Raw genomic sequence first — 57,671 nt, 5'->3', positions numbered from 1 at the left:
AATCAGTTCCGTGGAAATGGGAACACGGAGAATATTGATACCGCGGCTGGCGATATCCGCCATAGCGTTTTCGAGGTTTATTGCCCACAGGCCGTGAAATACCCGCTCACTGGCGTTGAATCCGAACCAGTTGGCGCCGGTCAGCCATACCGGGTTGCCCTGTTGATCGACAATCTGGTTGCCTTCCACACGCAGCCAATCGTCATCCGGCAGTGCCTCGGCAAATGACGGAGCAGAGAGGGACGCGGCCAGCGCAGTGGCCAATGAAAGTGTTGTCAATGTCTTCATTGTATTTTCAAGACTCTAATTAATATTTGAAGAGAAACGGAAAAACACCCGACAGACGCGATGTCTGTCGGATGCTCATTGTGGGTGCTACCGGATATCAGTCAGCGCTACAGGTTGGCAGGGCGAAGTCGCCATTGTGTCCGCCCTGGAAGCCGGCACTGGCAGAGGCGCCCGGTTGCAGGTTTCCATTCCAGGCGGCGTTGGTGACGCTGACGCTGCGGCCATCAGAGGACAGTTGGAACTCGCCGTTCCAGCCATTCACGATGCTGATGGGGTTGGCAAACGTAAGCGTTACTTCCCAGCTGCTGATGGCGCTATCACCGTTGTTTTCCACAACGATGTCATTGATGACAAAGCCGGTGTTCCAGCTGTCGGCAGTGTCCACGGAGCACTGCACACCTTCTCCACCACCGGAAGATTGCTCTTCCACGACGATGGAAACGCTGTCGGTAGCGCTAAGCTCTTCACCATCGTCCACAGCGCGCACTTCGATCACGTGGTTGCCGAGTGAGGGGGCATCAATTACTAGGTCGGTGGCACCATTGGCACTGCCGGTGAGCGCTCCGTCCAGGTACAGGTTTACACCGTCTGCATATTGCAGGGTGTACTGCACGGTAATGTCTTCCCCTTCCTCAAAGGTACTGCCGTTGGCCGGCGAGGTGATGCTGACCGCAGGGATGGGCGGGGACTCTACATCGATGGTCACGGTGGCCGGTGCGGAAACAGCGCCGGCATCGTCACTGACGGTGTAGGTGAAGCTATCGATGCCGAAGAAGCCGGCATCCGGTGTGTACAGCAGTTCTGCGCCAGTGCCACTCAGGCTGCCGTTACCCGGGGAGGTTTCCACGGTGTAGCCGGTGATGCTGCCGTCGCGATCGCTGCCGGACAGGGTTACCATCACCTGAGACTCGAATCCGGTTTCAACGAAAACGTCGTCAGCCACCGGAACACAGTTCACACCGGAGCTGCCGCCGCAACCTTCACCGGGCTCCTCACCCCAGACCAGATTGCCGTCGTCGTAGAGGGCAATGCGCGGCGCTTCTTCACGGCTGCTGCCGTAGTTGTCCCAGGATGGATCATTGCTCTGATCCCAGGGCAAACCTTCGCGCACGCCAATCCGGAACTGGGATTCCTTTTTGCTATCGGACTGGCCGCCGGGGAAGATATCCACACCCTCGAAAGACACTTCGACGTAGTAGATATTGTCTGCGGGATCACCCCAGGGGTGCGGGCCGGTAAAATCACTGCCCTGGTTGTAGGCGGTATTCAGTTCCAGGTCGCTGGCAGAATAGCCGGCATCCACCAGCTCGGAAATATCCACCCAGTAACGCAGGCTCAGGTTGTCGGTCAGACGTGCCGGCCAGGCGCTGCGGTTATGCGGGCGCGCGCTGATTTCGGTGTGGCGCGGGCCGGTGGAATTCAGCTTCGCATCTACGAAGAATTCTGTATCCCGCTCTTCCGGTGCCGGGAAGCTGTCTTCCGGAATCGGGTTGCCGCCAAAGTCCATCCACAGGCGTGCCAGGGCGCCGGTGAAGCCGGCGTTATAGTCGGTGGTTACTTCGTTGAGAATGTAATCGCCGCGGTCATTTTCAAACCCATCACTGGCATCCGGACCGCCCACCAGTGCACCCACCAGAGTGTGGCGGTTATCCACCGGGTCAGACAGGCTGTCGTTCCAGGAGCCGTGTGCGGTGCGGTGGTGCGGTGATGTGGGATACACAGAGCCGTAGCCGATCTGATAGCTCATATTCATCGGGTTGTCGCCGAGCAGATATTCCATCTGGCTGACGGCGAAGTCGTAGTAGGTTTGTGCCTTGGGGTTGTCCGCATCGTTTGCTTTCAGGTAGTCGGAATAGATCAGCGCGATGAAAGCGGTGTTGGAGGCATAACGGGCGGCGCCCCAGCGATCCAGGTGCGCCAGGCCACCGGGGGTATAGGTTACGCGGTTGCCTTCATAGCCGGTGGTCCAGTAGTCCAGCCAGCGCTCGGCGTCAGCGCGATACTGGGGGTTGTCGGTGAGCATAGACATCAGCACGTAACTGCCATAGCCCTTGTCGTCCCAGGCGTGGGTCCATTTGTAAGAGCGCACTGGCGACTGTGGCTCGGTCGAGAGGTTGTCGTAATAGCTGTTGGCTTTATCCAGATAGGACTGGTCGCCTGTGGCGCGATAGAGCCACGCCGCACCCCAGACCAGCTCGTCGTTATAACCGCTCCAGGAATTGTAAAACGCGGTGGCATCGGTGATGCAGTCGCTATATTTCCCGCGATAGTTATCAGCAAAGCTGTAGAGTTGCTTGGCGTGCTCCAGCAGGGTCGCTGAATACTGTGGGTCGGAATTTTCGAAAACCATGGAAATCGCAGCCAGTGCCGCAGCGGTTTCACCGGCCAGATCCGAGCCCGGACAGTTCTCGTCAATTTTGTAGGATGGACGTGGCATCTGCATCACTTCCGCAGAGCCCCACCAGGCGTGATCCACCGCACCTTCACCCACCTGTCCATACAATTCGTTCGGCGCGGTATGCGCCTTTACGAAATAGTCAGCGACAAATTTTAGGTTATTTTTCAGATGTTCGAGCTGACCGGTCTGTGCATAGGCCGCCTGGTTCTCAATGGCACCCCAGGCGAGCATGGTCGCTGTTGCTGCCATCGGGAAACCGAACTTTACATGGTCGCCTGCGTCGTACCAGCCACCGGTGAGGTCTACGTTGTTGTCGGCACCATCCTGCATGCCGGAGTCGCCGCGCCATTCGTTACGGTTCCAGCCAGGGATGGGACCGGATTGTTGAGCCTCATAAAAATAGATGGATTTTTGCAGTGCTTCACCGTAGTTGGCAGCGACGGCACCAGTAGAAAACAGGCCGATGCCCGCCATGCTTACACCGGCGATCGCGGCTGCAAGCGGTTTTGTGGTTCGAGTCATTCGCTTCATGGGACTTCCTTCATTTTTGATTCTTTATCTGCGGGCAGGATCAACTGCCCAGCGAATCTATAGTTCGCAACAGAAGGACGTGTATGTAACCGCTGCTGGAATGAAATTTACGCCAGTGTTTTTGAAGTGTGACGAGATCCCCGTTGCCATGGCGACGGGGTTAAAAAGGGGAGGGAGACTTCGATTTTTTTGATTAAATTTTTACAGCGTCGACAGGGTTTTGCACATGGCGGAAGTGAGCGAACTTAGGTCGCCTGTACTCATTATGTAGGGGGGCATGGTGTACACGAGCTTTCCAAATGGCCTCAACCAGATACCTTGATTGATCAGGCTTTCTTGCACGGTTGTATTATTTACGGGCTTTTGCATTTCCACGACACCAATGGCGCCGAGTACCCGAACGTCGGCAACGCCCTCGGCATTTTTCAGTGGGGTCAGTTCCGCTTTCAGTTGGGTTTCAATTCGATCAACCTGCTGTTGCCAGTTTCTTCGCAGTAGCAAGTCGATACTGGCGTTGGCCACGGCGCAGGCCATGGGGTTGCCCATAAAGGTGGGGCCGTGCATGAATACACCGGTTTCGCCGTTGCAGATTCCGTTGGCCACCTTGTTAGTGCACAGGGTGGCGGCGAGGGTCATGGTGCCGCCGGTGAGGGCTTTGCCGAGGGTGAGGATGTCGGGGGATATTCCGGCGTGCTCGCAGGCAAACATTTTGCCGCTGCGGCCGAAGCCGGTGGCGATTTCGTCGGCGATCAGGAGCAGATCGTATTGGTCGCAGAGTTCACGCACACGCTTCAGATACTCCGGGGAGTAAAAGCGCATGCCGCCGGCGCCCTGGACAATGGGTTCGAGGATGACGGCGGCGAGGTCTTGGTGGTTCTGTTCGATCAGTTGTTGCAGTTCGGCGGTGTCTTGCTCTGTACAGGGTTCGTCAAATTTTGGTTTGGGGGCGGGGGCGAACAGGTGTTGGGTGAGCTGGCTGGCGAACAGGTGGTGCATGCCGGTGACGGGGTCACAGGTGGCCATGGCGCCGAAGGTGTCGCCGTGGTAGCCGTTGCGCAGCGCGAGCAGTTTGTTTTTTTCCGGGTTTCCCTGGGAGTGCCAGTATTGCAGGGCCATTTTGATGGCGACTTCGACGGAGACGGAGCCGGAGTCGGCGAGGAAGACTTTCTGCAGTGGCTCCGGGGTGAGGGCGACGAGTTTTTTGCAAAGTTCGATGGCGGGTTCATGGGTGAGGCCACCGAACATGACGTGGCTCATTTTTTCCATCTGGTTTTGCATGGCGGCGTTTAGTTCGGGAACGTTGTAGCCGTGCAGGGTGCTCCACCAGGAACCCATGCCGTCGATCAATCCGCGTCCGTCTTCCAGGTAAATTCTGACCCCTTCGGCTCTTGTGACGGGGTAAACAGGCGGTGGATTAATCAGGGAGGAGTAAGGGTGCCAGATGTGGTTTTTATCAAACTCTAGATCCATCATTTAGGTGCTCTGCCTTCGCATTGTACTTTTTTACTTCGTAAGCTTTCGTCTACCGTCATTCCGGCGCAGGCCGGAATCCAGAGCTACGAAGCCGGTAATCAAGCCAATTCCCGCAGAACTTTAAGCGGCGGCTGACTAACCGCACTGCGACACGCCAGCGTACCCGCGGTACCAACCAGCAATGCCCCAACCAGCGGCCCGATCAGCCACAGTCCCGGGTGGAAATTAAACGGCATATCAAAGACCCGCTGGGTCAGTACCGCCAGTGTGGCTTCGGTCCCAAAGGCAGCGAGTAATCCGGCGGCAATACCCAGCAAGCCGAACTCGACCATCAGGCTGCGCATCAGCAGTTGCCGGCGGCCGCCCAGTGTGCGGATTACGGCGGCTTCCTGCAAACGTTCGGCGATGCTGGCGCGGACCCCGGCGATCAGTACGAGTACGCCGGCGACTAACATGAGCGCGAGAACGGACTCGACGGCGATGGCGACCTGGCCGATGGTTTCGCGAATATTTTCCAGGATTTTGTCCAGTTCGATGATGCTGACGCTGGGGAAGTTTTTCACCAGTTCGTTGACGAACAGTTTGTCTTCCGGCGGCAGGTAGAAGCTCTGGATGTAGGTGGCGGGGAAGGTGTCGAGGCTTCCCGGGGCGAACAGCATGAAGAAGTTGGGGCGCATGCTGTTCCAGTCCAGGGTGCGCAGGCTGGTGACGGTGGCTTCGGTTTCGAGGCCGCCGATGGAGAAGCGCAAGATGTCGCCGAGTTGGAGACCGAGGCGGGCGGCGACTTCGACTTCGACCGAAACACCTTGGGGAGAGACGCCTTCGTTGAGGTCTTCATTCCACCATTCACCGGCGACAATTTTATTGTCGGCGGGGAGGGTGTCGGTCCAGCTCAGGTTGAGTTCGCGGCGGATGGCGCCGGTTTGGTGTTTCCGTTCGTCCACAGGGGTGCCATTTACGGCGATAAGTCGGCCGCGCACCATGGGGTAGAACTCGCTGCCTTCGAGGTTTTTGCCTTCCACTTTTTGCTTCACGCCCTCCAGCTCGTAGGGGGCGATGTTGACGAGGAAGTGGTTGGGGGCGTTTGCCGGGAGTTGCATCTGCCATTCGTCGATCAGTGCGGTGCGCGCGTAGTACATGGCGAGCATGGCGAGCAGGCCGGTGCCGAAGGCGGCAATCAGCAGAGTATTGAAGCCGGCACGGCGTTGCAGGCTGCCCAGTGCAATACGCCAGCTGCCGCCGAGGGACGCGAGTCTTCCGCGCACCAGCAGGCGGTTGATCAGGGCGGCGCCAGCCACGAGCAGGCCGAGGCCGGCGAGCAGGGCGACGGTGATGGCGATGCTGCCAGAGAGCCACCAGATCAACAGCAGCATAGACAGGGGGCCGGGGATCAGGCCGAGCCATTCCCGCTTGTCCGGATTGCTCCAGTCCTGGCGCAGGGTCTGCATGGGGGCGGTCTGGGCGAGGCGGAACAGGGGCGGCAGGGCGAAGCCGATCACGCAGGCGACGGCGGTAGCAAGACCCACGAGCAGAGGTTGCAGGCCGCTGGGGGGCGGGGTAACCGGGAAGAAGCCTTCCAGCAGGTTTACCGCCTGGGACTGGATGAGGGAACCGAGGGCGAGACCGATGGCGGTGGCGATCAGGGCCAGGGCGGTCATCTGGCCAATGTAGATTCCGAGTATTTTGCTCTTGCCGGCGCCGAGGCTTTTCATCACCGCCACGTAGTTGGCGTGGCGCAGGCCGTAACGGCGGGCGGCGAGGCCGACGGCAACACTGGCGAGCAGTACCGCGAGGCTGGCCGCCAGAAACAGGAAGCTCTCTGCGCGATCCAGAGTGCGGGCGACACGGGGTTGGCCCTCTTCCAGGTCGATCACCCGCTGGTGGTCAGTGAGCTGGGGTTTGAGCCAATCGAAATACTGGTCGAGAGTCGAGTCGTCACCGGCAAACAGGTAGCGATAGGTGACGCGGCTGCCGGGCTGCAGGATGTTAGTGGCGGCGAGATCCGACTGGTGCATCATCACGCGCGCGCCCATGGAGAAGAGATTGGCACCGCGGTCCGGTTCGTGGTCGAGGATACCGGCGACCCTGAGATCGGTGTCACCCAGCTGCAGGTCGTCGCCGATCGACAGATTCATCAGCGGCAGCAGGCGCGCTTCCAGCCACACTTCTCCGGGAGGTGGGCCCTGATGGATCTCGCGGGAAATGTCATCCGCACTTGCACGCATTTCCAGGTGGCCGACCAACGGATAGTCATCACTCACGGCTTTTACCGAGGCGAACTGGAATTCATCTCCGGCGGAGAGCATGGAGGCAAAGGTGGTGGTCTGGGCCTGCTTCAGCCCCAGTTCATCGGCTTTGGCCAACCATGCCTGTGGGACTTTCTTGCTGCTCTGTACCACCCGCTCTGCAGCCAGGAAGCTCTGGGACTGGATATGCATGGCACGAGTGAGTCGGTCGGAAAAGTGGGCGATTGCGGTGACACAGGTGACCGCCAGCACCAGGGCGGTGGCAATGAGAGCCAGTTCACCGCCGCGCCAGTCGCGGCCGAGGAGTTTCAGTGGCAGCATCAGGCGGACACCTCCGTCTGATCACCAAACTGATCTCCTAAAAACGAGTCGGGAATATCGGCACTGGTGATTTCACCGGCGGCCATGCGCAGGTGGGCACCGCAGCGCTCGGCGAGGCGCTGTTCGTGAGTGACCAGTACCAGGGTGGTACCGGTCTCGGCATTGAGGTTGAACAGCAGGTCGATGACTTTCTCACCGTTATTGGCGTCCAGGCTGCCGGTGGGTTCGTCGGCGAACAGAATGCCGCTATTTATTCCGGAAGAGGTGTCAGAGCTCTGGTTGGCAATACTGCGTCCGCCGGCAGCGATACTACAAAAGGCGCGGGCGATGGCGACGCGCTGCTGCTCGCCACCGGACAGCTGGCGCGGGTAGTGGTGCAGGCGATGGCCGAGGCCGACGCGCTCTAAAAATTCCTCGGCGCGCTTGCCGGCGTTGCGCTCGCCGCGAAGTTCGCTTGGCAGCATGACGTTTTCCTGCGCGGTGAGGCCGGGCAGCAGCTGGAATGTCTGGAACACGAAGCCGACACAGCGGGCGCGCAGGGCGGCACGCTGCTCTTCGTCCATGGCGGTGATTTCCTCGCCCGCGAGCCAGATCTTGCCTTCGGTGGGGCGATCGAGGCCGGCCAACAGGCCCAGCAGGGTGGATTTGCCGGAGCCGGAAGCCCCGGTGATGGCCAGGCTCTGGCCGGGGGGAAGTTGCAGGGAAATGTCGTTCAGAAGGGTCAGTGGGCCTTCGCTGGTACTGACGCGGTGTTGAAGGTTTTCGGCTTTGAGCATCACTGACATGGCAAGTCCCTGTAATTCCTGCAAAATGTGCGTGTTCAGAAGTGGAGAGTATGACATGGCGGCAGTTTTTTTCCGGCACCTTGCCCCCGGTTTTATCGTGTGTGGTCTGCTGTTGACCGCTTTGTGTTACGGGCACACGGCGAGAGCGGATGAGCCGGCTGCAGAAGAGGGCACTCTGTTGATACTGGGAGATAGTATCAGTGCGGCCTATGGCCTGGATGAGCGCGAGGGTTGGGTGCAGTTATTGCGGGACCGGCTAGCCGAACAGGAGCTGGCGGTGAAGGTGGTGAACGCCAGTATCAGCGGGGAAACATCCGCCGGTGGCCTGACCCGTTTGCCACGCTTACTGAGTGAGTATTCACCCGACTGGCTGGTGCTGGAGCTGGGGGGCAATGATGGTCTGCGCGGTTACCCACCGCGGGCGCTGCACAACAACCTGGCGCGGATGGTGAAGCTGGCCCGGGAAGGGGGCGCGGAGGTGCTGATTCTGGGTATGCAGATGCCGCCAAATTACGGTAAGGCGTACACCAAGGCGTTTGCGGCGGTCTATCCGAAGGTGGCCGAAGAGCAGCAGGTGCCGCTGGTGCCGTTCTTTCTGGAGACGGTAGCGCTGGTGGAGGGGGCGATGCAGACCGATGGTATTCACCCCACGGCTAAGGCACAGCCGGCTCTGCTGGATCATGTGTGGCCCTGCCTGGAAGCCATTTTAAAAGCTAATGAGGATGCTCGGTCCGATAGCCTGTGCACTTCCTGATCGGAAAGCGTACAATCGCGCCCTGATTTTTGCTGGGGCTCCATTTAGTGGTGGGGCTTCGTAGATGGCTCCGGGGCGGCCCTGTCCCCGGTGAAGCCATTGCGGGACACGCTACGAGTTCATCCATGAACGCTCGGCTGTGGCCATCCATGGCCACAGACGGTCCCGCAATGGCTTCACCGGTGTCAGCGCCTTAGCGCAATAGTTTTCAATGCTGACCGGCCCACTTGCAATACCTCAAGAATTTTCGAGAACTACCCAATGTCTGATCTGGAAAACCGCCGCGAGCGGCTGGAATTCAACAAGCTGCAAAAGCGCCTGCGTCGCAATGTGGGCAAGGCGATCGCTGACTTCAATATGATTGAAGAGGGCGACAAGGTGATGGTGTGCCTGTCTGGTGGTAAGGATTCCTACGCGATGCTGGAAATCCTGATGAATCTGCAGAAGACGGCGCCGGTGCATTTTGAACTGGTGGCGGTGAATATGGATCAGAAGCAGCCGGGTTTCCCGGAGCATATTTTGCCGGAATACCTGCAATCCATTGGCGTGCCTTATCACATCGTGAACAAGGACACTTACAGTGTGGTGAAGGAGGTGGTGCCGGAAGGCAAGACTACCTGCGGCCTATGCTCACGCCTGCGCCGCGGCACTCTGTATGGCTTTGCCGAAGAAATCGGTGCCACCAAGGTGGCCCTGGGGCATCACAAAGACGATATAGTCGAGACGCTGTTTCTGAATATGTTTTATGGTGGCCGCCTGAAGGCGATGCCGCCGAAACTGCGCGCGGACGACGGGCGCAATATTGTGATCCGCCCGCTGGCCTATTGCCGCGAGACGGATCTGATTGCGTTTGCGGATCACAAGCAGTTCCCGATTATTCCGTGCAATCTTTGCGGGAGTCAGGAGAACCTCCAGCGCCAGGCGATCAAAGGTATATTGAGTGAATGGGACAGGAAGTTTCCCGGTCGCAGCGACAATATCTTCGCCGCACTGACACGGGTTTCACCCTCGCAGCTGGCGGATCGGGACCTGTACGATTTTGAAAGCCTGGAGCTGGATCGCTCTAAGCCCGCACCTGCGGTGGACGCGCGTGCGATCGAGCAGTACGTGGATTCGTGGATTCCGGAGGATGCGCGCGATGAGGGGCCGGAGCCCGCAGAAGAGGCGGCGCAGCCGATGTATATTGAGGCGCGGAATCTATAAGCTCATCTTCTTCCACCAGCAGGCAATCGGTTTTCTTGCTAGCTGTCTTTTCCCTAGCCGCGGTTTTTACTGCGGCTTTTTCGTTTTCAGGTGAAGGTTTTTCGGTGGGTTTCACCAGTTTGCTATAGCTGTCTACAAAATCCCGTAGGCGTGCGCTCGGGCCATGGTGAAAGTGTTTTTTCCACAACTTGGCCATCTTCGGCAGGTTGTCACTTTCCACATGGTCGACACCGGCGGCGCGGTACACCAGCCAGGCAATTGCGGTGGCGTAGCGTAGGTTGGTAGCGAGTTCGGCGTGGGGGTGTTGCAGGAAATCCCGTTGGCTGGCAAGGCCGCGGACTTTGGAAGCGAGCGGAGGGAAATTGATCAGATATTTATCCCATATCTGTCGATGGGTGCTGGGAAGTATCTGGAAAATCCCCATTCCGTGGCGACGCCCCTGCTTGAGGTGAAAGCCCAGTTCGGATTCCTGTGCCGCAGTGCCGAGTAGCAGAGCCTCCATTCCTGGAGACCAGGCACGCAACTGCTTTAAGGTGGGACGAACGACGAACTGGCGCAGCTCGTCCAGACAAATACCCATAATGCTTTCGCTTTCCTTAACTGCTCAGTCTGTGACCGCCATCCATGGCGGCTTTTGGTAACTGTACATACCCTTGGTTTAGTTTGTGGATTGAGTAACCGCCAGCGAATGGGTAGATTTACGCGCAATAAAGACCAATAACGACGGATTCAGCCTATTCTTTCGCGGGACGTGGCTAAATCTGCCAAATTTGATGGGGAATCCCAAATGTCCGGACAGTGGCTCGTTGCCCTCACCTTTATCGCCTATCTCGCACTGATTCTCGCCATCGGCGTGTACGCCTACCGACGCACCAAGGATGCCAGTGACTACTTTCTCGGCGGCCGCTCGCTGCCACCCGCAGTTGCAGCGCTGAGTGCGGGGGCGTCGGATATGAGTGGCTGGCTGCTGCTCGGTTTACCTGGAGCGGCTTATGCCACGGGACTTTCTTCCGGGTGGATTGCTATTGGCCTGTTCAGCGGTATTGTCTTGAGCTGGACCACCATGGCGCGCCGGTTGCGCATCTACAGCTATGCGCTGGACGACTCGCTCACCGTACCCGCGTATCTGCACCGTCGCTTCAATCTCTCGACCCCCTGGCTGCGCACCATCTGCGCATTTTTCATTTTGCTGTTCTTCCTGTTCTATGTGGCCTCCGGCCTGATTGCTGGCGGCAAATTATTCGAGACCGTATTTGGCTGGGACTACCAGTGGGCGGTGGTGATTGGCGCGATCGCGGTGATTTCCTACACCCTGTTTGGCGGTTTTCTCGCGGTGTCCTGGACCGATGTCTTCCAGGGGTTACTGATGAGCTTGGCATTGGTGATTGTCCCGATTATGGTGATTTCCGATGAGGGCGGCTGGGGTAGCGCCTGGACGACCATGCAGGCGGAGCATCCGGAATTGATGCACTGGATGAGGGACAACACCGGCGCCACCCTGGGGGTGGCTGCGATCCTGAGTTCTCTGGCGTGGGGGCTCGGGTACTTTGGTCAACCGCACATTCTGGCCCGTTTCAAGGCTCTGCGGCATCCGGATGACATGCCGGCTGCGGCTACTGTCGCTGCGATCTGGTCTCTGGCCGGCTTTCTCGGTGCCATGTGTGTGGGCCTGTTCGGCCACTTGGAGCTTACCGCGACATTGCCGGATGGCGAACGGATCTTTATGGCCCTGGTAGAGTCTCTATTTCACCCTCTGGTTGCCGGTATTCTACTGGCGGCGATCCTGTCGGCAATCATGAGCACCGCAGATTCCCAGTTGCTGGTGTCATCCGCGGCACTGGCAGAAGATATTTACCATGTGTGGTTCGGCAAGCAGGCATCGTCGGAAAGTATCGTGAAAGTGGGCCGTTGGGCAGTGGTGGCGCTGTCATTAATTGCGGTGGGCGTCGCGATGGACCCGGGCTCCAAGGTGCTGGATGTGGTCGCCTATGCCTGGGCGGGGCTGGGAGCTGCATTTGGCCCAGCAATACTGATCAGCCTCTACTGGTCGCGGATGACCGGTGCAGGTGCGATTGCAGGGGTTCTGGTCGGGGGTATAACCGTAGTGGTATGGAAACAGCTCTCTGGTGGCATCTTCGATATATACGAGCTTTTACCGGGATTCGTACTCTCCGCAGCTGCTATTGTTTTAGTAAGTGCCGTGACGCATTGCCCTGAAGGAATTTCAACGCGCCACCGTCAATTACTGGGGCAAAAGCAGTAGTCTGATCGCGGTATTCGCGCAACGTTGCGCAATTGATCGGTGGTGCCGCGGCTGGAGTAGTTGGAGTGATCGAAGTACACCTCGGTGATATCACTCGGTTGCATGTGGATGTAATCGTCAATGCAGCCAACCAGAGGCTCCTCGGCGGAGGCGGCGTTGATGGCGCCATCCACCGTGCGGCAGGCCCAGAGTTGATGGAGGCCTGCCGCGCTATTGGCGGTTGCCCGGTAGGGGAAGTGCGCGCCACCGCCGGATACCGGCTGCCGGTGAAGCGAATCTATCACACGGTCGGCCCGGTCTGGCGTAGCGGTAATCTTGGCGAACCGGAGCTACTCGCCAGCTGTTATCGCCAGTGTCTCAACCTTGCGCGGCGCGAACACGCCCATTCCATTGCATTCCCTGCCATCAGCTGTGGTGTCTACGACTACCCCCCGGAGCTTGCAGTAGAAATTGCCGTTGAGCAGGCTCAGAACCATCTCGACCGCGACGGCGGTCCCCGCCACGTTATTTTCTGCTGTATAGACGAGGAAATGGCTGAACTCTACCGCATGCAGTTGGATGCCTGTGTTCGCCGTTAAGCACCCGTGAGGTCGATTGCATAAATTCGTAAGCGTACCAGTTAGTCGCGATAACTTTGCGGGCGTGCAGTCTCGTAGTCGCGGCTAACTGGCACTGCCGTAACAGTCAGTGTTGCGCACAAAACATAACCGGTAAATTCTCCACAGTTTTCCCCATTTCATCTCGCGCGCCGCTTTGCCGTGCCGCGCTCTTAATTTAGAATTTCTCCTTCAAGGATTTGCGTAACTGGCACCATCGTTCATGATGTGGGCTTGGGGTCGCTGCGTAGTGGAAAGGGAAAGTTCATGCAGGTGTATGTAGAGAATCAACGTGGTCAACGGTTTCGCGTGGTTGCGGGCTGGCAGAGCCCCAATTTTATGTTTGACAACGACGCCTCTGCAGATTTACTGAGTACGTTTCCTCTATCTGCACTGGATAAAATCTTTGATCTGTTTCTCGCCAATGACACAGCCTGTGCTGTTGATGCCTTCGCGCCTGAGAAACATTCGCTCCTGCACACCGCACAGTTCCCCGGTATTCCGCCGCATTTCTCCGAAGAGCACAAAGCGGTGTACGCCGCAGTGCGCAATCACCGAATCCTGATCGAGGAAGCCCCGTTCGGTGAAGCCGTGCTGGAAGAGCGTCAGTCCGGTATTCGCCACAAAATCCGTCTGGCGCTGCAGAAGATTGTCGCGGAAGAACGCATCGAAGCTGCACGTATTCAGGCCGTTCACGAAAAGCGTTCCGAACTGGAGAAAGTCGGTGCCCACATCAGTCAAGGCGCCAAAGGTTTTGGCGATGCGGTTTGGGGTCTGGCGGTATGGGCGAAAGACCTTGCCGAAGTGGCGATGGTGGTCAATCCGGTCCGCATGCAATACGAATTGGCTGGCGCGACATACGATTACTTGGTGCACGATAAGAGCTTTGAGGCGTCGCGCAACGAATACGCCGGTGAAGTCAAAAAAGAAGTGGTGGACGTACTTGGTTTCGATCCGTCCACGATTACCGAGGAGCAGTTAAAGCAGGCCTTCGAAGTTGCACAGCTGGTCTACGATGACTCGGCCCTGCGCAATGATATCAGCCGCTTTGCCAGGGATTACGTAAAAGCACAGCACAGCCTGGAAATATCGGAGTTTGCCGGCGGTGGCGTGTTCGAAATCGTATTGACCATTGTGCTCGCCGCCTTTACCGGTGGCGTTGGTGCTGCTGGCGCCATGGCGAAGAACGCGCGCCTGATGTTTCGGTTTAAAGATGTGGGTGATTTGATCATCGATTTTGCCCGTTACCAAAAGCAGCGAAAAATTCTGCAGAAAAAACGCGGGGCCAAGATCGATAACTCGTCCTACAGTGCTTTGAAGTCTGAGGAGGTTGCGGTTCCGGGCGGTGGCAGTGGTGGATCTGGTGGTGCTGCGACAGGAGGCGGGAAAAAACAGTCTGCGGCCGGGAAACAAAAAGAATCCCCCGGCAACGGACCTGAACCCCGCGATTCTGATGCGCCCGACAACCAGAGTGATGCGGTCGGCACCACAGAGTCCGGTAAAACGACGCAATGCAACGCCCGTGCCTGTGAAAGCGGCGAGCCGATCAACCTGAAAACCGGGGAGGAGCGGCTCACTCTGGTGGATACGGTTCTGGACGGGCCCCTGCCATTGACGCTCGCGCGCACCTACCGCAGTAGCAGTACCCGGGACAGCGGTCTCGGGGTGGGGTGGAGTCACACCGTTGGCGAAACGCTCATTATTGAAAGGGCGCGGAAAGAGGTGGCTCTGCACGATGCCGAGGGGCGTGTTATTCGCCTGCCCATTCCCGGTGCAAGCGGCCGTAGCCACAACGTCGTGGAGCAATTGTCCATTGCCCGGGAAAATGATGATCACTGGATTATTACCCCATACGGTGCCCCGCGAGGAGTGCAGAAGCACTTCCGTGCGGCAGGTGCCGGGGGCCCGCTCAAACTGTCAGAGATCCGTGATGATTACGGCAACTTCTATCGCTTTCACTATGTAAAAGGTCAGTTGATTTGTGTGGAGAGTAGCCTGGGCGAGGCGCTTCACATCACTCCGGTGAATGGCAGAATTGGTGAGCTGAAAAAAGAAAGTCGCGATGGTCAGATCTCATCGCTGGCGCGGTACGAATACGATGCGCAGGGTGACCTCGTGCGCGCGATTGACGCGAATGGTCACAGCGAGCAATACGAGTATGTGGGCCACCTGATCAAGAAACGGACCCTCAAAACCGGTTACAGCTTTCACTTCCGCTGGGATGACACAGGTCCCGGTGCCCGCTGTCTGCGCCAGTGGGGCGATCCCATCGACGGGCAGGCCACCTACGATTACACCTTTGTCTGGGATGAGGACGGCAAGGGTGTGGCTGTCACCGATACCCGTGGCGGGACGGAACGTTATCGTTTTAACGAACAGGCGCTGCCGATCTACTACCGTAACGCCGAAGGTGGCGAGACGCTGTATCGCTATAACCGACTGGGGCAGCCCACCGAAGTTCAACTGCCCGCCGAAGAAGGGTTTGAGCACAAGGAACTGTTTGAGTACGACAGCTTCGGGCGCCTGATTGCCAAAACCGATGCCAGTGGTGGCGTTCAGAAGATTGAGTACAGCCGCAACGGCCAGCCCGAAAAGATAACCGACGCCGCGGGTCGAATCTGGCAGCGTGAGTTCAATGAAAGTGGGCAGGTTACCGCCAGTATCGACCCCCTCGGGCAGGTCACCCGCTACACCTATAACCCCATCGGCCTGATCGGCAGTATCACCAATCCGCTTGGGCAGACCACCCGCTACCTGTGGAACCCACAGGGTAAACTCTCGGCGGTGCACGATGCTGCCGGTCGCTCCCAGCACTACCGCTACGACATGCACCAGCGTCTGATCGAGGTGCAACACGGCCCGGATCTCTACACCCGTTACGAGTACGATGCGCAGGACCGTATAAGTGCCGTTATTGCTCCCGATGGAGGACGCACTGAGTACCGGTACAATCCCCAGGGGCTCCTGGCCGAAATTATTGATCCGGAAGGACGCAGCACCCGCTATGACTACGATGGGTTGAGTCAGGTAAAAGTACGTACCAACCCCGATGGCAGCTGCCTGCAGTATCAGTACGATGGCGAGCGCAATCTGATTGGTCTCACCAACGAAAAGGGCGAGCAATACCAGCTCAAGTATGACCTGAACGAGCGCCTGACCGAAGAAGTCGGTTTTGACGGGCGTACCACGCGCTACGCCTACAACCGCGCTGGTCACCTGATTGCCAGTCGCGCCGTTACCGACCTGGCCACAGGCAAGGGCGTGGACACTCTGTACGAGCGGGATGCCTTCGGCCGTCTGCTTCAGGAAATTACCCCGGACGGCACCACCAGCTACCGCTACAATCGTGCCGGACAGATGATTGAAGCGGAAAACGCCCACCGCAAGTTGCGCTGGGACTACGACGCCTGCGGTCGCCTGATTGGCGATTGGCAGGACAACGCAGAAATCCTGCATCGATACGATAAAGCGGGCAACCGTATCGTCACCCGCCTGCCCAGTGGCGAAGAACTGAACTACGCCTACAACGAAGTGGGCCAGTTCCAGAGCCTGCACACCCGGTTTGCCGGCGCAGAAGCGGCGACACTATTGGCCTCTATCGATCGCGACGCGCTCGGTAGAGAAGTCGCCCGGGAACACGGCAACGGCCTCATCACCAGTAGTAGCTACGACCCCCAGGGGCGCCTGCAAAGCCTCCGGGTGGGCAAGGCTGCGGATATAAATAGGCCCGTAGAAAATCCGCTGCTGGAGCGCAGCTACGGCTACAATCGCAGTGGCCAGCTCACCCAGATCAACGACAGTCTGCGCGGCAACCGCAGCTACCACTACGATGCACTGGATCGCCTGACCCAGGTAGACGGCCCGTCCCCGGAACATTTCGTCCACGATCCCGCGCACAATATCCTCGCCGCGGCAGGCAGCGCGGAAGAAGCGAAGCAGCAGGCCAGCAGTACCCAGGTAAATGGCAACCGCCTGCAGTTCCGCGGCGACACCCACTACGAATACGACGTCCACGGCAATCGCACCGCGGCCCTGCGCGGCAAAGGCCAAAAACTCCAGACCGGCTATCGCTACAACAGCAAGCACCAGCTTGTCGCCGTGGCCCAGTACAAACTGGATGATTCCGGCGAGCCACAATTTCAATCGGAAACCCAGTACCAGTACGACCCCCTCGGCCGTCGTGTGCGCAAGCAGGGGCAGGGTATTACCACTGAATTCCTGTGGAATGGCGACGTACCGCTTCAGGAAACCACTCGAGACTCCGCAACCAGCCAGGACCTGAAATCCCGCACCTACTACTTCGAGCCTGAAACCTTCAAGCCACTTGCGCTAAGCGAAGATGGAGAGGTATACCAGTACCACCTGGATCATCTCGGCACACCGGACACACTGACCAATGCTGAAGGAGAAGTGGTCTGGAATGTCAGCTACAAAACCTACGGCAACCTGGCCATAGCCCACCGAGAAGAAATCGCCCAGCCGATCCGGTTCCAGGGGCAGTATTTTGATGAAGAGAGTGGGCTGCATTATAACCGGTTTAGGTATTTTGATCCTGAGTTAGGGTGCTTTATCCAACAAGATCCAGTTGGATTACACGGGGGGATAAACAATTGCCAGTATGCACCTAATCCTATTTCGTGGGTTGATCCATTTGGGTTAACGTCTAAAGACTGTCCGAATGGAAGTGAATCGACCGTAACCGTTTACTGGCATGACAACAGGTCACCTGATAATGTTTTTGGGCACTATACAGTAGAGACCAATGTCAATGGCGAGAAATTGCATACGCACCAGCTCGGTGGGCCGGGAACGGAAACCATGATTACCGATGATCTTGGAGACTTAGTGGCGCCTTTAAAATCTGCAACTTTCCAAGCTCCTAAAGGAGGTCACGCTCAAGAGCTACAGAAGTCTTTAATAGATATTCTAGGGCCTCCATATGATGTGAAGAACCAGAGTTGTGTTACGCACGTATGTGATGTGCTGCGTGCGGGAGGAGTTGATGTTCCTGGTCAGCCAGGGTCTCAGTACAAATTCTTAAAGAGAAACGGGTTATGAAATTTGAACTGCTAGAAAGTCGGTTCGCACACTGTAGAATTCATGGCGGACAAAAATTCATTCCTTTATCTGCAGATTTTGTGAAGAAGTTGAATTTTGATGAGCCGATTTACAAGCAAGATTTGGCGGTTTTGGAAGTCCTTAATCGTGGAAATAAATTTCAATATTTAGTTTCAAAAGCGTGTCTTGAAAAGTTCGGTGTAAGTGCGCAACGAGAAAAAGTAACTCTCGTAGATCGAGATAAACAAAAGCAATGTCTGAACGACAGATTGGTAATACAAAAGCTAATGAAAGAGATTCAGTGGGTGTGTCCAATTTGTTTTAGGGGTAAGCTTCTATGTGATGAAATCATAGAGGTTGGAAGATAGCATTCAAGGATTTTTAGTTGAGTTTAGGGTGTTTAAAAGTTTTGTGTTAGTCAGAAGTGCTAGGCCCACTACCAGCAAAAAATGCTGGTGTGTGATTTGGGAAAAACCAGGAAAGATTTACGGCTCTTCGGTTCGGCCGCAATGAGATTTTTGTAAGCTAAATTTTTTATTGGTTTTTTAACAAGGGTTCCATCTTGCGTAAGGCCAATTATTTAGATCTTGTCGAACTAAACCGTCGGGCAGGTGATGCGTTGGCTGCAATATCTACCTTTGAAAATTTGTATGGTAAGAGTGCGGTTTTAGGTTCTATTCGTGCGCAAATGAATTTTGTATTTAAGGAGACTGAGGAGGGAAGGAACCCACTGGAAAGCATTAATTCAAGTAGGTCATTTACATTTGGCATTCTTTCATCGAGAGAGTTTTCCAGTCCGGATGAACTCAAGCTCAAAGCTAAGCTGAATCGCGTTGCGGAGCTACTTTTCTGAAAAACAATAAGAATCAATTGGTATCTGATCAGATCTTTCGTGACCACTTGGTCTATTTGAGTTCTACTGTACCATCCCCAAAAGCCAATCCAATAACAACCAAGGCGAGGGAAAACCATGCGTACAGCAGACCAGTGGTTCAGCGAATACGGCGAGAGTCACCAGAATTCCACCAACAAGGCCATCCATTGGGTGGCGGTTCCTTTGATTTACTTGACGGTAGTGGGGCTTTTCTGGTCCGTCCCGCAGCCGGAGTGGATGGCTGCTTTGCCTTGGCTGAACTGGGCAATTGTTGCGCTGATCCCCACCATCCTCTTCTATATGCTTATGTCCTTCCCTCTGGCGTTGGGGATGCTGGCGCTTTCCCTACTGTGTCTCGGTGCCTGTAGCGTCATGGAGCGGGCCGGTATGAGTGTGCTCTGGTGGTCTGTGGGCCTGTTCGTGGTGATGTGGGTGTTCCAGTTTGTGGGACACCATATCGAGGGCAAGAAGCCTTCTTTCTTCAAGGACCTCCAGTTTCTGCTGATTGGCCCGGCGTGGGTGATTGGCTTCCTGTACCGCAAGCTGGGCATCAAATACTGATTCTGTCTTTGTATATGCTGTAGGAGCCTGCAGGCAGGCTCCTACAAGCGCGATTTCTACCGGTTGTAGTGGACCGGTACCTCCCCCTATGTGTCAGGGTAGTTGTCGCCTGAACTTTTCAGAGGACAACCATGCCCCACTATTCACCTGAACGTAAAGAGGCCATCCTCAAGAAGATGGCGCCGCCTCACAGCATGACCGTTGCCGAACTGGCGAGCCAGGAAGGCATCAGTACCGCTACCCTGTACAATTGGCGTAAAGCCGCCAGACAACGAGGTGCTGTTTTGCCTTCCAACTCTGCTACTCCCGATAATTGGAGTAGCGAAGAAAAATTCAAAGTCGTCCTTGAAACTGCCCCAATGACTGAGGCGGAGCTCAGTGAATACTGCCGCAAGAAAGGCCTTTACCCCGAGCAGATTGAGGCCTGGAAAACGGCCTGCATGTCAGCCAATGCTGTATCTGACGAGCAGTCTAAACGCAACCAAAAGGCCAGTAAGGCCGAGAAAAAGCGTATCAAAAAGCTTGAGGCAGAGCTGCGACGTAAGGAGAAGGCGCTCGCTGAAACCGCTGCGCTCCTCACACTGTCAAAAAAAGCCGAGGCGATCTGGGGCCACAAAGACGAGGACGAATGACCAGCCTCCCAGATCGCCAGCAGATCGTTGCTCTGATTGCCGAAGCCAATCGCAGCGGAGCCCGGCTGGCCAAGGCCTGTGCCTTGCTGAACTTGAGCGTACGCACCTATCAACGCTGGGTCACTGACGAGGTTGTCAGGGAAGATCAGAGGCCCGTGGTGCCGAGGCCGGAGCCATCGAACAAACTGACGGCTAAGGAGCGTCAAGCCGTAATAGCCCTGTGTAATCAACCTGAATACCGAAGCTGCCCTCCAGCATTTATTGTTGCTGACCAGCTGGATCAGGGCCATTATCTCGCCTCTGAATCAACGCTCTACCGGGTTTTACATGAATACAATCAAGTCCACCGTAGAGGCCGCCAGAAGGCGCCGGAGCGGAAGCGAGCAGCGACCACACACAAAGCATCAGAACCAAACTGTCTGTGGTCGTGGGATATCTCGTGGCTACCAGGACCAGCATGCGGAACCTGGTATTACCTTTACTTGGTTATGGATGTTTACAGCCGGAAAATTGTCGGCCATGAGGTGTATGAGCGTGAGACCGGAGAGTTGGCTTGTGAGTTTATCGAGAAAGCCTGCTGGCGTGAGCGCCTGACGGCGAAGAGCAAGCCGCTTGTACTGCACTCCGATAATGGTAGCCCCATGAAGGCGGCGACATTCCTGGAGAAACTGTATGACCTTGGTATAACCCCCTCGAACAGCCGCCCCCGAGTGAGCAACGACAATGCCTACTCTGAGTCATTGTTCAAGACGCTGAAGTTCCGACCGGGCTTCCCGGCAAGTGGCTTCAAAACGATCAATGAAGCTCGGAACTGGGTGCTGGCGTTTGTGCGATGGTACAACACCGAGCATCGCCACAGTGGCTTGAACTACGTAACACCTGAGCAACGCCATAATGGAGAGGCTCACGAGATACTGATTCAGCGCAGAGTTGTGCTTGAGGCTGCGAAGGCCAAGAACCCTCGACGCTGGTCAGGAGAAACAAGAAACCTCAGCTTGCCGGAGTCAGTAATGCTGAACCCGGACAAGGCGGTAAATTGTTAAAGAGCTGATACCTTAAACGCGACAACTACGTTGACAGATACCGCTCCAGTGTCTCTTTTACCTGCTCCATTACCACATAGCTGGTGCATTCCTGCACTTCCGGCAGTGTCAGCAGCGTCTCTCCGTAGAACTTCCGGTAGGCACTCATATCGGCCACGCGCGCCTTGATCAGGTAGTCAAAATTCCCCGACACCAGATAGCACTCCTGCACCTCTGGCAGGGCCGAGACCGCATTGCGGAACTCTTCAAAGGCATCCTGGGCTGAGCGGTTGAGGCGGATCTGCACGAACACCACCAGGGCGGCATCCAGGTACTCGGGGTTGATCAGGGTGGTGTAGCCCTGGATAACCCCATCACTTTCCATCTTTTTGACCCGCTCCACACAGGGGGTGGCGGTCAGGCCTACCTGACGGGCCAGTTCCGCATAGCTGGTGCGGCCGTTTTTCTGCAGTACCCGAAGAATATTGCGGTCGATAGTGCTGAGTTCACTGGCGCGTCTTTTCATGATTTACCTGGCTGTATCTCGGGCTTGACTTGGCTGTGGCGCCCCACTGGGTTCCGTTTGGCTAAAAAGTAGTCTTTTTGACGTATTACTAGTTGAATCCACTAATAGTATTAAAAAATCTACAGAAATCCACTTTAAAGAGGCGCCTATACTGCGGGAATCCAACAAAAGAAGAGCGTACCAGATTGCGCTAACAGGGTAATTGAGGAGAAGTCATCATGTTGATCGGTGTACCGAAAGAGATTAAGAACCACGAGTACCGTATTGGCCTGACGCCCGCGAGCGTGCGCGAGCTGATCGGCCACGGTCACGAGGTGATCGTGCAGAAGGACGGCGGCGCATCCATCGGTTTCACCGATGAAATGTATGAGCAGGCCGGTGCCAAGATTATCGACACGCCGGAAGAGATTTTCGCCACCGCGGATATGATCGTGAAGGTGAAAGAGCCTCAGCCCCACGAGTGCGAAATGCTGCGCCCGGGCCAGCTGCTGTACACCTATCTTCACCTGGCGCCGGACCCCAAGCAGACCGAGCTGCTGGTGAAATCCGGTGCGACCTGTATTGCCTATGAAACCGTAACCGACCGTTTCGGCGGCCTGCCGCTGCTGGCGCCGATGTCTGAAGTGGCCGGCCGTATGTCCGTGCAGTGCGGCGCGCACCACCTGGAAAAAGCCCAGGGTGGTCTGGGTGTTCTGCTGGGTGGTGTACCCGGTGTTGCTCCGGCCAAAGTACTGATTATCGGTGGCGGTGTGGTTGGTACCAACGCGGCCAAAATGGCGCTGGGTATGGGCGCCGACGTGACCATTCTGGATCGCTCCCTGCCGCGCCTGCGTCAGCTGGACGACATTTTCGGTGGCGCGGTACGCACCGAATATTCCACCAACGACGCGATTGAATCTCATGCGCTGGAAGCGGATCTGGTTGTGGGTGCGGTACTGATCCCGGGTGCGGCGGCACCGAAACTGCTGACCCGCGACATCATCAGCCGTATGAAGAAAGGTGCGGTCGTTGTGGATGTGGCGATTGACCAGGGCGGTTGCTTTGAGACCTCCAAAGCAACCACTCACCAGGAGCCTACCTACGTTGTGGACGGCGTGGTGCACTACTGTGTCGCCAACATGCCCGGCGGTGTAGCGCGTACCTCCACCATGGCCCTGAACAATGCCACCCTGCCGTTTGCGGTAGCGCTGGCCAACAAGGGGGCCAAACAGGCTTTGCTGGACGATGCCAACCTGCTGGAAGGTCTGAACGTACACGCCGGTATGGTGACCTACAAAGCTGTAGCTGATGTACTGGGTTACGAATATGTGGATCCCAAGCTGGCTCTGCAGAAATCCGCCGTAGACTCTGATGTTGCCGCCTAAAGGTTAGTGCCTTTAGGGGTGCAGAACTGAATTTGCTCAGTTCTCTTCTGGGGCGACCCCACGCCCCACTCTGTGAGACCCGGCAGTGTCTGACTGCCATTGCAGCCGCGCTATTTAGCGCGGCTTTTTTCGTCGTGGGGAAGGGCTACGGGAAGCGCTTTATCGGGCGGGGAAAAGGCGGCTGAGTAGCACGGGGAGGGCGGTCTCCACCCGCAGAATTCGCGGCCCGAGATGGACCGACTGAAAGCCGATTTCCTGAAGCTTTTCCACTTCGTAAGGAATAAAGCCGCCTTCGGGGCCCACCGCCAGGGTGGTCTGCTGTTGGATATCCACAGGGCAGGGCTGCTTGGTTACCGGGTGCGCCACCAGCTTGAGGGACTCCTCTGCAATGGAGGGCAGCTCGTCTTCCACAAACGGCTTGAAGCGTTTGCGTAACTCGATTTGCGGCATCTTGGTGTCCACTGCCTGCTCCAGACCGAGCACACACTGCTCGCGGAGCCTGTCTGCCGCGAGCCAGGGGCTTTGCCAGAAGGACTTTTCCACCCGGTAGGCGTTGATCAGATAGAGCGTTTTGACCCCGAGCGCAGTGGCGTGCTGAATGGTGCGCTTGAGCATCTTGGGGCGGGGCAATGCCAAAACCATGGTCAGCGGCAGGGGAGCGGGTGCGTCCCTGTCTAGAGTGACGGTCATGGCGATGTGATCATCGCTGCGATGGGTGATTTCACCTTCACCGATCTGGCCGTTTACCACACCCACCTTCATGCGGTCACCGATTTCAGCCCGGTGCACATCCGCCATATGCTGAAAGCGTCGGCCGCGCAACAGGACTTTGGTGGAAGACTGGAAATCCTCCGGCGCTAACAAAATCAGATTCATCGATTATCGCCTGGCAATGGCCACAGCGCCTTTGCCGATGCCCTCATAAGCGCGCACGGTAATGTCTTTACCGGAATTCTCCTTGGCCAGCTCGTCCGCAATATACTGGGCAAGCTGTTCGACGGTGGTGTCGCAGCCGAGAATTTCACAGCGGCTGGCGGGAATACTGAGCGCAAATGCCCCCTGCTGTGCCTGATAGGCAAAGTGCAGGTGTTTATCATCCGCTTCACCGGATTCCCCGGTGAGATCCTCCCGCGTGCCCAGGTAAATATCTTTCCAGCGTTCTGCCCACAGAGCTTCGAGCTCCGGGTTGCGCTGGCCATTGACATCGATGCGAATCCGCGAGCGGTGGCCGTGGGCGATACGCTGGCAGTTGCCATCGTGCTTTTTCAAGCCGTGGCTGTAGTGATAAAAGGGCGTGTCGATCTGTTCGTTGCTGAACGCCAGAGTGAGCTGGTCTACGCTGGTAGGAAAAACACCATCCAGCTGGGTAACACACCAGCGCGCCACGGATTCCGCGGTGATGGATTCCGCTTCCACCAGTGCAAAAGCCTGTGCCGGACCGCCAACGGTAATGCATTTGCCATCGGCCAGGGCCCACTCGAGGTGCAGCTGATCGCCATCGCGCTCGATCACCAGGTGTGGCGACCGTACCGGCACCAGCAGGCGGTGGTCCAGCTCGTCGTCCAGCCAGTTGCGTAGGGTCTTTTTTACAATGCCGAAATCGCACACCATACCCTGCTGGTCCAGGGCGCCATCCAGCGCAGCGTTGGCCAGCCAAGTTTCACCCACAATTCCCCGGGTGTGGTGGAGATAGCTGAAATCCACATTGGTGAGGCTGTCGACGAATAAATGCATAGGTGGCTCGGTTAATTCGAAGGGCTCGGTAAGGTCGCAGAAAGCGGGCCCAGATCGGGCGCGGCACAGTATAGCTTTTTTGCTCCTTTAATTTGAGCGGTGCCGCGAATATCCGGCTGGAATCGCGCCGCGGAGACGAAAGGGGAAAATAGGGGCTGGAACCTGGCGCCAGGAGTCTCTATAATCGCGCCCTCTTCGAGTGCAGCGGTACCTGATATTGCATTTTCTGCAGTAAACAGCCTGGTATCAGCGTCAGTGCTATTCTGAGTGCTCGAGCGTTGTGGCGGCCCTTCCGGTCTCCTCGCAATGATCAGCTGTGAACCCCGCCAGGCCCGGAAGGGAGCAACGGTAGCAGTGACATCATGTGCCGGGGGTGTGCTGGTTGGGCTGCCTCCAATCCCAATTCCCCCTGCTCCTGTTTATACTTTTCTCTGAGTCTCCTGTTCAGTTTTCGTGCTGAGTGCCCGCCCCAGCTTACCCCGTTATTTCCGAAATATTTCTCCAATAGTTTTCCCGCAAAGGGAATATTGTGCCGATGTGCCGGGCGCTGTGGTGTGATCGTCCCGGTTGGCGGTGGGGCTGTGCTATAAAACCGCGACAGACTTTTTTCTTGCTGCCACCCGCGTTGAGTGGGTGACGCTCCAGATAACGTCAAATAATGACCAGAGGATGCCGATGAAAAGACTCGCGCTGGTAATCGCCGCTGCTACCTTCACCCTGGCGGGGTGTGACCGGGAAACTCACAAAGCGGGCGTGCCTGCGCCGACCGCTGAAACAAAAGCTGCTTACGGCGCGGATACTACCGATGCGGGTACCGTAGCGCGCGCACAGGACGCCGCGGCCGATCAGCTGGATGCCGAGGCGGCCCGGGTGTTTCTTGACAGCGCACAAGAGCGGCTGGCGAAAATGGCAGAGGAAGCGAGTCACGCCAGTTGGCTGGCATCCACTTATATCAATGTGGATTCCCAGTACACCGAAGCGCTGGCCATGGAGCGCTACACGTCGCTCGCGGTGGAGCTGGCCCAGGAAGCAGCCAAATTTGACAGTGTCGAGCTGGATGCGGAAACCCGCCGCATGCTGACCATGCTCAAGCAGGGGCTGGTATTTCCGGCACCGAACGATCCCAAACTGACAGCGGAACTGGCTCAGATCGGTTCCAAAATGCAGGGCATGTACGGGGCGGGTAAATACTGCCCGGATCAAAAGCCTGGCGCTGAAAAGCCTGCAGCAGGCGACGATAAACAAAACAAGTGCTACACCCTGACCCAAATGGGTCAGATGATGGCTAACAGCCGTGATCCGAAGCTGTTGAAAGAGCTGTGGGTAGGTTGGCGCAAGGTTTCTCCGCCCATGAAGCCGCTCTACGAGCGTCAGGTGGAGATCGGCAATGCGGGTGCCAAGGAGCTGGGTTACGACAACCTCAGTGTCATGTGGCGCTCCAAGTACGACATGCCCGCAGACGAATTTTCCGCAGATATGGACAACCAGTGGAGCAAAGTGAAACCGCTATATGAGGCGCTTCACTGCCATGTGCGTGCGAAATTGAACCAACACTATGGTGATGATGTTGCGCCAGCTACCGGAAAAATCCCGGCGCACCTGCTGGGGAACATGTGGGCACAGGAGTGGGGCAATATCTATGACATCGTCAAAGACGAGGATATGGAAGCACCCTACGATCTGACTCAACTGGTGGTGGATTCCGGTATGAGTGAAAAGGACATGGTGAAGGTGGGGGAGAAATTCTTTACCTCGCTTGGGTTCAAGCCTTTGCCGGAAACCTTCTGGGAGCGCTCCCAGTTCGTGCAGCCGCGGGATCGCGACGTGGTATGTCATGCAAGTGCCTGGAATCTGGATGGTCAGGACGATATCCGTATCAAGATGTGCATCAACAAAACCGGTGAAGACCTGATCACCGTGCATCATGAGCTTGGGCACAATTTTTATCAGCGCATTTATAAAAATCAGCCGTTCCTGTACAAAGAGGGCGCCAATGATGGCTTCCACGAAGCAGTGGGGGACACCATCGCCCTGTCCATTACGCCCAAGTACCTGAAAGAAATCGGCCTGATGGATGAAATTCCCGGTGAAGACAAAGATATCGGGTACCTGATGCAGCAGGCGCTGGACAAGATTGCGTTCCTGCCGTTTGGTCTGCTGGTGGACAAGTGGCGCTGGCAGGTATTCAACGGAGAAGTGCAACCCGGTGATTACAACAAAGCGTGGTGGAAGCTGCGCGAGGAATATCAGGGGGTTGAGGCACCGGTAGAGCGTAGCGAAGCCAATTTCGATCCGGGGGCCAAGTACCATATTCCCGGCAACACACCTTACGCCCGTTATTTTCTCGCGCGAATCCAGCAGTTCCAGTTCCACCGCGCTCTGTGTGAGGCTGCCGGTGAGACCGGGCCGTTGCACCGCTGCTCGATTTTCAAAAACAAGGCCGCCGGTGAAAAACTGCGCAATATGTTGGCCATGGGGGCGAGCAAACCCTGGCCGGATGCTATGGAGGCGCTCACCGGGCAGCGCGAACTGGACGCATCTGCGATTGCGGATTACTTCCAGCCACTGATGGAGTATCTGCAGGAGCAGAACAAAGATCGTCAGTGTGGGTGGTGAGTTACCGGCGCGCTGGGTGGATTCATTGTCTGGCGCTATTGACCATATATTCACAGTCAATAGCGCCAGGGGTTTGAATGTCGCTTTGTGACCATAGAATTAGTTGTGACCTGATGTAAATCAGACGGGGCTGTTGGTGCCGCAGGCACCATCTGGTGACCGTAGTGGGGCATATTCCGGGGAAGGCGAGCCGCAACAGGCGCGTTTTTTCATCCTGCCTCGCTGAAATGGATTTAACTCGAACCACAAAAGAGGTTGCTAATGAGCAATATTGATATCGGTATCGGTGAAAAGGATCGCGAGCAGGTTGCACAGGGTTTGAAGCGTCTACTGGCGGACTCATACACCCTTTACCTGCAGACCCACAACTTCCACTGGAACGTCACCGGCCGTCTGTTTCGGGAGCTGCACCTGATGTTCGAGGAACACTACACTGAGCTGGCGACAGCGGTGGACGATATCGCCGAGCGAATTCGTACCCTGGATGTGGTGGCTCCGGGCACCTACAAAGCATTCGCCGACCTCAGTTCCATCAAAGAGGTGGAAGACGTGCCGGCGGCAGAGGAAATGGTGCGCATCCTTACCCAGGGCCACGAACAGGTCGTAAAAACCTGTCGCGAAGTATTGAAAGCCGCCCAGGAGGCCGATGACGAATCCACTGCGGCGCTGGTGGGAGACCGCATGCGCGTCCATGAGAAGACAGCCTGGATGCTGCGTGCCACTGCACAGTAAGCAGAGTGCTTCAGCGAACGGAAAACCGGCCTCAGGCCGGTTTTTTTATGTCCGCTGATTCTGTCGTACGTGGGGACACCTTGCATTTTTATACTGTGTGTTGCACAGTATTTACTGTGTATGGCACAGTATGGGTGTTGGTTGAATGACAGAGGCGCCGGAAAAGCTCCAGCGAATCGTAATGGAGGTGCGCCGTGGGGCGCTTACCCTGGCGGTATTACTGGCGCTGGGAGAGCCCCATTACGGCTATTCCCTGCGCAAGAAGCTGGCCGCGCAAGGACTGGAGATTGACGAGGGAACACTGTATCCACTGTTGCGTCGCCTGGAGGGGCAGGGGTTGCTGTCCAGCTACTGGCAGGAGGAAGATGGCCGCAAGCGGCGCTTCTATCAAAGGGATCAAGGCGGTGAGGTGGTTCTGGCGGCAATGCGTGATGAATGGCAGAGCCTTAATCGGGTAATCGGACAGCTGGCAAAGAAAACGGGACATGGAGATTGATTTGATGGCGAGTCAGACTAACTGGATTCAGCGCTACGTGGACAATGTCCGAACCTACTTGCCCGCCCATCTGCGTGAGGATGTCGGGAGTGAGTTGTTATCTGATTTACTGGATCAGCGGGATGATCTGCAGGCGTCACTCAAACGCTCTCTTTACGAGACGGAAATTCTCGATCTGTTAAAGCAACGAGGGCACCCCATGGCCGTGGCGGCGGATTATCAGCCACGTCGGGCTCTGGTGAGTGCACCTCTGTTCCCTGTTTATATGCAGGTACTGAAGTGGACACTGTTGATCCTTGTCATTATCTCCGCGATCGAGACCGTCGCCGGACTGTATGTGGGGGAACAACCCAATCTGATTGGCGCTGCTATCGGTTGGTTTGCCCGTTTTTATGAGAGCGGAATCCATGCTTTTGCCTGGGTAACCCTGGTGTTTTATCTCACTGGTGAAGGGCTCGGCTACCGCCAGGTTTTTTCTCGCTGGGACCCTCGCTCAATGCCCCACGTAGTGGATAATGGTCAGCGTATTAAACGCTTCGATTCCTCAGTGGAATTCGTGGTGACGCTTTTGGCCATGGCCTGGTTGAACGATACCTGGCTTTTTGGCGACGGGGCGGTGGGCGGGTTCACTGTGATGTTGTCACCGGCCCTGCAATCCCTGTTGCCCTGGCTCAATATCGCGTTGGGCGCCAGCGTGCTGATTGCGCTTCACAAGTTGTTTTCGCCGTTCTGGACCCGCCCGCGCTTGTTGATCAACGGGGCGTTGAATATTTTCTGGCTGGTACTTCTGGCCGTTCTTCTCAGCTTGCCGGCACCACTTTCTATCGAATGGGGCAGCGGTGATCTCTGGCAGTCCAGTCAGGGGGGATGGCAAGTGGCCGTCGGTGTGGTGATTGCCATTACCGCCTGGGACCTGTTTGGAAATCTGCGCAATCTGGTGCAGGCGCGATCACCCGCCAGCGTCTAGGGCAATTCTCAAAAACGCCTGTGCTGGTGTGGAAAGAGCGCCGGTCTTTCGCGTGAGCACACCCACTGGATGCATCACTACCGGGTCTGCCAGAGGGCGGCATTGCAGTCCGTATGCGTGCATCTGCGCCTCACACATACTGGGTACCGCGCTTACTCCCAAACCACTCTGAACCAGTCGGCCTATGGTGCTGAGCTGGTTCGCTTCACACAGCAGTCGCGGGGCTGTTGTGCCCGGGGCCGAGCTTTGTTGAAAGGCTGCGTCGGTCCAGCGGCGTACTGCAGATCCCCGATTCATCGCGATAAACCGTTCTCTTGCCAGGTCCTGCCAGTGCACAACCTTGTTGTCGGTCAGCGGGTGCGTATCGGGGAGCACGGCGACAAAGCGATCATCGGCAATGGGGGTGAAGCTCAAGTTGCCCAGGTCCTCGGGACGAAAGCTGAACCCAAGTTCTGCGCGCCCTTCCTGAACCGCGCGCTCTACTCGCTCCATCACAATATCTTCCAGCACGATATTGATGTCCGGGTGCTGCTGATGAAACAACTGTAACAGGTCGGGTAACCGGTTCAGGGCAAATGCCGGTATGGCGGCGATGGAGAGCTGGCCCTGTTGCAGGCGGAATCGCTGCTGCACTGCATCCAACGTGTTGTCCCAGTTGTGGAGGAGCTGTTGGGCGCGCTCTACAAACGCGGTGCCCTCCGGTGTGAGAACCAGCTGCCGACCGTCGCGACTGAACAGGGCGCCGCCCAGGGACTCTTCCAGGGTACGAAGGGCGATGGAAATGGCCGGCTGCGAAACGTGCAGTTGAGCGCTGGCCTCCGCCAGGCTGCGGGTTCTGGCGACGGCCACAAAGGCGCGCAGCTGTTTGATAGTGGTGCTCATGCAGGCAATCCGGTGACTCAGAGGTGGAATCTTATGGTTAATAAAAACTTATTAAATGTTAATAAGTTTAAATTAGTCTTAAATGTTAGACCAAGGCATGATTGTCCACATGGCGAGACGGCCAATAATGGTCAACCATACAGACAGCCAACCGAACAGCAGAAAAATGAGAGAGCCCGCCGAAATGAGTAACCCAGTACAACCCCTTTGGCAGCCAACGGAAGAGGCGATCGCCGCGACCCAGATGGATCAATTTCGCCGTCAGGTGAACGAAGTCCATCAGCAGTCACTGCCGGACTACCACGCCCTGCACCAGTGGTCTGTGGATAATCGCGAGACCTTCTGGCGCCAGCTGTGGGACTTCGGGGAAGTGATCGCCAGTGAGCGGGGCGAGCGGATTCTGGGCAAAGACACCATGCCTGGTGCCGAGTGGTTTCCCGATGCGCGGCTCAATTTCGCCGAAAACCTGTTGCGTTTTCGCGATGACCGGGTGGCGCTGATCGAGCGTCTGGAAAATGGTGGCCGCCGCGAGCTGAGCTACCGGAAACTGTTCGAGCGGGTAGAGCGTCTGGCGGCGGCGCTCGCCGGTGCCGGTGTAGAAACGGGCGACCGGGTCGCGGGATTTATGCCCAATATCATCGACACCGTAGTGGCAATGCTAGCCACTACCAGTCTCGGGGCCATCTGGACGTCCTGCTCCCCAGACTTTGGCATCAATGGCGTGCTCGACCGGTTTGGTCAGGTCGCGCCGAAGATTCTGTTCGCCTGCGAAGGTTATTTCTACAATGGCAAGACGATTGACTCTCTGCCGCGCCTTGAACAGATCGTCGATCAGATCGATTCCATTCAGCAGTTGGTCGTCGTGCCGGTGGCACGTTCGCCGGAGCAGACGGAAACCGCTATCGCGGCTGTGGATCGCGCCATCAGTCTCGATCACTTTGTGAATGCGGCTCCCGCACGTGCGTTGACATTTGTGCAGACCGAATTCAATCATCCCCTGTATATCATGTACTCATCCGGCACCACCGGGGTACCCAAGTGTATTATGCACGGGGTTGGCGGCACCTTACTGCAGCACATCAAAGAGCACCGCCTGCACACGGACATTTCCCGCGACGATACGCTGTTCTATTTCACAACCTGTGGCTGGATGATGTGGAACTGGCTGGTTAGCGGGCTCGCCTGCGGCGCCACGCTGGTGCTCTACGATGGCTCGCCGTTTTATCCGGCGGCCCAGTGCCTGTGGGATATGGCCGATGAGGAAGGTATCAGTGTTTTCGGTACCAGCGCCAAGTACATCGCCGCCCTGGAAAAGGCCGGCTGCAAACCCGGTGAATCCCATCGGCTTGAGCAGCTGCGTGCGGTACTCTCCACCGGTTCACCACTGGCCCACGAGGGGTTCCGCTACGTTTACCGGGACATCAAGGCGGATCTGTGCCTGAGTTCCATTTCTGGTGGTACCGATATCGTCTCCTGTTTTGCCCTGGGTAATCCGACACTGCCTGTGTACCCCGGTGAGCTGCAGTGCCGCGGCCTGGGAATGGCTGTGCAGGTTTGGAACGATGATGGCAAATCGGTGCAGGAGGAGAAGGGCGAGCTGGTGTGTGCCACGTCTTTTCCCTGTATGCCGATCGGCTTCTGGAACGATGACGACGGCAGCAAGTACCACGGGGCCTACTTTGAGAGCTGGCCCGGTGTCTGGGCTCACGGCGACTACGCGGAAATTACCGAGCACGGAGGAGTGATCATCTACGGTCGCTCCGACGCCGTTTTGAACCCTGGTGGGGTGCGTATTGGCACCGCAGAAATCTACCGGCAGGTGGAAAAAGTGGAAGAGGTACTGGACAGTATCTGTATCGGTCAGGATTGGCGCGATGACGTACGTGTCGTACTGTTTGTGGTGTTGCGGGAAGGGGTTAGCCTGGACGACGACCTCATCCAGAAAATCCGCACCACCATTCGCGCTAATACCACCCCTCGCCATGTGCCGGCGAAGGTGATTCAGGTGGCCGATATCCCCCGCACCATCAGCGGCAAGATTGTGGAGCTGGCAGTGCGAAATGTGGTACACGGCAAGCCGGTGAAGAATCAGGAAGCGCTGGCGAATCCGCAAGCCCTGAAATTGTTCGAGGACTTGCCGGAACTGGCCGGAGATTAAACGTGGTCTTTGTGTACGGAGGGCAAGTTGCAGAGGGCAGGCGCCAACAGGTAACGCCGGGTAAAGCGGGTGCTCGCCCGGCGAGTCGCCGTCAGTATCAGTGAGCAGCCTTTTGCGGTTGGCGGGAAAGTTCCTCATTCATTTTACGTAAAGCCATACGAGTGATATAGCCACCCATCAGGCACACGAATGCGATAATACCGAGGCTCAACAGGCCGGAAAAACTGGTGAAAAGGTCGATCATTGCGTCCATTTTCGGGCTCCTCAAGGGGGGCGATAGGTCTGGATAGCAGTCTCAGCGCTAGGTAGCCTCACTGCTCTTGCTAAGTTGCCGCCAGTCTAAAGTGCGGCGTGTCGCCGCTCTTGATCTGAATCAATCGACAGCTCAATAGGCGCTCGCCGAAAACCCCGTTGAGATGTGCTACCGAGCCCTCCGCCCCATTCAGCGGGACAATGAAGATTCACTGGTCATTTACCCCCGCTTCCACTTGCTCTCGGCATGTCCTATCCGCCAAACTGCGCTACCCTGTGGAGTAGTGATTCCACGCCTATAAACTGAATAAATTCACGGAAGATCCGCATGATTACCTATCTCTACTGGGCCGCAGTCATTTCCCTGGTGGTGCTCTGTCTGTTTGCCGGTAGTCGACTTGGCAGCCTGGGCAAAGGGGCTGTCGTCGGCGCCATTGTTTTCCTGTCCGGCTGGCTTGCCTACTACTTCCACTTCGAACAGGTCTTCGTAAAGCGTTTTGGCGGTGTCATGTACATCAGCGTGCCAGACGGCCAGCGCCACCTGGGGTCCACCTGGAAGGAAGACAATCTCTGGGTAGAGAACTACGATCCCGAAACCAACCAGTGTATTTTTTCCGAATACTCCAAGGGCAATCTGCTGGAGGGGCGCGTGGTGATCAAAAACTGCAACCCGCTATTGGAGCCTGCTGACAGACCTTCCCGCGCCGCCCAATAAGTCAGGGTGCGAAGCAACTTTTTGGGTCTCCCGGCGTCGCAGTAGGGATGGTTGGCAAACGGATTTTTGTCTTGCGCGATTCTTTACCCGCTCGTGGAGCGGAATTCATACCACTCGTAATTGGCGTTCTGTTGTCGGCGTTGTTGCTTTTGCCGCAGCCTGCCGCTGCACTTCCCTTTTTCGACCGATTGCCCAAATTCAAAGTCCGGGTGCTCGAAAACCGTGAACTGCATGAGTGGCTGAAAGATCAGCTGAACGAGCAACGCAAGTCCAGTAGTGTTCTCAAATCCTACGAGGACCCCCACGACGTCGCACGCTATGAGCGTGGAACCCTGGAAAAACTGTTGCGCTCTCGCGGTTACTACGATGGTCGGGTGCGCCAGTCGGTTACCGGCGGCGAGATTCTGTATCGCGTGGTACCTGGGCGTCAGTTTCGGATCAAATCCCTCGATATCGACATGCCGCCACGCCTGCGTGCGGGTTTTCCCGGCGTTGGTCTACAGGTGGGGGACCCTCTGGAAGCCGTAAAGGTGTCTGAAGGGGTCAAAAGAATCGAAACCTATCTTGCGGACAACGCCTGCCTTTTGAATGTGGATGTGGACTACAAGGCGACCGTTATCCACAGCGAACACGCCGCGCGACTGGTGTATCGCGTGGCACCAAGCCCGGAAGTGCATATTGGGGAATTGAGTATTGCCGGGGCCACCAGCGTTAATGAAGATTACCTGCGCAAGCGATTGAAATTATCCCCGGGTGACTGCTTTAACCGCGCCAAACTGGATGCTGCCAAGCTGCGCCTGTTGCGCACAAACCTTATTGCCGGCGCCAATGCCGAGGTATCTGAGCCCCACGATGGGGTGGTGGACGTTACCTTTCTGGTGATCGAGCGCAAGCACCGTACGATTCGCCTGGGAGTGGGGTATGCCTCTGATGAGGGCGCGGGTGTATCGGCGGGCTGGGAGCACCGCAATATTCTCGGGCGCGGGGAAAAAATTGAAGTGGAGACCCGGGTCAGCGAAATCACGCAGTCTCTGAAAGGCGAATTACTGGTGCCGCGCTTTTTCCGCGATGACCAGGATCTGGCGGCCACCGCTGAGGCATCCAATGAAGATCGGGAATCCTATCAGGCGGAATCCGTCACCATCGGCGGTACCATTTCCCGGCGGCATACCAAGCACCGAACGTTCAGTGTGGGTAGTGAATTGAAGTTCAGTAAGGTGCAGGAAGAGGGCGAAGAGAGCGAGAATTACAATCTGCTTTCGTTTCCCCTGGGTATCAAAATCGATACCACCGATAACCTGCTGGATGCCCGCCGCGGAGCCACCGTGGCATTGGAGGTAAGCCCTTATTTTGACCTGAAGGGCAGCAGTACACGGTTCGTCAAGAATACCCTGGTGGGCACGGGCTACCTTACGGGCGATGATATCCGTTTTGACCCGACATTGGCGGTACGCATCAAGGCGGGGGTAATCAGTGGTATCGACAATCTGGATATTCCTGCGGATGAACGCTTCTATTCCGGCGGCGGCGGATCTGTGCGTGGCTATGCCTATCAGGCCCTCGGTCCACGGCGCCTGATCCCATCGACGGTCGCCGGTGAACCCCCAACTCTGTCTGACCCTATTGGCGGGCGAGGCCTCAGTGAAATTTCCGTGGAAGGGCGCTTTCGCTTTACCGAGACCTGGGGCGGTGTGCTGTTTGTAGATGGGGGGAATGCCTACGCGGACCCGCAACCGAGTTTTGATGATCTCTACTGGGGAATTGGCATCGGCGTGCGTTATATGACGTCGTTTGCCCCCCTGCGCTTTGACATCGCCTTTCCACTGGATCGTCGTGAAGATCTGGACGACAGCGCCTATCAGATTTATGTCAGCCTGGGACAGGCATTCTGACCATGGCTGATTCCCGCTCTGCCAAAGCCCCGCGCTCCCCCCGGCGCAGACTCTGGGCAAACCGACCGCGATTGACTCTCTTTGCGTTACTGCTACTGGTGCCGCTGATATTCAGCCTGTTTCTGCTCGGCTCTGAGGGCGGGCGCGAGCTGTTGACCCGTGGTGGCCTGTCCGTAGCGCGTTACTTTCTGCCAGATCTCGAAATCCGTGAGCAGGGTCTGCGCAGCCCCAAGTGGGGTAAGTGGACGTTCGATTTACTCGAGGTGCGCTACAAGGAGCGCATCATGGTGGAGGGAAAAAACCTCACCCTACACCTGGCGTTGCGTCCACTGTTACACAATCAGATTCATATTCCTGAAATCAGTGCGCAGTCGTTCCTGTTCGACAACCTGGTACTGGGAGAATATTTGCAGGATCACGTCAGTGAAGAGGAGGTTGAGGACGCCGCCGAAGAGGTGGACGACGCGACCGTGCCGGCTATCTGGCTCGAACGACTGGCGGTCGATCGTCTCACTCTGATTGACGGTAACCTCAAGGACTTTCCGATTGTGGCGGTGAACGGCCGCGGCAGTTATCGCTGGCCGGGCAAGCCGTCGGAGCTGATGTTGGATATTGCCGAACACGGCGGTCACGAACTTCACCTGCGCCTGAACGGGCAAATGCAATCCACGGAACAGTATCAACTCACTCTGTCTGCCAATGAATTGGCGGGCGGGTTTCTGGGGCGAACCCTGCAGTTGCCGCAGGGGAATGGGCTGGACGCCAACGGTGAATTGCTGTTGCAACTCTCTGGGGGTAATCGATTGCAGGTCACGATTGCCCGCTTTTCTTTACCTCTGGTTCGCCACCGCTTTGGCTTGAGTGGAAAGAGTGACGTGGTGTTGTCTCCCTGGTCGGTTTCTACAGAGGGGCTCATTCTGACCGTAGATGACACGCGGCATAACATTCGTGGGCGGGTGAGTGGTGAAGCCATGGACCTGCAGATCAATCTGAACCGGTTACCGGTGGCGATCACTCAGCCGTTTCAGCCGTATCTGCAAGGTGGCTGGCTTTCTGCCGATCTTGCGGTGAAGGGGCCGTTGACCTTGCCGAATGCGGATGGCTCCGTTGAATTACGCACAAGTTATCAGGCGCAACCGATTCATCTGACAGCGCAGGTGGAAACTGTCGCAAACGATATTCATATCCGCAGTGCTCAGCTGTCACTGGCCGACGCGAAAGTGGAAGCTGCGGGGCTGGTGGACATCAAGGGGGAGTCCATCGACCTCAACGCCAGGCTGGAGCCACTTCCGCTGGTGAAAATCCGCAGTATTCTCGGTGCCCTGGAGGAGACCCGCGAGATCGAAATCCCGCCGGAGTTAGACGGAACCGTGGAACGCTTACAGGTTTCTGCGAAAGGGCCCTGGGTGAATCCGGAGTTCGCCGTAGAGTTATCCACTGCGGTGCAATACCAGGAGTTTTCCGCAAAGGTGCAGGGGCATGTCACCGGCGATCCGGAGAAATTTGCCGTGCAGGATTTGCTGCTGGAGGGAGATGGGCTGCGGGTGAGTGGCAGTGGCGAGGTGGATGTGAAAGGCAAAGCCCTGCAGGCGCAACTGGACGTGGCCGCCCGAGGCTTGCAGCCGGCGGAACAATTTGACGTGCCCGTGGACCCCGGTACTCAGGTTGATCTGGATGCGGTGGTATCGGTGAGTGGCCCCTGGGACAACCCGAAAATGTCTGCGCAGCTTTCCTCGGACGGAAACTATCGGGAGTACCGATATCGCCTGCGTGGCGGCGCTGCCGGCAATGCCCAGGCCATCACCTTCGACCGTTTGCGCCTGGACCTGTATCGCGGCCAGGTCGCTGCGGGAGCGTCAACGTTCGCACGCGAACAGTCCTTGCGGCCCGATGAGGTGGTGGAGCCGCAAGAGGACTATCCCCTCCGGCAGCCTGCGGCGGAATCAGCGGGCCAGTCCCGCGAGCGGCTCGTGGGTGCGGCGGCACTGGCGCAGGACGCGGAGCAGGCGCGTCAACGAGGCAATGCCTGGCTGGAGCTCAATGGCGTTGTTGAGCCAAAGGCGCAGCGAGCCAATGGCAGTGTGGCCGGGCGCAATATTCCGTTGGGGCTGGCGGAATTAGTCGGGGTAAACCTGCCTCCTTCTCTGCGCGGTGAACTCAGCCTTGACGGAAATTTCACCGGGCCATTCCAGTCTCCGGAAGCCAGTGTGAACGTGCTCGGGCTCGGGGAATTTCAGGGGGAACCCTGGCATATTCAGGGGGATGTGAGTTATGGACAGGCGGCGGTTACCTTATCGGAAGTAAAACTGTTGTGGGCAGGGCGCAACCAGCTCACCGCCGATGGCACCTTGAGTGAACAGGCTTTGGACCTGGAGCTGCAGGCACAGGCGGTGCTGGCGGACTTCGAGGAGTGGTTGAGTGGCGACATCACTGAAAATGGTGAGCTTTCTCTGCGCGCGACCGCATCCGGTACGCCGCGCGAGCCCAATCTCGCCGGGGAACTGCGGGTCACCGGCCGTGCACCGGCGCTGCGGGACGATGCCCTGGTCCAGTCTCCGTTGGTTTTGTCTCTGACGTGGGAAACCGTAGCGGAAAACCTGCAGATGCAGCTCGGGGCCAGTCATGGCAGTCGCCAAGCCGCCGATGCCCGCGCCAGACTCGCGATCGCGCCAATTCTGGAGCAGCTGTTCCGCGACAGACTGCCAGGGGAGTCGCCACCGCTGCCGATTGATTTTGATGCCCGGGGCGAGGCAGACCTGGCCACTCTCGGGGCCCTGTTCGACCCGGAAATTCACACCATGCGCGGCAAACTGAATTTTAACCTGTCGGCAGATGGCAATAGCGGTGCCCCCAATGCCCGCGGCAGCATCAACCTCCGCAACGGTTACTACGAGCACCGCCCCAGTAACACCCGACTGCGCCAGATAGTATTTGTGGCCGAGCTGGCTCCGGATGCCTGGCGCGTGGTGGAAGCCAGCGCCCGCGACGGGGAGCGCGGCCGGGTAGAGCTGGAAGGCGCTGTGCGCTTCAACGGCCCGGAGCCCGCCACCCTGGACTTTTCCCTCGTTGCCCGCAATGCACACCTGTTGAACATGCCCGGTGCCAAGGGAGCGGTCAGCGGCGATCTGCGATTGTCTGGTGACACCACTGATGCGGCCCTCGCGGGGACTCTCAATCTGCGCCCGCTGGCCATTCAGGTGGAGCACTTTATTGGCAGCAGCGTACCGGAAATCGACGTGATCGAAGTGGAGGTCGACGGGACGACCGAGGAGCCCAGTGGTCCATCTCTGATGGAAAATATCGCACTGGCCATTCAGGTGGTACTGGATCAGCAGTCGTATGTGCGAGGCCTGGGGCTCGATTCTGAATTGAAGGGGACTGTGGATATTGCGGGTACCGCTGCCAATCCACAGGCCTCGGGCACCATCAGTATCGTGCGCGGTAAGTTTGACCTGCTGGGCAAGAAGTTCGAGCTGCAGGAAGGGCAGGTACAGTTCGAGAATAATGTGGCCGCGATTTATGTAAAGGGAGTTCATACCTATACGGAAGGTGAGATAACCGCGGAAATTTCCGGCACCACTGATGACCCGAAAATTGAATTCAGTTCGGATCCCGCTGCGGCACAGGATGAAATCTTCGCCCAGTTATTGTTTGGCAAATCTCTGACGGATATCTCACCCCTGCAGGCTGTGCGTTTGGTGAGCGTGGTGCGGACCCTGCAGACGGGTGGCACTGGTTTCGACCCCCTTGCCAGTACCCGCGACCTGGTTGGTCTTGACACCCTGGACTTCGAGTCTGAAGCTACCGAAAGTGGCGAAGATCAGTACTCCCTGAGCCTCGGGAAATACATCACCAGTCGTATTTATCTGGAGCTGCAGCGCAGCACCGATCCCCTGAATCCATGGCGTGCGGAGATGCAGATCGAGTTGCGCAAAAACCTACGTCTGGATTTCAAGTCATCAGACAACAACGAAAGCGGTGCCGGAAGTGTGGAGCTGCAGTGGAAGAAGGATTACTGAGCAGCTATATAAATTGAACACCAAAAAAAGCGATGGGAGAAAACAAAATGGAATATTCAGTCGCGGTTTTAGCCGCCGGTTACTCCCACCGGTTTGGCAGTGACAAGCGTCTGGCGAGTATTCACGGCGAACCCATGCTGCTGCGTACACTGCAGACCGCCATGGATGCGGCCAGTGCCTTTGAAGATGCGTCGGTTCAGGTTGTTTTGCGCGCGCGTGATCCAGTAATTGCCAATGGTCTGAAAAAGCTGCCGATTCAGGTGCTGCACGCACCCGTATGGCCTGTCGGAATCGGTGCGAGTCTGGCGCATATCGTAGAGCAGCTGCAACGCTCCGGCGCCAATCCCAGAGCGGTACTGGTGTGCCTGGGGGATATGCCCTTCGTGGAGTCGGAAACCCTTGTTCGCCTGCTGCAATCCTCGAGCGAAGATACTATCTGCGTGCCGGTATGTGCCGGTACCCGCGGTTACCCTATTGCCATTGGCCGCAAGTATCTGTCGGCGCTGGCGCGTATGCGCAACACCGGGATGGAAAAGCTATTGAGAATTTTTGCCGATGGCGTCGTTGATATGGACGTTTCCGATCCGGCGATAAACTGCGATATCAATCGGCCGGATGACTTCCACGCAGCAATGCGGCCGGATCTGTTCGGAAAAATTTTTGCATCTCGCGATACAGCGACGGATGCGCCGCTTCCATTGCTGTCGGAATGATAAAAAACGCCTCAGTGGCCACCGCGAAAAACTCCGCGGGCGATTGCGCGCCATAAGTATCGAGTACCGAAGGTTTCTCCGCGAGCCCCACCGACGGCTCTCCTTCCGCCATTTCCGCTTCGCCATGTAGCGCCTGCAGGCGCTGGCGCAGTTCTGCAAATGCTTCCCGCATCACCGGTGCCCAGGTTTTTCCATCGGCCCTTTTCTCAAAGGGTGGACGACCATCCACATAGCCGTCTTCTTCATCCAGTTTGTGGGCAAATTCGTGGATGGCTACATTGTGACCGTGTTGCGGCTGAGCCAGGCCCCGCTGTAGGTCCCCCCAAGACAACACCACCGGGCCGCGGTAGTGGGCCTCACCGGCCCGGGCACTCATATGGGAAGACTGTATATGTCCGTGGTGGCGGGTTTCTTCGGCCACATAAGAATCCGGGTAAACCAGAACAGTTTTCAGGTTGGGATAGCAATTGTTGGCACGCTCCAGAAGTAGCAGACATGCGTGGGCGGCGATGGCGATACGGATTTCCTCGGTAATTTCCAGGCCGTCACAGCCGACAAACTCCTTGTCACGTAGGAATAGGCTGATATGTTCTTTCAGCTCCCGCTGACGTGGCGCGGGGAGATAGGGGTACAGCGCCAGGGTAGTGCAAAGCAGATATTCCTGCTGGGCCGTCAGGGGGCGGGAACGCAGGTAGCGCCGTCGCCAGCGTTGCCACAAAACGGGTAACACCCAGGCCAGCACCGCGAGGATTATGACGATTAGAAAGCCATTCACACTGTATTTCCTTGCACCAGGTGGAAGATTGACCTCCGGTGAAATTCTGCGACCATGTTGCCCGCGTCAGAGTTGGCGCCACTGAAAACAAGATGCGCTTAGGGAAATGATTGGGGCATGGATACGGGTATTCAATTCGCGGGGGCGAATAAAGGTTTGGCTGAAATGGCAGGAATGGGGAGTAATTCCTGCGAGCAGATTGCGGTAAATACGCGGTATCAGCTGGTACCTCACGGATATGACCGGAATAATACCGGCTGCATCTGGGTTGCCAATTTCGAAGCCACGGCTTCACCGTCTCGATACTGGTTGCGTATGGAACCCTCGGGAGCACCCGGGGACCTCGCGCAGGAATCCCGCTGCCGGGATATTCCCGTGGTATTTGACCGCCGTGCTGTGGATCTGCGTTATTCCCTGGTAAAGGTGCGGCTACAGGCCGGTTTGCACTATCGTCTGTCCCTTTGGCGGCGGGGCGTTCATGACAGCGAGGTCGCGCAAGTCGTAGCAGATGCAGAATGTGCCGGGCTACCGGTCTCTCTCGCGCAGGGTTTTAATGTCTGGTATGGCACCTGTTTTTATCGTCCTGCCGACAGGGGGGCATTTTCGCGCGCCATGGCAGCACTGCCGGCTGAGCATCGTCCCCAGGTCTCTTTTCTCGGCGGTGACCAGGTTTATCTGGATACCGCTTTCTCCAATAGTGGCCTGAGTGTTATCCCGGGTTTTGGCAGCCGTAACTTCTCACCACTGGCACTGCGTTCGCGGCAGACCATCCGCCGCAAACTCAATCGAGTATTTTCCAAAGAATATCGGGATAACTGGCGGACAGGGCTCGGCTCTAAGTTGCGCTGCGGAATGCACTATTTTCTTGCCGGCGACCACGAGTTCTGGAATGACTACCCCAATCCTCCTGGTTTCCTGCCAGTGCTGTGGCCGCAAAAAGTACGCAGAGTCTGGGAAGCCTGTGCACGAAAATTATTCGATGCGTATCAGTCACCGGGACATGGTTACTTCAGCCAGTTTGATGTCAGCGATTCTCTGGGTTTCTTTGTGTTGGATACCCGGTTGCAGCGGGGCGTGGGTCGAGACGGCCGCTTCACGGACGACGCAACCTTTGCGCAGGTGATCCAATGGCTGAGAACGCTTGATCGTCCAGGTGTACTCGTTTTACCGGCGCCCTTATTGGCTCGCTGGCAATTTCGCAAACCGGGTATAGGAAAATCCCTGCTGGTGCGCCTGGGGTTTGGGGATCACTCTCTTGCGGATACCGGCCAATACCAGGATCTGGTGCGGGCACTGTGCGACTGTCCTCAGGATGTTCTGATACTGGCCGGTGATGTGCATTTCAGCCGATTTGCCCGAATGGATCTGGGCGGCAAGCAAGTGGTGGAGGTGGTTTCCTCGCCGCTTGCCTGTCTCCCCAGTGCTGTCGCCGCCCGCGATCTGACACCGGAGTTTTTCCCCGACAGGCCGACCGATGATATTCGTGCGAAAGTGCACTACTGGCGGCACGAGGAGACATGTGAGAAACCCCGGGCACACAAAAACGGCAACAACAACTTTGTGACGCTGGGGTTCAAGCCTGGCGATAGTGTCGATGACATTCAGGTGAATGTCGTCTGTTGGAATATCGAGGGGCGTGATGCGGATGGTGCGTTGATCCCGCAATGGCAGGTTTCTGATCTGGTACTGAAAAAGCACCGCCCGGCCGTCGCTGAACCCGAATCCGAGTCAAGGCCGGCACCACCGCCGCAGCAAAGCCCGGTCGCGGTGGCTGACCCCGAGTACTGAGAACAATAAAAAAGAGAATCATTATGTCGAGATCCCTGTTTATCCTATTGGGGCCGATCCTGAGCGCGGGCTTTTATCTGTTGCTCTCCGCGTTGGGCATGGCTTACCTGCCTGCGGTTACTGCTGCCATCACATTGCTTACGGTGATTTGGTGGATCACCGAAGCTCTGCCGATTCCTGCGACATCGATTGTGCCGTTCGTGCTGCTACCGGTGTTTGGTGTAGCGGATCACAAGCTGGTGGCGTCGTCTCTCGGCAGTCATGTGATACTGCTGTTGATGGGCGCCTTTATGTTGTCGAAGGCACTGGAAAAAAGTGGTGCGCACGAGCGGCTGGCACTGTATATGTTGCGGCTAGTGGGGGTTTCCAGCGGTCGCCGGCTGGTGTTGGGTTTTATGCTGGCGGCGGGGCTGCTCAGCATGTGGATCTCCAACACCGCCACCACACTGATGATGCTGCCCATCGCTCTGGCGATCCTTTCCCGCGTGAACAATCACCGCCTCACTGTTGCGCTGATACTCGGAATCGCCTACGCCGCAAGTCTGGGGGGGGTAGGCAGTCCATTGGGTACGCCGCCCAATGTCATTTTTATGGGAATCTATGAGGAAGTGACCGGACGTGAGTTCAGCTTCGCCAGCTGGATGAAGATCGGTTTGCCGGTAGTGTTGATCACCTTGCCGCTGATGGCGCTGTGGCTGACTCGGGGTATTCAGCTGCGCAAATCTCTGGAGGCGCCCAAGGTGGGGGCATGGCGCGCGGAGGAGGTGCGCACCCTGGTGGTTTTTGCGGTGGCGATTCTGTTCTGGGTGACTCGCAACGAGCCGTTTGGTGGCTGGAGTGAACTGTTAGGCGTGTCGAATGCCGGCGACAGCACTGTGGCTTTGGCTGCGGTGGTATTGATGTTCCTGGTGCCGAATGGCAAGGGCGGGCGCCTGCTCGACTGGCAGACCGCGGAAAGCATTCCCTGGGGCATGTTGCTGCTGTTTGCCGGTGGTATAGCCATCGCCAAGGGGTTCGCCGCATCCGGCCTCAGTGACATGATGGGGCAGGGGCTGACCTTCCTCACGTCCATGCCCTTGTGGCTGATGCTGATTCTGTTGTGCCTCTCGGTTACTTTCCTGACAGAAATCACCAGTAATACCGCCACCGCGACCCTGCTGATGCCAATTCTCGCGGTAGTTGCCAGCAGCGCGGGGTTTGATCCAATGGTATTGATGATTCCGGCGGCGATGTGCGCCAGCTGTGCCTTTATGCTGCCGGTGGCCACAGCCCCCAATGCCATCGCCTACGGCACCGGCAAAATCCGCATTCAGGAAATGGTACGGGAGGGGGCTATGCTCAGCGTGCTCGCGTCGCTGATCATTGCCGGGGTCTGCTGGGTAATGCTGGTTTAGCCGGCCCTGCGGAGTATTTGACTGTATATTTGTTGGGCTATAGATTTATTGACCTCTATTTATCCTGATTGCCTGCAAAAAAGAAGGTCTGTTTTGTAAAACACCGAATCCCTTGATCTGCTGACGTGAATTGGGTTTCCTAGTCGGCTTATCCATGATTCTGTTGACGACCGGAAGGAGTCCCAAACGTGAAAAAAATAACCATCCTGGCGATGGCCGGTGTGCTGGCGGCCTGCGCGGGGGAGTCCCCGGATGCAAGCAAAAAAGAGACATCCATGAGTGACGTTGAAACGGCCAATGTGCCTTCCGTAGTCGAATCTGCGCTGACTTACCCCCAGACCCGTAAAGATGACGTGGTCGATACCTACTTCGGCACCGAGGTGGCTGACCCCTACCGCTGGCTGGAAGATGACCGCAGTGATGAGACCGAGGCATGGGTGAAGGCGCAGAACAAGGTCACTTTCAGTTATCTGGAGCAGATTCCCTATCGCGATACCCTCAAACAGCGCCTGGAAGCACTGTGGAACTACGAAAAAGTGGGCTCTCCCTTTACCGAGGGTGACTACACCTATTTTTACCGCAACGATGGTCTGCAGAATCAGTATGTGGTCTGGCGGAAAAAAGGGGATGGGGATTCGGAGGTTTTTCTCGACCCCAATACCTTCAGTGAAGACGGCACCACGTCACTGTCGACCTTGAAATTCTCCAAAGACGGCTCCATCGCGGCGTATTCCGTATCCGAAGGCGGCAGCGACTGGCGCAAGATCTACATCATCGATGCGGAATCCAAGAAGGTGCTCGAAGAGCCGCTGGTGGACGTGAAGTTCTCCGGTATTTCCTGGAAAGGCAACGAAGGTTTCTACTACTCCAGCTACGACAAGCCGGAAGGCAGCGAACTGTCGGCGAAAACCGACCAGCACAAGCTGTACTACCACAAGCTCGGCCAGCCTCAGTCCAAGGACACTCTGGTATTTGGTGGTAGCGAGGAAGAGAAACGCCGCTACGTTTCCGGTTATGTCACCGAAGATGACCGTTTCCTGGTGATTTCCGGAGCGACGTCAACCTCTGGCAATGACCTGTTTATCCAGGATCTGTCCAAGGCCGATGCGCCGCTGGTGCCGGTGCTGACTGATTTCGACTCCGATACCTACGTGCTCGATAATCAGGGCAGCAAACTGTTCCTGGTCACCAACCGCGAAGCGCCCAACAAGAAGGTCGTCACCGTTGATGCGGCAGATCCTGCTCCGGCAAACTGGCAGGACTTTATCGGTGAAACCGAGAACGTACTGACCGCTTCAACCGGTGGTGGTTACCTGTTCGCGGAATACATGGTGGATGCCCTTTCCAAGGTGTATCAGTACGATTACAGCGGCAAGCAGGTGCGTGAAATTGCCTTGCCGGGGCCGGGCAGCGCTTCTTCCCTGAGTGGCAAGCATGCGGACGAGATTCTCTATTACTCATTTACCAACTACAAAACGCCTTCCACTATTTTTGCGTTCGACGTGAACAAGGGGGAGTCCAGTGTGTACCGCGAGTCCGGCGCACAGTTTGATCCGGCGGCCTACGAATCCAGGCAGGTGTTCTACACCTCCAAGGACGGCACCAAGGTGCCGATGATGATTACCCACAAGAAAGGCCTGAAACTGGACGGCAAGAACCCGACCATCCTGTACGGATACGGCGGTTTCAATATCAGTCTGACCCCGTCCTTCAGCATTGCCAATGCAGTGTGGCTGGAACTGGGTGGTGTCTACGCGGTGCCGAACCTGCGCGGTGGCGGTGAGTACGGCAAACGCTGGCACGATGCCGGGACCAAGCTGCAGAAGCAGAATGTGTTTGACGACTTTATCGCTGCGGGTGAATACCTGGTCGAGCAGGGCTACACTTCCAGTGACTATCTGGCGATTCGCGGTGGTTCCAACGGCGGCCTGCTGGTCGGCGCCGTAATGACCCAGCGCCCGGATCTGGTGAAAGTGGCGCTGCCCGCAGTGGGGGTGATGGACATGCTGCGCTACCACACCTTCACCGCAGGTGCCGGTTGGGCCTACGATTACGGCACTGCGGAACAGAGCGAAGAAATGTTCCGGTACCTGAAAGAGTACTCACCGGTACATAATGTGCAGGCTGATACGCGTTATCCGGCCACGCTGGTCACCACGGCCGATCACGATGACCGTGTTGTGCCGGCGCACTCGTTCAAATTTGCCGCCGAATTGCAGAGCAAGCAGGCGGGCCCGGCCCCCACGCTGATTCGTATCGAGACCAATGCGGGCCACGGTGCAGGTACCCCCGTATCCAAGACCATCGAACAGTATGCGGATATTTTCGGGTTTACCCTGTTCAATATGGGGATCTCCGAACTGCCGGGAAGTTGACCCCGCGATTTCTGTCATCGTTTCGGCATGAATCGGGGGCAAGATAATGGCTTGACGGGAGGGGTGTGACCAGCTGGTCCAGCTTCCCGTCGCGAGGTATCATTTGGAGCCACAAGATTTATGCCGAGATTTAATGCTGTGCCAAAGGCAACGGACCGGTCTACCCCTTTGCAGATTGAGCTGAGCACCCGCCCGGCCATTCTCCCCCTGTACTTTCGCGTACTGACTGCCCGTAAGAAGAAGGCTTCTGCTAGCCAGGGAGATACGGTTCTGGCCAGTGTCAGCCTGCGGGGGCAGCAGGTGGATGTGGAGCGCCTGCGTGCCTATCGCGATGTGTGCGGTTTTGCTGCAGGGGGCCAGCTGCCCGCTACTTACCCGTTTGTTCTGGCAATGCCGCTGCACCTGAAGTTACTGGTGTCCGATGCATTCACCTTTCCGATCCTTGGCCTGGTGCACCTGCGCAACCAGATTACGCAGCACCGCCCCATCGCGCCTGATGAGGCACTGGATATCCGTTGTGATCTGCTGCCACCGGTTGCGGTGAAGCGGGGTTATGAGTTTGCACTGACTACCCGGGTCAGTGTGGCGGGTACCCTGGTATGGGAGTGCGAGAGCGTCATGCTGAGCCGCGCCCGACACAGTGGAAAAGACAAGCCGTTGCAGTCGGGACTGGTGTTGTTGCCACAAGACATTCAGGGCATGAGTGGCCACGGCGGCGACAGCTGGGATATTCCGGAGGCGGCGGGGCGCAATTACGCGCGGGTGTCCGGCGACTGGAACCCGATTCACCTGTTTGCGTCGTCGGCGCGCCTGTTTGGCTTTTCCAGCGCCATTGTTCACGGTATGTGGACCAAGGCGGCTTGTCTCGCTTCTCTGGAACGGCGGTCCGGCCTGCCCGAGAGCTTCAGGCAGAGTGTTGAATTCAAACGCCCGGTGCCGTTACCGTCATCGGTGCGCTTCCAGTCTCAGGCTGGTGCCGGGGCGACGGTATTCCGTGTGGCCGATGACAGTGGCAAGACCCAGTATCTGAACGGGTTACTGGAGCCTCTTTAGCCGGCAAGGCTTTTACCGCAGTGGCAGAGTAAAAATCGCAGTAGGAATCAGCAGTAGGAATCAAGGGAAGCATGACGGACAGTGACAATAAGCAGCGGCTGGATCTTGCGCTTGAGCTGGGTGAAGAGTTGACCCGGCTGGGGTGGCGGGTGACTACCGCTGAGTCCTGTACCGGAGGCGCCATCGCTGCGGCGATTACTGCGGTTGCTGGTTCTTCCAGCTGGTTTGATGGCGCCATAGTGTCATACGCAGACCGGATCAAGCGTAGTTTTCTCGGTGTCGACCAGCACGACCTGGATACCACTGGTGCGGTCAGTGAGCCCGTGGTGCGGCAGATGGCAGTGGGCGCGCTCAATCGCCTGGACGCCAATCTGGCGGTGGCTGTCAGTGGTGTCGCCGGCCCCGATGGCGGTAGCGACGACAAACCGGTGGGTACCGTCTGGATTGCCTGGGCCCACGTGGACGGTCAGGAACCGCTCTCTGTTGAGGCCCGGCGAGTACACTTCAACGGAAGCCGTGCCGAGATACAGGCTCAGACCGTGACCGAAGCCCTGAAGGGCCTGCTGGAGATTACCCGCAGCCATCCCGCCTGACCGTTTGTCCCTGACTTTTTTGCACACTGGTGCCAGGTGCGCGCGCAGAGGTCCCGAATACTCCCCATTCCCGATTACTGGTTGCTTATACAGTAATTTTTCTCTAAGCTCCCTTCCCATAGCAGTTATTACACAGCAAATTTCAGGTACATATGGGAAAGGTCATGGACTCCAACAAAGACAAGGCTTTACAGGCGGCGTTATCTCAGATCGAGCGCCAGTTCGGCAAGGGCACCGTCATGCGTATGGGAGACAAGGAGCGGCAACGCATCCCGGCGATCTCCACCGGCTCTCTTGGTCTGGACGTGGCACTGGGTATCGGCGGCCTGCCGCGCGGTCGTATTGTAGAGATCTATGGTCCTGAATCCTCTGGTAAAACCACCCTGACCCTGCAGGTGATCGCCGAAGCCCAGCGCAAAGGCGGTACCTGTGCTTTTGTGGACGCGGAGCATGCGCTGGACCCTATCTACGCCGAAAAGCTTGGCGTGAATGTGGATGAACTGATTGTTTCCCAGCCGGATACCGGTGAGCAGGCTCTGGAAGTCGCGGATATGCTGGTGCGCTCCGGTGCGGTAGATGTGCTCATCGTCGACTCCGTAGCAGCGCTGACTCCGCGCGCGGAAATTGAAGGCGAAATGGGCGATTCCCACGTAGGCCTGCAGGCCCGCCTGATGTCCCAGGCCCTGCGCAAACTGACCGGTAACATCAAAAACACCAACACCCTGTGCGTGTTCATTAACCAGATCCGTATGAAGATCGGTGTGATGTTCGGCTCCCCGGAAACCACCACCGGTGGTAACGCGCTCAAGTTCTACTCTTCTGTGCGCCTCGACATCCGCCGTATCGGCTCCGTGAAGGAAGGCGATGAAGTGGTTGGTAACGAGACTCGGGTCAAGGTCGTGAAGAACAAGGTGGCTCCGCCGTTCAAGCAGACCGAGTTCCAGATCATGTACGGGCAGGGGATTAACCTGCTTGGCGAGATTATCGATTACGGTGTAAAAATGGGCCTGATCGACAAGGCCGGTGCCTGGTACAGCTACAAGGGCGACAAGATTGGCCAGGGCAAGGCCAATGCGGTGAAGTTCCTCAAGGAAAACGAAGATATCCGCAATGAGATCGAATCCGCGCTGCGTGCCCAGCTCCTCGGTGACGTGACTCCGGCCCCGGCCGAAGAAGTGGAAGCTGCGGAAGACTGATCTTGTCTTTCTTGCGCAATTCTAATGGCGGCGGGAGCAGTGTTGACTGCGAACTCCCGTCGCCAGGCTCCTCTCTCTCCCTACCTCAATCCCGTCCCGGTGGTCGGCCACAGGAAAGGCCAGTTGATACTTTTCAGGCGCTGTTCAATCACGCCTTGGAACTGCTTGCCCGCCGCGAGCACTCCTGTGAAGAGCTCAGGCAAAAGCTGGCCCCCAAACACCCTGAAGCCGACTTTGATAGCGTGCTGCAGCGGTTGCAGGAGCTGAACTACCAGTGCGACCGGCGCTTTGCGGAAACTTTCTGCCGCTCCCGGGTCAGTCGTGGGCAGGGGCCGATACGCATTCGGCAGGAATTGCAGGTTCGCGGTATTCGCGGTGTGCTCGCTCAGGAGGTAATGGAGGCCCTGCAAGAGGAGGTTGACTGGTTTGAGCTTGCTCTCGAACAGTTACAGCGTAAGTTCCGTCAGCCGCTCGATCTTTCCCAGCCGCGGGAGCAGCAACTTAAAGAGCGCGCGCGGCGTCAACGATACCTCGCTTATCGCGGCTTTTCTGGCGATGCGATTCAGTACGCTATTGAAGAGCTGAATAGCCCGCAAGACTGAGTCACAAAAGGTTCCACATGAAATGGGATAGAGGGAGCGGCGGACCGTTACAGCGCTCGCCCGCCAGGAGGGTGGTCCCCACAGCGTATATACTGGCTTTAGCCGGAGCCCACGATCACTGTGGGGCTGCCGATCGTGAATAACAAAAAGTCCAGAGCTGGCGCCTCGTATGATTCTCTCCATAGATCAGGGTACTACCGGTACCACCGCGTTTGTTTTTGATGCCGAAGGCAGACTGCGTGGCCGCAGTTACTCCGAATTTTCCCAGTATTATCCCGAACCCGGATGGGTGGAGCATGACGCCAGTGAAATCTGGCGGGTGACGTTGAAAGTATGTGCGGCGGCGCTACAGCGCGCCGGAATCGACGCGTCAGCGTTGAGCGCACTTGGAATAACCAATCAGCGCGAGACCACGGTCCTGTGGGATCGGGCCACTGGTGAGCCGGTACACCCTGCCATTGTGTGGCAATGTCGCCGATCCGCGGGTATCTGCGGTGACTTGCGTAGGGCCGGCGCCGAGCCGATGGTACGGGCAAAAACGGGCTTGCTGCTGGATGCCTATTTCTCTGCCAGCAAATTGCGCTGGATCTTTCGCGAGTCACCGGATCTGTACCACCGCGCTGAGGCAGGGGAGCTTTGCTTTGGCACCATCGACAGCTGGCTGATCTGGTGCTTAACCGGCGGCCGTCAGCACCTCACCGACCACACCAATGCCAGCCGAACTCTACTGTATGACGTCGACCGGCATCAGTGGGATAGTGAGCTTTTGGCATTATTTGAATGTCCCAGTGCGATTCTGCCGGAAATACGGCCGTCAGCGGGCAGCTTTGGTGTTACTGATCCTGCGACCTTTTTCGGGGCCCGCGTACCTATTTGTGGAGTGGCAGGGGACCAGCAGGCGGCCCTCTATGGGCAGGGCTGCTTTCAGCCGGGCAGTATGAAAAACACCTACGGTACCGGTTGTTTTATGCTCGCCAGTGCCGGTAAGCGTCGTCCGCTGGTGCCAGAGGGGATGCTCACTACGGTTGCCTGTGATGCAACGGGCCAGCCGCAATACGCGATCGAGGGCTCCGTATTCAACGGGGGCGCGGCAGTGCAGTGGCTGCGTGATGATCTGGGAATCATCCAGCACGCAGCAGACTCAGAGCAGCTGGCACAGTCCATTCCCAGTACCCGCGGAGTATATATGGTGCCTGCCTTCAGTGGCCTTGGGGCGCCGCACTGGGATACGGATGCTCGTGGTGCGCTGTTCGGGCTTACCCGCGGGGCGGGGCGCGCAGAAATAGTGCGTGCGACGCTCGAGTCGATCGCATTTCAGAGCCATGAGTTGGCTGAGCTGATGGCGCGGGCATTGAATGTCGAATTGCAATGCCTGCGGGTCGATGGCGGCGCCAGTGCGAATAATTTTCTGATGCAGTTCCAGGCGGATATTTCCAGTCTGCGAGTCGAGCGCCCGCGCCAGATAGAATCTACCGCCGTGGGTGCAGCGCTCCTGGCCGGTGTGGGGGCTGGTCTGTGGGAATACGGTGCGCTGCCTGACTCTCTGCAGGACATAGAGCAAGACTTCCTGCCACAGATGTCTGTACAGACTCGCCAGTCTCATCTGCAGGGTTGGCGCAAGGCCGTGGCCGCCTGTCGCAGCTTCTAGCGCCGTACCATTCGGCGCCTGTTGCCTACCGCCTGTGGTTCAACCGAGCCCCGGTGAATTCTCCCATCATTCGTGAAAAGCCTGAAAAAGCGTTGTACCATACGCGGTCATTTTTGCCTGCCAAGCCCCGGGGCATCCCGTTTTCAGGGCGGTGGGCGCTATCTGAGTGAAACACCGAGATCGACATGGATAAGAAATTACTGAGTTTACTGGTCTGCCCTGTCAGCAAGGCACCTCTCGAGTATCACGAAGAGGCGCAGGAGCTGGTGTGCAAGGCGAGCGGCTTGGCCTATCCGGTGCGTGATGGTATCCCGGTGATGCTGGAGTCCGAAGCGCGCCAGCTGACAGCGGATGAGAAGCTGGAAAAGTAGCCGGTCGCGCCGCAATTTGGCAGCGCTGTTGGGGTAGGTAGTGTCAGGAGGGGACATGGAAGAAGTCAGTGTATTCAGTCGCATTATTGCCGGGGAGATTCCAGCACCGCGTCTGTATGAGGACGACCAGTGCATTGTCATCAAAGATCGCGCGCCCCAGGCGCCGACGCACCTGCTGATTATCCCCCGTAAACCCCTGGTCAGTGTGGCTGATGCCCGCGAAGAAGATGTGCCATTGCTCGGCCATTTGATGTGGGTGGCTTCGAAAATGGCAGAGCGCCTTGAGTTGGAAGACGGTTTTCGACTGGTGGTGAACAACGGCCGCGGAGCCGGCCAAACGGTGTTTCATCTACATATACATTTGCTGGCCCAGCGCCAGCTGCCAGAAGAGGGTCTTGCTGAAGACCTGCGAGATTGAATGGTTGGCCGCGCAATAACGTAGCCAATAAGAATTTACCGACGATGTGGAAACAGCCTGAATGAAGAGCGCACAGATACGCGAAGCATTTCTCAATTATTTCGCCGAGCAGGGGCACACCCGTGTCCCATCCAGCTCCCTGGTGCCGGGTAATGACCCGACACTGCTGTTTACCAATGCCGGCATGGTGCAGTTCAAAGACACTTTCCTCGGTCAGGAGTCGCGCCCGTATGTTCGCGCTGCCAGCTCCCAGCGTTGTGTGCGAGCCGGCGGGAAGCACAATGATCTGGAAAATGTTGGCTACACCGCGCGTCACCACACATTCTTTGAAATGCTCGGTAACTTCAGTTTTGGCGATTACTTCAAACGTGAAGCTATCCAGTTCGCATGGCAGTTCCTGACCCAGGAACTCAAGTTGCCAGAGGAACGTCTGTGGGTGACTGTGCATATCAGTGACGATGAAGCGGCAGATATCTGGCTGAAAGAGGTTGGTGTCAGTGCCGACCGCTTCTCGCGCCTGGATGAAGACAATTTCTGGCAGATGGGTGATACCGGCCCCTGTGGACCAAGTTCGGAAATTTTTTACGACCACGGTGCTGATGTGCCCGGTGGCCCTCCCGGTTCCGAAAATGATGACCTCGACCGTTATATTGAAATCTGGAACCTGGTGTTCATGCAGTTTGAGCGCTCGGCCGATGGCGAGTTGCACCCGCTGCCCAAGCCTTCGGTGGATACCGGTATGGGGCTGGAACGCATTGCGGCGGTTATGCAGGGGGTGCACTCCAACTATGAGATCGATCTGTTTCAGGCGTTACTGAAAGCCGCCGGCGAGGTGGTCGGCTGCAGCGATACCGAGGAAAAATCTCTGCGGGTAATTGCCGATCATATCCGTTCCTGTTCGTTCCTGATCGCCGATGGTGTGATGCCCTCCAATGAGGGGCGCGGTTTCGTGCTGCGTCGCATTATCCGCCGCGCAGTGCGCCACGGGCACAAGCTGGGGCATAAGGAGATTTTCTTCTACAAACTGGTGGCTGCTCTGGTTGCGGAGATGGGCGAGGCCTATCCCGAACTGAAACAGAAGCAGTCGCTGATAGAAAGTGCCCTGCGCAAAGAAGAAGAGCAGTTTGCCAAGACGCTGGATAAAGGTCTGGCATTGCTGGATGAAGCACTTGAATCTCTTGACGGGAGTGAAGTGCCGGGCGAGCTGGTGTTCACATTGCACGATACTTACGGTTTCCCCACTGATTTGACTCAGGATATTGCTCGAGAGCGTGGCCTGACCCTCGATATGGACGGCTACGAAAAAGCCATGAATGCCCAGCGTGAACGGGCGCGTGCGGCGGGTAAATTCAAGCAGGATTACACCGATAATCTGGACCTGGACGGGGCGACGGAATTTCTTGGCTACGATCGAGTTTCTGATAAGGGTACGGTAGTTGCCATTATCAAGAATGGTGAAGTGGTGGACACGCTGCAGGAAGGTGAAGAGGCAGCCATCGTGTTGGATCGCACCCCGTTTTATGCGGAGTCAGGAGGCCAGGTTGGTGACAGCGGTTACCTCCAGTCTGATACCGGCCGCTTTGAGGTGGGAGATTGCATCAAGCATGGGGCCCATCATCTGCACCAGGGCAAGTTGTTGTCTGGCAGTCTGGCAGTAGGTGCGCCGGTAAACGCGGAAGTCGCTGGTGATGTCCGTCAATCGACGGCGCTGAATCACTCGGCGACCCACCTGCTGCACGCAGCATTGCGCAAGGTACTGGGTGAGCATGTTACGCAGAAAGGCTCCCTGGTGGACTCAGAGCGTTTGCGCTTTGACTTTTCTCATCCAGAAGCTGTGACCGGCAAGCAGCTGCGCGCTATCGAAGCGCTGGTGAACAGTCAGATTCGCGCCAATACGCCCGTTGAAACGGAAGAAACCGACATTGAGACCGCAAAAGCCAAGGGGGCCATGGCGCTATTCGGTGAGAAGTACGGGGATACCGTGCGTGTTCTCACCATGGGCGAGCGCAGTGATTCCGGCGCCTTCTCTGTTGAGTTGTGCGGCGGTACACATGTGGCGCGCACCGGTGATATCGGCTTGCTACGCATTGTGGCCGAAAGTGGTATCGCATCGGGTCAGCGGCGTATCGAGGCGGTGACCGGGGCGCACGCACTGGCCCTGTTTGATCAGGCGCAACAGCGCCTGGATCATGTGGCCGCCCTGCTTAAGGCACGGCCAGAGAATCTGGCCGAGAAGGTTGAGCAGTTGCTGGCGAACAATCGCAAGTTGGAGAAGGATCTCGCGACCCTGAAAACCCGTCTTGCGAGCGGCGCAGGCGGGGATCTGTCCAGTCAGGCGGTGGAGGTTGCCGGTATCAAACTGCTCGCCGCATCAATTGAAGGTGCGGATGCCAAATCTCTGCGTGATCTGGCCGACCAGATGAGAAATAAGCTCGGCAGCGGCGCCTTGCTACTGGCAGCTCCCGGTGATGGCAAAGTGGCGCTGGTCGCAGCCGTGACCAAGGACCTCACCAGTCGCCTGGCTGCGGGGGACCTGATGCGTTATGCCGCAGGCGAACTCGGTGGAAAGGGCGGTGGTCGCCCCGATATGGCGCAGGGTGGTGGTACTGATGTGGCAGCACTGCCGGCACTACTTAAAGCCATTCCCCAGTGGGTCGAAAACAATATCAAGTAAAAGCAGGCGCCGATTATTTCGACGCCAGGCAACCAAAAGAAGGTTTTTCGTCGAAACTCGCAATTTTTCGGTTGATTTGACCAAAGATTGGTGATTTAGTGCGCGACTCCCGCGGATCTGGTACCGCGCACCAAGGTAGTAAGGAACACTAGAGCGATGAGTTTGTTCGTGCAGAAATACGGCGGCACTTCGGTAGGCTCCATCGAGCGTATCGAGGCTGTGGCCGACAAAGTGGCGGGCTTCAAGGCCCAGGGCCACGATATGGTCGTCGTGCTTTCCGCCATGAGCGGGGAGACGAATCGTCTGATCGGCCTGGCAAGCCAGATCCAGGAAAACCCGGATCCCCGGGAAATGGACGTGCTGGTTTCCACGGGTGAGCAGGTCACCATTGCGCTGTTGAGTATGGCTCTGAAGAAGCGTGGTTACGACGCCTGCTCCTACACCGGTGGCCAGGTCAAGATTCTTACGGATAACGCTCATACCAAAGCCCGAATTCAGCGCATCGACGTAGAGCGTATGCGTCGGGATCTGGACTCTGGCAAGGTTGTTGTCGTGGCTGGCTTCCAGGGGGTGGATGAAGAGGGCAATATCACCACCTTGGGGCGTGGTGGCTCTGACACCACCGGTGTTGCCCTTGCTGCAGCGCTTGATGCCACCGAATGCCAGATTTACACCGATGTTGATGGTGTATACACGACAGACCCCCGGGTTGTGGATAGCGCCCGTCGTCTCGACCGCATTACCTTTGAGGAAATGCTGGAAATGGCGAGCCTGGGTTCAAAGGTACTGCAGATCCGCGCGGTTGAATTTGCGGGAAAATATAAAGTCCCCCTGCGTGTCCTTTCCACGTTTGAGGACGGCAACGGCACACTGATTAGTCTGGATGAGGAAGACAACGATATGGAACAGCCTGTAGTCTCCGGCATAGCGTTCAACCGCGACGAGGCAAAACTGACAATTCGCGGTGTGCCGGATACCCCCGGAGTGGCTTGCCGTATCCTTGCGCCGGTAGGTGCGGAAAACATCGAAGTCGATGTCATAGTGCAGAACATCAGTGCAATCGACGGCACCACCGACTTCACCTTTACCGTGCATCGCAATGATCTCGGCAAAGCGCGTAAGGTGCTTGAGCGGGTGGCCAGCGAGCTTGGCGCGCGCGAAGTGGTATCTGACGACAAGATCGCCAAGGTTTCCATTGTGGGCGTGGGCATGCGCTCTCATGCCAATGTGGCTTCGCGCATGTTCGAGGCGCTGGGTGAAGACAATATCAATATCCAGATGATTACTACGTCCGAAATCAAAATTTCGGTCATTATCGACGAGCGCTATCTTGAGCTTGCGGTACGTGCGCTGCACAGCGCATTTGAGCTCTCGGAACCGAAGGCCTCTGCGTAACTATAACCAGAGTGATGGATACTGCTGACGACCATAGCAATTCGGTTGTTTGGCGCATGGTACGACGTGTTGAGATTTTCTGCGTCTGGGCAATACTGAATAAAGTGACGGACAAGGTTCTCGGTTTGCAGCGATCTCGGGTTATTATGGCCCAAGGTGCGGGCCAGGGATAACCGGTCGTACCAAATCACAGGATGATCAAGGAGAAGTAGGTAATGTTAATTTTAACCCGCCGTATCGGTGAAACACTGATGGTTGGTGACAATGTGACGGTTACCGTATTGGGTGTGAAAGGCAACCAGGTACGAATCGGAGTCAATGCGCCGAAAGAAGTAGCGGTCCACCGTGAAGAGATTTATCAGCGCATCCAGCGTGAAAAGCAATCCTCCAGCGAGGGGAGCGCCGACTGAGACCTGTCCCTGAGTGACAGCTTTTGTCGATGAGAAAGAGGCCGCAAAGCGGCCTTTTTTGCGTCTGTATGAATTGTGAGCATCGATGAAGAAATCCCAAAAAGTTATTGATTCCCCATTGATTTTTGCTTCGCCGTTGGTATGATGCCGCTCACTTTCAGCAGCCAAGACCAATTGTTCGCGGTTGTTGTGGCCCTGCCAAAGCAGGGCGGAAAGTTATACGGTGAGGTGGCCGAGTGGCTGAAGGCGCGCCCCTGCTAAGGGCGTATGGGGTTAAACTCATCGAGGGTTCGAATCCCTCCCTCACCGCCATACAAAAAAGGCTCCATGCGAAAGCATGGAGCCTTTTTTGTATGGCGGTGAGGGGGGAGAACCCTCGCGGGTTCGATCAACTCGCGCAAGCGAGTTGAGACCGAGGCGCAGCCGAGCCCGAAGGGGAAGAACACGCCTGAGCGTGTTTTGAGTCCATCCCGCCCGGAGGCGGCTTCCTCTACTTAAGTTATTTACAAAAGGACGAAGCCGATTTTGGGTTTGCGGTTGAGCTGGGCATCAGCTTTCTACGGGTAACGAACTGACCCAGGTGGGGCCCACAAAAGCTCCATCCCTGACACCCATAACCTCCAACCAAAAAAACTTCACAAAACCCTTGCGTGCCCTCCGTCACCCCCGTATAGTTCGCGCCCTCGCTGCTTGAGCGGCAACGCAAACAGCGGCGAGATGGCAAGGTAAGCTTTTGATTTTCTGAGAGTTTTACTCCGAAAAGAATTTCAAAAAGCACTTGCCAAGGTGGAGTAGGTCGCTATAATGCGCGCCACTTCAACGGTCACCCAGGGCGGTGGTCGAGAGGCTGGAAAGCGTTGATTTATAACGGTTTCGCGCTTCAAAGAAGTCTGCAAAAAGCACTTGCT

General features: G+C 57.0%; 43 protein-coding genes, 1 tRNA gene and 1 other RNA gene (1 of these 45 running past the window's edge). 34 read left to right on the top strand and 11 right to left on the bottom strand.

All coding sequences use genetic code 11. The features are described from left to right. From AU11_RS08140 to AU11_RS08120, 5 genes are all read right to left on the bottom strand, one after another. Window positions 1-288 carry the 5' end (the start) of a cellulase family glycosylhydrolase gene (locus tag AU11_RS08140; RefSeq protein WP_043318594.1) on the bottom strand. Its footprint begins 1,602 nt before the window's first position, so the window shows 288 of its 1,890 coding nt (coding positions 1-288); its start codon is at window positions 286-288; the stop codon falls past the left edge of the window. A 97-nt stretch (window positions 289-385) separates the two neighbouring features. Continuing rightward, window positions 386-3,217 carry a glycoside hydrolase family 9 protein gene (locus AU11_RS08135; RefSeq protein WP_197023805.1) on the bottom strand — a complete coding sequence of 944 codons (2,832 nt, stop codon included), beginning with the start codon at window positions 3,215-3,217 and terminating at the stop codon, window positions 386-388. A 201-nt stretch (window positions 3,218-3,418) separates the two neighbouring features. Next, the gene (bioA, locus tag AU11_RS08130; RefSeq protein WP_043318592.1) at window positions 3,419-4,690 is read right to left on the bottom strand and encodes an adenosylmethionine--8-amino-7-oxononanoate transaminase; all 1,272 of its coding nucleotides are present in this window, start codon (window positions 4,688-4,690) and stop codon (window positions 3,419-3,421) included. A gap of 98 nt (window positions 4,691-4,788) precedes the next feature. Continuing rightward, on the bottom strand, window positions 4,789-7,257 hold the full coding sequence (locus AU11_RS08125; protein WP_043318590.1) for an ABC transporter permease: 2,469 nt from the start codon (window positions 7,255-7,257) through the stop codon (window positions 4,789-4,791). Continuing rightward, window positions 7,257-8,042, bottom strand: a complete 786-nt coding sequence (locus AU11_RS08120; protein ID WP_043318587.1) for an ABC transporter ATP-binding protein — start codon at window positions 8,040-8,042, stop codon at window positions 7,257-7,259. Before AU11_RS08120 ends, AU11_RS08125 begins: the two co-directional genes overlap by 1 nt. Window positions 8,043-8,097: 55 nt before the next feature. Between AU11_RS08120 and AU11_RS08115 the strand changes: the two genes are divergently transcribed. The 9 genes from AU11_RS08115 to AU11_RS08075 all read left to right on the top strand — a co-directional run bounded on the left by AU11_RS08115 (window position 8,098) and on the right by AU11_RS08075 (window position 21,026). Continuing rightward, window positions 8,098-8,796, top strand: a complete 699-nt coding sequence (locus AU11_RS08115) for an arylesterase (protein WP_043318585.1) — start codon at window positions 8,098-8,100, stop codon at window positions 8,794-8,796. Between the two features lie 261 nt (window positions 8,797-9,057). Beyond that, complete coding sequence (ttcA, locus tag AU11_RS08110) at window positions 9,058-9,999, top strand: tRNA 2-thiocytidine(32) synthetase TtcA (protein WP_043318583.1); 942 nt, start codon at window positions 9,058-9,060, stop codon at window positions 9,997-9,999. 787 nt (window positions 10,000-10,786) lie between these two features. Further along, window positions 10,787-12,262 carry a sodium/proline symporter PutP gene (gene putP, locus AU11_RS08105; RefSeq protein ID WP_043318581.1) on the top strand — a complete coding sequence of 492 codons (1,476 nt, stop codon included), beginning with the start codon at window positions 10,787-10,789 and terminating at the stop codon, window positions 12,260-12,262. A gap of 65 nt (window positions 12,263-12,327) precedes the next feature. Further along, entirely contained in the window at window positions 12,328-12,840 is a 513-nt protein-coding gene (locus AU11_RS08100; RefSeq protein ID WP_043318579.1) for an O-acetyl-ADP-ribose deacetylase, read from the top strand. A gap of 285 nt (window positions 12,841-13,125) precedes the next feature. Next, on the top strand, window positions 13,126-17,916 hold the full coding sequence (locus AU11_RS08095) for an RHS repeat-associated core domain-containing protein (protein WP_051687095.1): 4,791 nt from the start codon (window positions 13,126-13,128) through the stop codon (window positions 17,914-17,916). After that, window positions 17,913-18,284 carry a hypothetical protein gene (locus tag AU11_RS08090; RefSeq protein WP_043318577.1) on the top strand — a complete coding sequence of 124 codons (372 nt, stop codon included), beginning with the start codon at window positions 17,913-17,915 and terminating at the stop codon, window positions 18,282-18,284. Before AU11_RS08095 ends, AU11_RS08090 begins: the two co-directional genes overlap by 4 nt. Before the next feature lie 194 nt (window positions 18,285-18,478). After that, entirely contained in the window at window positions 18,479-18,769 is a 291-nt protein-coding gene (locus AU11_RS18290) for a hypothetical protein (RefSeq protein ID WP_156035228.1), read from the top strand. A 117-nt stretch (window positions 18,770-18,886) separates the two neighbouring features. Then, window positions 18,887-19,351, top strand: a complete 465-nt coding sequence (locus tag AU11_RS08085; RefSeq protein ID WP_043318575.1) for a DUF962 domain-containing protein — start codon at window positions 18,887-18,889, stop codon at window positions 19,349-19,351. A 131-nt stretch (window positions 19,352-19,482) separates the two neighbouring features. Then, a protein-coding gene (locus AU11_RS08075) for an IS3 family transposase (RefSeq protein WP_156035073.1) occupies window positions 19,483-21,026 on the top strand; the annotation gives its coding sequence in 2 pieces (ribosomal slippage) (window positions 19,483-19,954 and window positions 19,954-21,026; 1,545 coding nt in all). Window positions 21,027-21,051: 25 nt separating this feature from the next. On the opposite strand, the gene AU11_RS08070 is transcribed toward AU11_RS08075, so the two are convergent. Beyond that, window positions 21,052-21,531, bottom strand: a complete 480-nt coding sequence (locus tag AU11_RS08070) for an Lrp/AsnC ligand binding domain-containing protein (protein ID WP_043318574.1) — start codon at window positions 21,529-21,531, stop codon at window positions 21,052-21,054. A 218-nt stretch (window positions 21,532-21,749) separates the two neighbouring features. On the opposite strand from AU11_RS08070, the gene ald reads away from it, so the two are divergent. Then, window positions 21,750-22,895 carry an alanine dehydrogenase gene (gene ald / locus AU11_RS08065; protein ID WP_043318571.1) on the top strand — a complete coding sequence of 382 codons (1,146 nt, stop codon included), beginning with the start codon at window positions 21,750-21,752 and terminating at the stop codon, window positions 22,893-22,895. A gap of 159 nt (window positions 22,896-23,054) precedes the next feature. On the opposite strand, the gene AU11_RS08060 is transcribed toward ald, so the two are convergent. Continuing rightward, the gene (locus tag AU11_RS08060; protein WP_043318570.1) at window positions 23,055-23,771 is read right to left on the bottom strand and encodes a 16S rRNA (uracil(1498)-N(3))-methyltransferase; all 717 of its coding nucleotides are present in this window, start codon (window positions 23,769-23,771) and stop codon (window positions 23,055-23,057) included. 3 nt (window positions 23,772-23,774) lie between these two features. After that, on the bottom strand, window positions 23,775-24,629 hold the full coding sequence (locus AU11_RS08055) for a 6-carboxytetrahydropterin synthase (protein WP_043318568.1): 855 nt from the start codon (window positions 24,627-24,629) through the stop codon (window positions 23,775-23,777). Between the two features lie 290 nt (window positions 24,630-24,919). Here AU11_RS08055 and ffs point away from each other — a divergent pair. From ffs to AU11_RS08035, 5 genes are all read left to right on the top strand, one after another. Next, window positions 24,920-25,016: signal recognition particle sRNA small type (ffs, locus tag AU11_RS18060), an RNA gene on the top strand. Between the two features lie 288 nt (window positions 25,017-25,304). Then, window positions 25,305-27,245 carry a M2 family metallopeptidase gene (locus AU11_RS08050; RefSeq protein ID WP_043318566.1) on the top strand — a complete coding sequence of 647 codons (1,941 nt, stop codon included), beginning with the start codon at window positions 25,305-25,307 and terminating at the stop codon, window positions 27,243-27,245. 261 nt (window positions 27,246-27,506) lie between these two features. Continuing rightward, window positions 27,507-27,977 (top strand): Dps family protein, encoded by a 471-nt coding sequence (locus AU11_RS08045; protein WP_043318564.1) that lies wholly within the window; start codon window positions 27,507-27,509, stop codon window positions 27,975-27,977. A gap of 145 nt (window positions 27,978-28,122) precedes the next feature. Further along, a complete protein-coding gene (locus AU11_RS08040; RefSeq protein WP_043318562.1) occupies window positions 28,123-28,473 on the top strand; it encodes a PadR family transcriptional regulator in 351 nt (116 codons plus the stop codon). 4 nt (window positions 28,474-28,477) lie between these two features. Next, complete coding sequence (locus AU11_RS08035; protein WP_156035226.1) at window positions 28,478-29,440, top strand: hypothetical protein; 963 nt, start codon at window positions 28,478-28,480, stop codon at window positions 29,438-29,440. Here AU11_RS08035 and AU11_RS08030 read toward each other — a convergent pair. Further along, complete coding sequence (locus tag AU11_RS08030; protein ID WP_043318558.1) at window positions 29,423-30,322, bottom strand: LysR family transcriptional regulator; 900 nt, start codon at window positions 30,320-30,322, stop codon at window positions 29,423-29,425. The two genes, AU11_RS08035 and AU11_RS08030, sit on opposite strands and share 18 nt — an antisense overlap. 184 nt (window positions 30,323-30,506) lie before the next feature. Here AU11_RS08030 and AU11_RS08025 point away from each other — a divergent pair, with 184 nt between their 5' ends. After that, the gene (locus tag AU11_RS08025) at window positions 30,507-32,480 is read left to right on the top strand and encodes an acetoacetate--CoA ligase (protein WP_043318556.1); all 1,974 of its coding nucleotides are present in this window, start codon (window positions 30,507-30,509) and stop codon (window positions 32,478-32,480) included. A gap of 97 nt (window positions 32,481-32,577) precedes the next feature. Here the strand turns inward: AU11_RS08025 and AU11_RS18055 are convergent, their stop codons facing one another. Further along, window positions 32,578-32,733 carry a DUF3149 domain-containing protein gene (locus AU11_RS18055; protein WP_081848018.1) on the bottom strand — a complete coding sequence of 52 codons (156 nt, stop codon included), beginning with the start codon at window positions 32,731-32,733 and terminating at the stop codon, window positions 32,578-32,580. A gap of 327 nt (window positions 32,734-33,060) precedes the next feature. Here AU11_RS18055 and AU11_RS08020 point away from each other — a divergent pair, with 327 nt between their 5' ends. The 4 genes from AU11_RS08020 (at window position 33,061) to AU11_RS18050 (ending at window position 40,071) form a co-directional block, all read left to right on the top strand. Further along, window positions 33,061-33,447: a hypothetical protein gene (locus tag AU11_RS08020; RefSeq protein WP_043318554.1), complete on the top strand. Its 387-nt coding sequence runs from the start codon at window positions 33,061-33,063 to the stop codon at window positions 33,445-33,447. Window positions 33,448-33,518: 71 nt separating this feature from the next. Continuing rightward, window positions 33,519-35,339 carry an autotransporter assembly complex family protein gene (locus AU11_RS08015; protein ID WP_043320226.1) on the top strand — a complete coding sequence of 607 codons (1,821 nt, stop codon included), beginning with the start codon at window positions 33,519-33,521 and terminating at the stop codon, window positions 35,337-35,339. Window positions 35,340-35,341: 2 nt separating this feature from the next. Then, window positions 35,342-39,358 carry a translocation/assembly module TamB domain-containing protein gene (locus tag AU11_RS08010; protein WP_043318552.1) on the top strand — a complete coding sequence of 1,339 codons (4,017 nt, stop codon included), beginning with the start codon at window positions 35,342-35,344 and terminating at the stop codon, window positions 39,356-39,358. Between the two features lie 47 nt (window positions 39,359-39,405). Continuing rightward, complete coding sequence (locus AU11_RS18050) at window positions 39,406-40,071, top strand: NTP transferase domain-containing protein (RefSeq protein WP_197023804.1); 666 nt, start codon at window positions 39,406-39,408, stop codon at window positions 40,069-40,071. Here the strand turns inward: AU11_RS18050 and AU11_RS08000 are convergent. After that, window positions 39,962-40,846 (bottom strand): zinc-dependent peptidase, encoded by an 885-nt coding sequence (locus AU11_RS08000; protein ID WP_081848016.1) that lies wholly within the window; start codon window positions 40,844-40,846, stop codon window positions 39,962-39,964. The genes AU11_RS18050 and AU11_RS08000 overlap by 110 nt on opposite strands. A 156-nt stretch (window positions 40,847-41,002) precedes the next feature. Between AU11_RS08000 and AU11_RS07995 the strand changes: the two genes are divergently transcribed. The 14 genes from AU11_RS07995 (at window position 41,003) to AU11_RS07930 (ending at window position 57,075) form a co-directional block, all read left to right on the top strand. Beyond that, complete coding sequence (locus tag AU11_RS07995; protein ID WP_156035224.1) at window positions 41,003-42,634, top strand: hypothetical protein; 1,632 nt, start codon at window positions 41,003-41,005, stop codon at window positions 42,632-42,634. 23 nt (window positions 42,635-42,657) lie between these two features. Then, on the top strand, window positions 42,658-44,028 hold the full coding sequence (locus AU11_RS07990; protein ID WP_369797803.1) for an SLC13 family permease: 1,371 nt from the start codon (window positions 42,658-42,660) through the stop codon (window positions 44,026-44,028). Window positions 44,029-44,216: 188 nt separating this feature from the next. Continuing rightward, window positions 44,217-46,403, top strand: coding sequence for a prolyl oligopeptidase family protein (locus AU11_RS07985; RefSeq protein WP_043318544.1), 2,187 nt, complete (start codon window positions 44,217-44,219; stop codon window positions 46,401-46,403). A gap of 120 nt (window positions 46,404-46,523) precedes the next feature. Further along, window positions 46,524-47,456, top strand: a complete 933-nt coding sequence (locus AU11_RS07980) for a MaoC/PaaZ C-terminal domain-containing protein (RefSeq protein WP_081848015.1) — start codon at window positions 46,524-46,526, stop codon at window positions 47,454-47,456. A 71-nt stretch (window positions 47,457-47,527) separates the two neighbouring features. Then, complete coding sequence (locus AU11_RS07975) at window positions 47,528-48,049, top strand: CinA family protein (RefSeq protein WP_043318540.1); 522 nt, start codon at window positions 47,528-47,530, stop codon at window positions 48,047-48,049. A 164-nt stretch (window positions 48,050-48,213) separates the two neighbouring features. Beyond that, the gene (gene recA / locus AU11_RS07970; protein ID WP_043320223.1) at window positions 48,214-49,245 is read left to right on the top strand and encodes a recombinase RecA; all 1,032 of its coding nucleotides are present in this window, start codon (window positions 48,214-48,216) and stop codon (window positions 49,243-49,245) included. Window positions 49,246-49,247: 2 nt separating this feature from the next. Beyond that, the gene (locus AU11_RS07965; RefSeq protein WP_231491758.1) at window positions 49,248-49,847 is read left to right on the top strand and encodes a regulatory protein RecX; all 600 of its coding nucleotides are present in this window, start codon (window positions 49,248-49,250) and stop codon (window positions 49,845-49,847) included. A 169-nt stretch (window positions 49,848-50,016) separates the two neighbouring features. After that, window positions 50,017-51,495 (top strand): glycerol kinase GlpK, encoded by a 1,479-nt coding sequence (gene glpK / locus AU11_RS07960; RefSeq protein WP_043318538.1) that lies wholly within the window; start codon window positions 50,017-50,019, stop codon window positions 51,493-51,495. 185 nt (window positions 51,496-51,680) lie between these two features. Further along, a complete protein-coding gene (locus tag AU11_RS07955; protein WP_043318535.1) occupies window positions 51,681-51,866 on the top strand; it encodes a Trm112 family protein in 186 nt (61 codons plus the stop codon). 55 nt (window positions 51,867-51,921) lie between these two features. Then, window positions 51,922-52,284, top strand: a complete 363-nt coding sequence (locus tag AU11_RS07950; protein ID WP_043318533.1) for a histidine triad nucleotide-binding protein — start codon at window positions 51,922-51,924, stop codon at window positions 52,282-52,284. A gap of 61 nt (window positions 52,285-52,345) precedes the next feature. Next, complete coding sequence (gene alaS, locus AU11_RS07945) at window positions 52,346-54,958, top strand: alanine--tRNA ligase (RefSeq protein ID WP_043318532.1); 2,613 nt, start codon at window positions 52,346-52,348, stop codon at window positions 54,956-54,958. A gap of 156 nt (window positions 54,959-55,114) precedes the next feature. Next, window positions 55,115-56,353, top strand: a complete 1,239-nt coding sequence (locus AU11_RS07940) for an aspartate kinase (protein ID WP_043318529.1) — start codon at window positions 55,115-55,117, stop codon at window positions 56,351-56,353. 215 nt (window positions 56,354-56,568) lie between these two features. Further along, complete coding sequence (csrA, locus tag AU11_RS07935; RefSeq protein WP_010131831.1) at window positions 56,569-56,763, top strand: carbon storage regulator CsrA; 195 nt, start codon at window positions 56,569-56,571, stop codon at window positions 56,761-56,763. 222 nt (window positions 56,764-56,985) lie between these two features. After that, a tRNA-Ser gene (locus tag AU11_RS07930) sits at window positions 56,986-57,075 on the top strand. The last annotated feature ends 596 nt before the right edge of the window (window positions 57,076-57,671 follow it).

It is taken from the genome of Microbulbifer sp. HZ11 (genome assembly GCF_000708675.1).
In the GTDB taxonomy this organism is placed as follows: domain Bacteria; phylum Pseudomonadota; class Gammaproteobacteria; order Pseudomonadales; family Cellvibrionaceae; genus Microbulbifer.
Note: the sequence above shows the minus strand (reverse complement) of the source record. Positions and strands in the feature narration are given on the sequence as shown.

What these genes read in the sequence shown, in the direction of transcription:
- AU11_RS08135 (WP_197023805.1), bottom strand. Translation starts at nt 3,217, where the DNA reads ATGAAGCGAATGACTCGAACCACAAAACCGCTTGCAGCCGCGATCGCC.
- bioA (WP_043318592.1), bottom strand. Translation starts at nt 4,690, where the DNA reads ATGATGGATCTAGAGTTTGATAAAAACCACATCTGGCACCCTTACTCC.
- AU11_RS08125 (WP_043318590.1), bottom strand. Translation starts at nt 7,257, where the DNA reads ATGCTGCCACTGAAACTCCTCGGCCGCGACTGGCGCGGCGGTGAACTG.
- AU11_RS08120 (WP_043318587.1), bottom strand. Translation starts at nt 8,042, where the DNA reads ATGTCAGTGATGCTCAAAGCCGAAAACCTTCAACACCGCGTCAGTACC.
- AU11_RS08115 (WP_043318585.1), top strand. Translation starts at nt 8,098, where the DNA reads ATGGCGGCAGTTTTTTTCCGGCACCTTGCCCCCGGTTTTATCGTGTGT.
- ttcA (WP_043318583.1), top strand. Translation starts at nt 9,058, where the DNA reads ATGTCTGATCTGGAAAACCGCCGCGAGCGGCTGGAATTCAACAAGCTG.
- putP (WP_043318581.1), top strand. Translation starts at nt 10,787, where the DNA reads ATGTCCGGACAGTGGCTCGTTGCCCTCACCTTTATCGCCTATCTCGCA.
- AU11_RS08095 (WP_051687095.1), top strand. Translation starts at nt 13,126, where the DNA reads ATGCAGGTGTATGTAGAGAATCAACGTGGTCAACGGTTTCGCGTGGTT.
- AU11_RS08090 (WP_043318577.1), top strand. Translation starts at nt 17,913, where the DNA reads ATGAAATTTGAACTGCTAGAAAGTCGGTTCGCACACTGTAGAATTCAT.
- AU11_RS08085 (WP_043318575.1), top strand. Translation starts at nt 18,887, where the DNA reads ATGCGTACAGCAGACCAGTGGTTCAGCGAATACGGCGAGAGTCACCAG.
- AU11_RS08070 (WP_043318574.1), bottom strand. Translation starts at nt 21,531, where the DNA reads ATGAAAAGACGCGCCAGTGAACTCAGCACTATCGACCGCAATATTCTT.
- ald (WP_043318571.1), top strand. Translation starts at nt 21,750, where the DNA reads ATGTTGATCGGTGTACCGAAAGAGATTAAGAACCACGAGTACCGTATT.
- AU11_RS08060 (WP_043318570.1), bottom strand. Translation starts at nt 23,771, where the DNA reads ATGAATCTGATTTTGTTAGCGCCGGAGGATTTCCAGTCTTCCACCAAA.
- AU11_RS08055 (WP_043318568.1), bottom strand. Translation starts at nt 24,629, where the DNA reads ATGCATTTATTCGTCGACAGCCTCACCAATGTGGATTTCAGCTATCTC.
- AU11_RS08050 (WP_043318566.1), top strand. Translation starts at nt 25,305, where the DNA reads ATGAAAAGACTCGCGCTGGTAATCGCCGCTGCTACCTTCACCCTGGCG.
- AU11_RS08045 (WP_043318564.1), top strand. Translation starts at nt 27,507, where the DNA reads ATGAGCAATATTGATATCGGTATCGGTGAAAAGGATCGCGAGCAGGTT.
- AU11_RS08040 (WP_043318562.1), top strand. Translation starts at nt 28,123, where the DNA reads ATGACAGAGGCGCCGGAAAAGCTCCAGCGAATCGTAATGGAGGTGCGC.
- AU11_RS08035 (WP_156035226.1), top strand. Translation starts at nt 28,478, where the DNA reads ATGGCGAGTCAGACTAACTGGATTCAGCGCTACGTGGACAATGTCCGA.
- AU11_RS08030 (WP_043318558.1), bottom strand. Translation starts at nt 30,322, where the DNA reads ATGAGCACCACTATCAAACAGCTGCGCGCCTTTGTGGCCGTCGCCAGA.
- AU11_RS08025 (WP_043318556.1), top strand. Translation starts at nt 30,507, where the DNA reads ATGAGTAACCCAGTACAACCCCTTTGGCAGCCAACGGAAGAGGCGATC.
- AU11_RS18055 (WP_081848018.1), bottom strand. Translation starts at nt 32,733, where the DNA reads ATGGACGCAATGATCGACCTTTTCACCAGTTTTTCCGGCCTGTTGAGC.
- AU11_RS08020 (WP_043318554.1), top strand. Translation starts at nt 33,061, where the DNA reads ATGATTACCTATCTCTACTGGGCCGCAGTCATTTCCCTGGTGGTGCTC.
- AU11_RS08010 (WP_043318552.1), top strand. Translation starts at nt 35,342, where the DNA reads ATGGCTGATTCCCGCTCTGCCAAAGCCCCGCGCTCCCCCCGGCGCAGA.
- AU11_RS18050 (WP_197023804.1), top strand. Translation starts at nt 39,406, where the DNA reads ATGGAATATTCAGTCGCGGTTTTAGCCGCCGGTTACTCCCACCGGTTT.
- AU11_RS07990 (WP_369797803.1), top strand. Translation starts at nt 42,658, where the DNA reads ATGTCGAGATCCCTGTTTATCCTATTGGGGCCGATCCTGAGCGCGGGC.
- AU11_RS07980 (WP_081848015.1), top strand. Translation starts at nt 46,524, where the DNA reads ATGCCGAGATTTAATGCTGTGCCAAAGGCAACGGACCGGTCTACCCCT.
- AU11_RS07975 (WP_043318540.1), top strand. Translation starts at nt 47,528, where the DNA reads ATGACGGACAGTGACAATAAGCAGCGGCTGGATCTTGCGCTTGAGCTG.
- recA (WP_043320223.1), top strand. Translation starts at nt 48,214, where the DNA reads ATGGACTCCAACAAAGACAAGGCTTTACAGGCGGCGTTATCTCAGATC.
- glpK (WP_043318538.1), top strand. Translation starts at nt 50,017, where the DNA reads ATGATTCTCTCCATAGATCAGGGTACTACCGGTACCACCGCGTTTGTT.
- AU11_RS07955 (WP_043318535.1), top strand. Translation starts at nt 51,681, where the DNA reads ATGGATAAGAAATTACTGAGTTTACTGGTCTGCCCTGTCAGCAAGGCA.
- AU11_RS07950 (WP_043318533.1), top strand. Translation starts at nt 51,922, where the DNA reads ATGGAAGAAGTCAGTGTATTCAGTCGCATTATTGCCGGGGAGATTCCA.
- alaS (WP_043318532.1), top strand. Translation starts at nt 52,346, where the DNA reads ATGAAGAGCGCACAGATACGCGAAGCATTTCTCAATTATTTCGCCGAG.
- AU11_RS07940 (WP_043318529.1), top strand. Translation starts at nt 55,115, where the DNA reads ATGAGTTTGTTCGTGCAGAAATACGGCGGCACTTCGGTAGGCTCCATC.
- csrA (WP_010131831.1), top strand. Translation starts at nt 56,569, where the DNA reads ATGTTAATTTTAACCCGCCGTATCGGTGAAACACTGATGGTTGGTGAC.